This window comes from Kitasatospora sp. NPDC057692, from assembly GCF_042799475.1.
Lineage (GTDB): Bacteria > Actinomycetota > Actinomycetes > Streptomycetales > Streptomycetaceae > Kitasatospora.
This window is the reverse complement of the sequence record NZ_JBHVIV010000045.1, coordinates 1-55,679: the sequence shown is the minus strand read 5'-3', so window position 1 is coordinate 55,679 and position 55,679 is coordinate 1. Positions and strand designations below refer to the sequence as shown.

Annotated in this window: 61 protein-coding genes and 1 pseudogene; 36 read left to right on the top strand and 26 right to left on the bottom strand. The window is 72.3% G+C overall.

Annotated features, from left to right (window positions below):
• The first annotated feature begins 442 nt into the window (after nt 1-442).
• The 5 genes from ACFVFS_RS24150 to ACFVFS_RS24130 all read left to right on the top strand — a co-directional run bounded on the left by ACFVFS_RS24150 (nt 443) and on the right by ACFVFS_RS24130 (nt 5,022).
• Entirely contained in the window at nt 443-682 is a 240-nt protein-coding gene (locus ACFVFS_RS24150; RefSeq protein WP_380626749.1) for a hypothetical protein, read from the top strand.
• A 46-nt stretch (nt 683-728) separates the two neighbouring features.
• Nucleotides 729-1,019: a hypothetical protein gene (locus ACFVFS_RS24145; protein ID WP_380626748.1), complete on the top strand. Its 291-nt coding sequence runs from the start codon at nt 729-731 to the stop codon at nt 1,017-1,019.
• A gap of 39 nt (nt 1,020-1,058) precedes the next feature.
• Complete coding sequence (locus ACFVFS_RS24140; protein ID WP_380626747.1) at nt 1,059-1,370, top strand: hypothetical protein; 312 nt, start codon at nt 1,059-1,061, stop codon at nt 1,368-1,370.
• Nucleotides 1,371-2,110: 740 nt separating this feature from the next.
• On the top strand, nt 2,111-2,341 hold the full coding sequence (locus ACFVFS_RS24135; protein ID WP_380626746.1) for a hypothetical protein: 231 nt from the start codon (nt 2,111-2,113) through the stop codon (nt 2,339-2,341).
• A complete protein-coding gene (locus ACFVFS_RS24130; protein WP_380626745.1) occupies nt 2,338-5,022 on the top strand; it encodes a substrate-binding domain-containing protein in 2,685 nt (894 codons plus the stop codon). The genes ACFVFS_RS24135 and ACFVFS_RS24130 overlap by 4 nt, the downstream gene beginning before the upstream one ends.
• Before the next feature lie 563 nt (nt 5,023-5,585).
• Here ACFVFS_RS24130 and ACFVFS_RS24125 read toward each other — a convergent pair.
• From ACFVFS_RS24125 to ACFVFS_RS24065, 13 genes are all read right to left on the bottom strand, one after another.
• Nucleotides 5,586-5,927, bottom strand: a complete 342-nt coding sequence (locus ACFVFS_RS24125; RefSeq protein WP_380626744.1) for a hypothetical protein — start codon at nt 5,925-5,927, stop codon at nt 5,586-5,588.
• Nucleotides 5,928-6,001: 74 nt separating this feature from the next.
• The gene (locus tag ACFVFS_RS24120; RefSeq protein WP_380626743.1) at nt 6,002-6,628 is read right to left on the bottom strand and encodes a hypothetical protein; all 627 of its coding nucleotides are present in this window, start codon (nt 6,626-6,628) and stop codon (nt 6,002-6,004) included.
• A 327-nt stretch (nt 6,629-6,955) separates the two neighbouring features.
• Complete coding sequence (locus ACFVFS_RS24115) at nt 6,956-7,408, bottom strand: hypothetical protein (RefSeq protein WP_380626742.1); 453 nt, start codon at nt 7,406-7,408, stop codon at nt 6,956-6,958.
• A 112-nt stretch (nt 7,409-7,520) separates the two neighbouring features.
• Entirely contained in the window at nt 7,521-7,835 is a 315-nt protein-coding gene (locus ACFVFS_RS24110) for a hypothetical protein (RefSeq protein ID WP_380626741.1), read from the bottom strand.
• A gap of 213 nt (nt 7,836-8,048) precedes the next feature.
• Complete coding sequence (gene tpg / locus ACFVFS_RS24105) at nt 8,049-8,624, bottom strand: telomere-protecting terminal protein Tpg (RefSeq protein ID WP_380626739.1); 576 nt, start codon at nt 8,622-8,624, stop codon at nt 8,049-8,051.
• A 98-nt stretch (nt 8,625-8,722) separates the two neighbouring features.
• Entirely contained in the window at nt 8,723-11,215 is a 2,493-nt protein-coding gene (tap, locus tag ACFVFS_RS24100; protein WP_380626738.1) for a telomere-associated protein Tap, read from the bottom strand.
• A gap of 501 nt (nt 11,216-11,716) precedes the next feature.
• Nucleotides 11,717-12,004 (bottom strand): helix-turn-helix domain-containing protein, encoded by a 288-nt coding sequence (locus ACFVFS_RS24095; protein WP_380626735.1) that lies wholly within the window; start codon nt 12,002-12,004, stop codon nt 11,717-11,719.
• Between the two features lie 260 nt (nt 12,005-12,264).
• The gene (locus ACFVFS_RS24090) at nt 12,265-13,074 is read right to left on the bottom strand and encodes a DnaB-like helicase C-terminal domain-containing protein (protein WP_380626734.1); all 810 of its coding nucleotides are present in this window, start codon (nt 13,072-13,074) and stop codon (nt 12,265-12,267) included.
• 224 nt (nt 13,075-13,298) lie between these two features.
• Nucleotides 13,299-14,723, bottom strand: coding sequence for a replicative DNA helicase (locus tag ACFVFS_RS24085; protein ID WP_380626733.1), 1,425 nt, complete (start codon nt 14,721-14,723; stop codon nt 13,299-13,301).
• Nucleotides 14,724-14,804: 81 nt separating this feature from the next.
• Entirely contained in the window at nt 14,805-15,986 is a 1,182-nt protein-coding gene (locus ACFVFS_RS24080) for a hypothetical protein (protein WP_380626732.1), read from the bottom strand.
• Nucleotides 15,983-16,111, bottom strand: coding sequence for a hypothetical protein (locus tag ACFVFS_RS24075; protein ID WP_380626731.1), 129 nt, complete (start codon nt 16,109-16,111; stop codon nt 15,983-15,985). The genes ACFVFS_RS24080 and ACFVFS_RS24075 overlap by 4 nt, the downstream gene beginning before the upstream one ends.
• 453 nt (nt 16,112-16,564) lie before the next feature.
• Nucleotides 16,565-17,332 (bottom strand): glycosyltransferase family 2 protein, encoded by a 768-nt coding sequence (locus ACFVFS_RS24070; RefSeq protein WP_380626730.1) that lies wholly within the window; start codon nt 17,330-17,332, stop codon nt 16,565-16,567.
• Nucleotides 17,329-18,138 (bottom strand): GntR family transcriptional regulator, encoded by an 810-nt coding sequence (locus tag ACFVFS_RS24065; protein ID WP_380626729.1) that lies wholly within the window; start codon nt 18,136-18,138, stop codon nt 17,329-17,331. Before ACFVFS_RS24065 ends, ACFVFS_RS24070 begins: the two co-directional genes overlap by 4 nt.
• A 337-nt stretch (nt 18,139-18,475) precedes the next feature.
• Between ACFVFS_RS24065 and ACFVFS_RS24060 the strand changes: the two genes are divergently transcribed.
• The 21 genes from ACFVFS_RS24060 (at nt 18,476) to ACFVFS_RS23960 (ending at nt 32,519) form a co-directional block, all read left to right on the top strand.
• Nucleotides 18,476-18,760, top strand: coding sequence for a hypothetical protein (locus ACFVFS_RS24060; RefSeq protein WP_380626728.1), 285 nt, complete (start codon nt 18,476-18,478; stop codon nt 18,758-18,760).
• A 2-nt stretch (nt 18,761-18,762) separates the two neighbouring features.
• Nucleotides 18,763-18,915: a hypothetical protein gene (locus ACFVFS_RS24055; protein ID WP_380626727.1), complete on the top strand. Its 153-nt coding sequence runs from the start codon at nt 18,763-18,765 to the stop codon at nt 18,913-18,915.
• Nucleotides 18,915-19,223: a hypothetical protein gene (locus ACFVFS_RS24050; protein WP_380626725.1), complete on the top strand. Its 309-nt coding sequence runs from the start codon at nt 18,915-18,917 to the stop codon at nt 19,221-19,223. Before ACFVFS_RS24055 ends, ACFVFS_RS24050 begins: the two co-directional genes overlap by 1 nt.
• A 367-nt stretch (nt 19,224-19,590) precedes the next feature.
• On the top strand, nt 19,591-20,208 hold the full coding sequence (locus ACFVFS_RS24045) for a hypothetical protein (RefSeq protein WP_380626723.1): 618 nt from the start codon (nt 19,591-19,593) through the stop codon (nt 20,206-20,208).
• A 136-nt stretch (nt 20,209-20,344) separates the two neighbouring features.
• A complete protein-coding gene (locus ACFVFS_RS24040) occupies nt 20,345-20,476 on the top strand; it encodes a hypothetical protein (protein ID WP_380626722.1) in 132 nt (43 codons plus the stop codon).
• Nucleotides 20,469-20,678, top strand: coding sequence for a hypothetical protein (locus ACFVFS_RS24035; RefSeq protein WP_380626721.1), 210 nt, complete (start codon nt 20,469-20,471; stop codon nt 20,676-20,678). The genes ACFVFS_RS24040 and ACFVFS_RS24035 overlap by 8 nt, the downstream gene beginning before the upstream one ends.
• 125 nt (nt 20,679-20,803) lie before the next feature.
• A complete protein-coding gene (locus ACFVFS_RS24030) occupies nt 20,804-21,049 on the top strand; it encodes a hypothetical protein (RefSeq protein WP_380626719.1) in 246 nt (81 codons plus the stop codon).
• A gap of 75 nt (nt 21,050-21,124) precedes the next feature.
• Complete coding sequence (locus ACFVFS_RS24025; RefSeq protein WP_380626717.1) at nt 21,125-21,316, top strand: hypothetical protein; 192 nt, start codon at nt 21,125-21,127, stop codon at nt 21,314-21,316.
• Nucleotides 21,317-21,470: 154 nt separating this feature from the next.
• The gene (locus ACFVFS_RS24020) at nt 21,471-21,983 is read left to right on the top strand and encodes a hypothetical protein (RefSeq protein WP_380626716.1); all 513 of its coding nucleotides are present in this window, start codon (nt 21,471-21,473) and stop codon (nt 21,981-21,983) included.
• Nucleotides 21,984-22,072: 89 nt separating this feature from the next.
• A complete protein-coding gene (locus tag ACFVFS_RS24015) occupies nt 22,073-22,486 on the top strand; it encodes a hypothetical protein (RefSeq protein WP_380626715.1) in 414 nt (137 codons plus the stop codon).
• Between the two features lie 121 nt (nt 22,487-22,607).
• Nucleotides 22,608-23,612, top strand: a complete 1,005-nt coding sequence (locus ACFVFS_RS24010; protein ID WP_380626714.1) for a hypothetical protein — start codon at nt 22,608-22,610, stop codon at nt 23,610-23,612.
• A 2-nt stretch (nt 23,613-23,614) separates the two neighbouring features.
• Nucleotides 23,615-24,136 (top strand): hypothetical protein, encoded by a 522-nt coding sequence (locus ACFVFS_RS24005; RefSeq protein ID WP_380626713.1) that lies wholly within the window; start codon nt 23,615-23,617, stop codon nt 24,134-24,136.
• Between the two features lie 38 nt (nt 24,137-24,174).
• Nucleotides 24,175-26,415: a hypothetical protein gene (locus tag ACFVFS_RS24000; protein WP_380626712.1), complete on the top strand. Its 2,241-nt coding sequence runs from the start codon at nt 24,175-24,177 to the stop codon at nt 26,413-26,415.
• A 289-nt stretch (nt 26,416-26,704) separates the two neighbouring features.
• On the top strand, nt 26,705-28,999 hold the full coding sequence (locus ACFVFS_RS23995) for a hypothetical protein (protein WP_380626710.1): 2,295 nt from the start codon (nt 26,705-26,707) through the stop codon (nt 28,997-28,999).
• 155 nt (nt 29,000-29,154) lie between these two features.
• Nucleotides 29,155-29,391 carry a hypothetical protein gene (locus ACFVFS_RS23990; RefSeq protein ID WP_380626709.1) on the top strand — a complete coding sequence of 79 codons (237 nt, stop codon included), beginning with the start codon at nt 29,155-29,157 and terminating at the stop codon, nt 29,389-29,391.
• A gap of 151 nt (nt 29,392-29,542) precedes the next feature.
• Nucleotides 29,543-30,451 carry a hypothetical protein gene (locus tag ACFVFS_RS23985; protein ID WP_380626708.1) on the top strand — a complete coding sequence of 303 codons (909 nt, stop codon included), beginning with the start codon at nt 29,543-29,545 and terminating at the stop codon, nt 30,449-30,451.
• A 44-nt stretch (nt 30,452-30,495) separates the two neighbouring features.
• Nucleotides 30,496-31,002 carry an AAA family ATPase gene (locus tag ACFVFS_RS23980; protein ID WP_380626707.1) on the top strand — a complete coding sequence of 169 codons (507 nt, stop codon included), beginning with the start codon at nt 30,496-30,498 and terminating at the stop codon, nt 31,000-31,002.
• Between the two features lie 14 nt (nt 31,003-31,016).
• Nucleotides 31,017-31,421: an RRQRL motif-containing zinc-binding protein gene (locus ACFVFS_RS23975; protein ID WP_380626705.1), complete on the top strand. Its 405-nt coding sequence runs from the start codon at nt 31,017-31,019 to the stop codon at nt 31,419-31,421.
• A 131-nt stretch (nt 31,422-31,552) separates the two neighbouring features.
• Nucleotides 31,553-32,119: a hypothetical protein gene (locus ACFVFS_RS23970; protein WP_380626703.1), complete on the top strand. Its 567-nt coding sequence runs from the start codon at nt 31,553-31,555 to the stop codon at nt 32,117-32,119.
• Between the two features lie 5 nt (nt 32,120-32,124).
• Complete coding sequence (locus tag ACFVFS_RS23965; RefSeq protein ID WP_380626701.1) at nt 32,125-32,298, top strand: hypothetical protein; 174 nt, start codon at nt 32,125-32,127, stop codon at nt 32,296-32,298.
• Nucleotides 32,295-32,519 (top strand): hypothetical protein, encoded by a 225-nt coding sequence (locus tag ACFVFS_RS23960; protein WP_380626699.1) that lies wholly within the window; start codon nt 32,295-32,297, stop codon nt 32,517-32,519. Before ACFVFS_RS23965 ends, ACFVFS_RS23960 begins: the two co-directional genes overlap by 4 nt.
• A 739-nt stretch (nt 32,520-33,258) precedes the next feature.
• Here the strand turns inward: ACFVFS_RS23960 and ACFVFS_RS23955 are convergent.
• Entirely contained in the window at nt 33,259-33,414 is a 156-nt protein-coding gene (locus tag ACFVFS_RS23955; RefSeq protein WP_380626698.1) for a hypothetical protein, read from the bottom strand.
• A 530-nt stretch (nt 33,415-33,944) separates the two neighbouring features.
• Between ACFVFS_RS23955 and ACFVFS_RS23950 the strand changes: the two genes are divergently transcribed.
• Complete coding sequence (locus ACFVFS_RS23950) at nt 33,945-34,235, top strand: hypothetical protein (protein WP_380626697.1); 291 nt, start codon at nt 33,945-33,947, stop codon at nt 34,233-34,235.
• 143 nt (nt 34,236-34,378) lie between these two features.
• Entirely contained in the window at nt 34,379-35,740 is a 1,362-nt protein-coding gene (locus tag ACFVFS_RS23945; RefSeq protein WP_380626696.1) for a hypothetical protein, read from the top strand.
• A gap of 222 nt (nt 35,741-35,962) precedes the next feature.
• Here ACFVFS_RS23945 and ACFVFS_RS23940 read toward each other — a convergent pair whose 3' ends face one another.
• From ACFVFS_RS23940 to ACFVFS_RS23920, 5 genes are all read right to left on the bottom strand, one after another.
• The gene (locus ACFVFS_RS23940; protein ID WP_380626695.1) at nt 35,963-36,370 is read right to left on the bottom strand and encodes a hypothetical protein; all 408 of its coding nucleotides are present in this window, start codon (nt 36,368-36,370) and stop codon (nt 35,963-35,965) included.
• 141 nt (nt 36,371-36,511) lie between these two features.
• The gene (locus ACFVFS_RS23935; protein ID WP_380626693.1) at nt 36,512-36,922 is read right to left on the bottom strand and encodes a hypothetical protein; all 411 of its coding nucleotides are present in this window, start codon (nt 36,920-36,922) and stop codon (nt 36,512-36,514) included.
• Nucleotides 36,919-39,138 carry an integrase gene (locus ACFVFS_RS23930; protein ID WP_380626692.1) on the bottom strand — a complete coding sequence of 740 codons (2,220 nt, stop codon included), beginning with the start codon at nt 39,136-39,138 and terminating at the stop codon, nt 36,919-36,921. Before ACFVFS_RS23930 ends, ACFVFS_RS23935 begins: the two co-directional genes overlap by 4 nt.
• Nucleotides 39,135-40,895 (bottom strand): hypothetical protein, encoded by a 1,761-nt coding sequence (locus ACFVFS_RS23925; RefSeq protein ID WP_380626691.1) that lies wholly within the window; start codon nt 40,893-40,895, stop codon nt 39,135-39,137. Before ACFVFS_RS23925 ends, ACFVFS_RS23930 begins: the two co-directional genes overlap by 4 nt.
• Nucleotides 40,892-42,430: a site-specific integrase gene (locus tag ACFVFS_RS23920; RefSeq protein ID WP_380626690.1), complete on the bottom strand. Its 1,539-nt coding sequence runs from the start codon at nt 42,428-42,430 to the stop codon at nt 40,892-40,894. Before ACFVFS_RS23920 ends, ACFVFS_RS23925 begins: the two co-directional genes overlap by 4 nt.
• Nucleotides 42,431-42,504: 74 nt before the next feature.
• On the opposite strand from ACFVFS_RS23920, the gene ACFVFS_RS23915 reads away from it, so the two are divergent.
• The 3 genes from ACFVFS_RS23915 (at nt 42,505) to ACFVFS_RS23905 (ending at nt 43,706) form a co-directional block, all read left to right on the top strand.
• A complete protein-coding gene (locus ACFVFS_RS23915) occupies nt 42,505-42,825 on the top strand; it encodes a hypothetical protein (protein WP_380626689.1) in 321 nt (106 codons plus the stop codon).
• A gap of 136 nt (nt 42,826-42,961) precedes the next feature.
• Entirely contained in the window at nt 42,962-43,285 is a 324-nt protein-coding gene (locus tag ACFVFS_RS23910) for a hypothetical protein (protein ID WP_380626688.1), read from the top strand.
• A gap of 16 nt (nt 43,286-43,301) precedes the next feature.
• Nucleotides 43,302-43,706: a DUF3307 domain-containing protein gene (locus ACFVFS_RS23905; protein ID WP_380626687.1), complete on the top strand. Its 405-nt coding sequence runs from the start codon at nt 43,302-43,304 to the stop codon at nt 43,704-43,706.
• A gap of 69 nt (nt 43,707-43,775) precedes the next feature.
• Here the strand turns inward: ACFVFS_RS23905 and ACFVFS_RS23900 are convergent, their stop codons facing one another.
• Nucleotides 43,776-44,789, bottom strand: coding sequence for a ParB/RepB/Spo0J family partition protein (locus ACFVFS_RS23900; protein WP_380626686.1), 1,014 nt, complete (start codon nt 44,787-44,789; stop codon nt 43,776-43,778).
• Nucleotides 44,786-45,934, bottom strand: coding sequence for a ParA family protein (locus ACFVFS_RS23895; protein WP_380626685.1), 1,149 nt, complete (start codon nt 45,932-45,934; stop codon nt 44,786-44,788). Before ACFVFS_RS23895 ends, ACFVFS_RS23900 begins: the two co-directional genes overlap by 4 nt.
• Before the next feature lie 160 nt (nt 45,935-46,094).
• Here ACFVFS_RS23895 and ACFVFS_RS23890 point away from each other — a divergent pair, with 160 nt between their 5' ends.
• A complete protein-coding gene (locus ACFVFS_RS23890) occupies nt 46,095-46,508 on the top strand; it encodes a hypothetical protein (RefSeq protein ID WP_380626684.1) in 414 nt (137 codons plus the stop codon).
• Nucleotides 46,509-46,574: 66 nt separating this feature from the next.
• Here ACFVFS_RS23890 and ACFVFS_RS23885 read toward each other — a convergent pair whose 3' ends face one another.
• A complete protein-coding gene (locus ACFVFS_RS23885) occupies nt 46,575-47,942 on the bottom strand; it encodes a hypothetical protein (protein WP_380626682.1) in 1,368 nt (455 codons plus the stop codon).
• 184 nt (nt 47,943-48,126) lie between these two features.
• Here ACFVFS_RS23885 and ACFVFS_RS23880 point away from each other — a divergent pair, with 184 nt between their 5' ends.
• Complete coding sequence (locus ACFVFS_RS23880; RefSeq protein WP_380626680.1) at nt 48,127-49,647, top strand: hypothetical protein; 1,521 nt, start codon at nt 48,127-48,129, stop codon at nt 49,645-49,647.
• A gap of 162 nt (nt 49,648-49,809) precedes the next feature.
• Here the strand turns inward: ACFVFS_RS23880 and ACFVFS_RS23875 are convergent, their stop codons facing one another.
• Nucleotides 49,810-52,491 carry an ATP/GTP-binding protein gene (locus ACFVFS_RS23875; RefSeq protein WP_380626679.1) on the bottom strand — a complete coding sequence of 894 codons (2,682 nt, stop codon included), beginning with the start codon at nt 52,489-52,491 and terminating at the stop codon, nt 49,810-49,812.
• A gap of 171 nt (nt 52,492-52,662) precedes the next feature.
• On the opposite strand from ACFVFS_RS23875, the gene ACFVFS_RS23870 reads away from it, so the two are divergent.
• On the top strand, nt 52,663-52,947 hold the full coding sequence (locus tag ACFVFS_RS23870) for a hypothetical protein (RefSeq protein WP_380626677.1): 285 nt from the start codon (nt 52,663-52,665) through the stop codon (nt 52,945-52,947).
• Between the two features lie 31 nt (nt 52,948-52,978).
• The gene (locus tag ACFVFS_RS23865; protein WP_380626675.1) at nt 52,979-53,404 is read left to right on the top strand and encodes an aldo/keto reductase; all 426 of its coding nucleotides are present in this window, start codon (nt 52,979-52,981) and stop codon (nt 53,402-53,404) included.
• Here ACFVFS_RS23865 and ACFVFS_RS23860 read toward each other — a convergent pair.
• The 3 genes from ACFVFS_RS23860 to ACFVFS_RS23850 form a co-directional block, all read right to left on the bottom strand.
• Nucleotides 53,305-53,919: an RICIN domain-containing protein gene (locus tag ACFVFS_RS23860; protein ID WP_380626674.1), complete on the bottom strand. Its 615-nt coding sequence runs from the start codon at nt 53,917-53,919 to the stop codon at nt 53,305-53,307. The two genes, ACFVFS_RS23865 and ACFVFS_RS23860, sit on opposite strands and share 100 nt — an antisense overlap.
• Before the next feature lie 37 nt (nt 53,920-53,956).
• On the bottom strand, nt 53,957-54,646 hold the full coding sequence (locus ACFVFS_RS23855) for a hypothetical protein (RefSeq protein ID WP_380626672.1): 690 nt from the start codon (nt 54,644-54,646) through the stop codon (nt 53,957-53,959).
• A 246-nt stretch (nt 54,647-54,892) separates the two neighbouring features.
• A complete protein-coding gene (locus ACFVFS_RS23850; RefSeq protein WP_380626671.1) occupies nt 54,893-55,153 on the bottom strand; it encodes a hypothetical protein in 261 nt (86 codons plus the stop codon).
• Here ACFVFS_RS23850 and ACFVFS_RS23845 point away from each other — a divergent pair.
• Nucleotides 55,140-55,409, top strand: a pseudogene (locus ACFVFS_RS23845) (transposase); the annotation flags it as partial. The gene ACFVFS_RS23850 and the pseudogene ACFVFS_RS23845 sit on opposite strands and share 14 nt — an antisense overlap.
• Nucleotides 55,410-55,679 lie beyond the last annotated feature (270 nt).

The window sequence follows — 55,679 nt, the reverse complement described above, 5'->3', positions numbered from 1 at the left end:
GGTGTCCTCCCCCAAGAACCAAGCCCCAACTGACCGCTGATCAATCTACGCCCGTACGGCAACCCCACCGCCGGTCAAGATCAAATGGCGGGGACTTGGTGGTGGTCAAGATCGGATGGCAAACGGTCAAGGTCACCTGTCAGAGGTCAGCCGGTCGACTAACTTCGTTGCGACGGGTCACTCAGGTCTGGGCCCGTTTCGCTGTGACCTGGGGAAAATGGTCTGGGACTGTCCCAACAAACCGGACACAGCGGGCACGGTGGGGCAGTGCTGGGACAAGGGGTCCCAGGTCTGTCCCAGCCCCCCGGGCGGCTGGGGCCAGCCCGCTGCTGGCGACGGTATCGGCCCGCGCCGCGGCCTGGGGGCTGTTCCGGTCGACCTCATCCCGCTGGCGCGGGCACGGCGCCGCTGGTCGTACGGGCGTGCGACCAGCGATTGCCGCATGTCCGACTCCTCCGGTTTTCCTGAAGACCTGCTCGCCCTCCAGCGCCGCTGGTACGCCGCCGAGGCCGCCTGGGCCGCCGACCCGACCGAGGAGAACCGACACGCGCTCGCCGAGGTCGGCGCCGAGCTGTACGCCCATTCGTTCTGGGCCAAGGCCGGCAACCGGCACGAGGCCGCCATGAAGTTGAAGCAGGCCGCCCGGCCGGCGGACCCGGGGCAGGACCCGGCCGCGGCCTGACCCTCGCGGCCGGGTTCCGGCGCCCCGTCCGGGGAAGGGGTCGGGTATGGGCGAGCGCGGCGACCAGAACCGGGAGCCCGTCGGCCCGACCTCGCAGGCCGAGGCCCGTCGGCTGACCGGGGAACTGCGCGCCGCGATCGAGGAGGTCCGCTCCGCCGTCCTGGTCCTGGCGGCGTGGGTGCGCGCCGCGCACCGGGCGCGGGTGTGGACCGCGCTCGGGTACAGCGGGTGGGCCGCGTACGCGGGCGCCGGGTTCCGGGTGAGCCGCTCGACCGCCTACCGGCTGCTCGACCTGGCGGCCGCGGCCGAGGCGATCGAGGACGTCGTCGCCCGCTAGGCCGGACCGGAGCTGTCCCACGCGTGGGACACCGGCCTGGTGCTACCGATGCGGGCGGTCATCGACTTCAAAGGCCGGATCGCGGAGCTCACCGACCTGATCGCCGAACGCCCGGCCGACACCCAGACCAAAGCCGGCCAGCCGCCAGAGAGCGCGGTCGTCGCCGAGATCGTCGCGCGCTCGGTCGCCGACATCCGGTCCCGGCCCGACGTGCCAGCCGACGAGTTCACCGTCTCCAGTGGCCCCGACGGCTGGGAGATCGAGCAGTGGCGCTCCCACGTCGTCCGGGGCCGCGACCTGGCCCGGCAGCGGGTGGTCGTACGCCGCGAGCTCGGCCTGCTCGCCCTCTAGGTCGCCCCCGGCTACCTCTCCGACCGGCAGGCTGACAGGGCGCTGGGCGTCCTCGGTGCGTGGCTCGGCAGCACTGCCGAGCAGTTTCTCGCCGAGCGCCGCTACGCGTGGGCCGTCGAGGGACCGTGGCCGGTCGAAGCCCTCGGCGAAGACCTGCAGGAGCCGCCCTGGAAATCCGGTGGTGTCCCCGGGGATCCGCTGCGGGAAAGATCCCGGGAATCAGGGAAAGAGCTCGGAGCACACATGCTGATGCGGCAGGGCGGGCCCTCCGTTGCAGCGGGGGCCCGCCCCCAGGATGCCGTGGCTCGCCCGGACACGTGGAGTGAGCATTCCGGCGTTTCCAGTGTTACCGACCACGGAGTAACCGGCCAGCCCGAACGGCTTTCCAACCTCGGTTGGAAACCATGAAACAGGCCGTGAGCTGGGGTGATGCCTCGGCTCCCGAATGACGGGCGGGGTGTCGGGAACGGGGTGCCGCAGCGGCCGCGACGGCAGCTTCCCCGGGCGGGCAGCAACATGCCGGGCCGCCCCGGGCGTCTTGCGGGCACGACCGCGCCAGGTCTCGGTGCCGCCTCGAAATTGCTGAAAGGCCGTCGGCTCTGGTGCGGCCGGGCCAGGCTGAGCATTGTTGAAGTCAGCCGCCAGGCAGCCGGGTTGCAGCTCGGGTGCCATGAACAACGGGCGGCCGCCGGCCCCGCTGAGGCGGGGTCTGCCCGGACACGTGGAGAGAAGAGACAGTCATGATCGGGAACGATTCCCGGCACCACCGGCGGTCCTCGTACGCCTTCCAGTTCAGTGTGCTGGCGGTCATCCAGGCGATCATCATCGTGCTGGTGCTGATGGGCAGCTCGCCGGAGACCGCGCTGGCGGTCGCGGGCGGCGGAGGCCTGGCCGCGGCGAAGGTGGCCGCCCTGTTCCTCGCCGGCCCCGCGACCGCCGACCGCCCGGGCCGCCGCCGGAGCGCGCGGTGAGCGCCGGCCCCGGCAACGGGCCCGACGAGCCCGAGGACGCCATCAGGCAGGAGCAGCCGCCGGCGCAGGACCTCCCCTCCCGGCCCGATGCCGCGGAGGACGCGCTCCGGGAGCGGGGACGGGGGCGCGACATGAGCGGGAACGCGCCGCTGACCGTCTTCGCCAAGGGCCTCGCCGACCTGCGGACCGGGGCGGGGAAGTCCCTCGCCGAGGTCGCCAAGGCCGCGGGCTACACGGAATCGACCATGTCGAAGGTCACCAGCACCACCGTGCTGTGCAGCGAGGCGGCGCTGCTCGCCTACGTGACCGCGCTGGGGGCGGATCCCGGGCCGTGGCACGCGGAATGGGAGAGGCTCAGGGGGATGACGGCCGCCGAGCGGATCGCCGTGCCGGGCCTCCCGCCGGACGACGAGGGCGCGCCCGCCGCGGGCCCCGGCAGGTCGGCGGAGCCGCCGGTCCCGCCCGTCCCGCCCGTCCCGCTGCCCACCAGCACCCCGCCGACCCCGGGAGAGCCGGGAGAGCCGGGACAGGCTGTCACTGGCACGAACACGCCACCGCCGCCCGGACCGGTTGAGCAGGAAGCGGAACCGGCCGCTTCCGGGGAGCCGGCGCAGGCCGCCGGTTCCCCGGCACCGCCGATGCCCGCCGAACCCGCACCGCAGGAGGAACCCACCCCGCCGGCCACGCCCGCCCGGCACCCGCGGTCCTGGCTGCGCCCGGTGCCGGCCTGGCCCCGGCGCCACCCGGTCCCCACGGCCCTGGCGGCCGTGACGGCCGCCGCCGTCATCGCAGCGGTCCTGTGGCCCGTCCACGACGGATCCACCGGCCGGTCGACCGCGCCGCCGTCCACCTCACCGGCCCGCTCCTCCCCCGCAGCCGCCCCGCAGCCCTCCACGACGCCGGGCCAGCCGGGCGTCGCCTCCGCCCTGCCGGCATGCTCGAACCCCGGGACCGAGCTGATCCTCACCGCCTCGGCCGACGCCTCCACCGTCCTCGGGGACCTCGCCGGCAGCTACGGTTCCCGCCAGGTCGGCGACCAGTGCCTGCGGGTGAAGGTCATGACGATGAACTCCGGCCTCGCCATGCAGGCCCTGCGGAAGGGATGGCCGGAGACCGGCGCGCCCAGGCCCGACGTGTGGTCACCGGCCTCGGCGGTCTGGCTCCCCCTGGCCCGCCAGAACGCCGCCCCCGGCACGGCCGCCGCAGCGCTCCCCGCCCAGGACCCGCCGCTGATCGCGACCACCCCGCTGGTGGTCGCGATGCCCGAGCCCATGGCCCGCGCACTGGGCTGGCCGGACAAGCGGATCACCTGGAACGACTTCGCGGACTGGGCCCGGAACCCGCAGAACTTCTGGACCCAGCACCAGAACCCCGGGTGGGGTGACTTCCTCCTCGGCAAGACCGACCCCCGCTACTCCACGTCCGGGCTGAACGCCACCATCGCCGCGTTCGCCTCCGCCGGACCGCTCACCCCCGACGGCATCGCCACCGAAGCCGCCCGGACCACCGTGAGCAGGATCGAGCAGTCCGTCGTCCACTACGGCGACACCAGCCTCACCTTCCTCGCCAACCTGCGCCGCGCCGACGACGCCGGCCCCGCCGGCTCCCGGCCCGGCTACTCCTACATCTCCGCCGTCACCGTGGAGGAGAGCGCCGTCGTCGCCTACAACCGCGGCCTGCCCTGCGGAACCCGCAGCGACGACGACGGCTGCCAGCAGAAGACGCCCCCCAAGACCAAGCTCGTCGCCTTCTACCCGACCGACAAGACGCTCTCCTCCGACCACCCCTACATCACCCTCACCGACATCGGCGCACCGAAGAAGACCCTCGCCGACGACTTCCTGACCTACCTGCACTCCGCCCCCGCCCAGGCACTGTTCGGCGACATCGGACTGCGCACCCACGACGCCAAGCCCACCACGTACATCAACCAGGACAACGGGGCGCTCCCCGACGCCCCGCTCACCCCGTTCCCCCTGCCCGCCCCGGAGGTCCTCGACAAGATCCTCAGTGCCTGGCCCGACCTGCGCAAACGCGCCAACGTCCTGCTGGTCATCGACACCTCCGCCTCCATGGACCAGGGGAAGATCGACGGCATCGGCCTGAGCAAGCTCGAACTCCTCAAGCAGGTCGCCGACAAGCTGGTCCAGGGATTCGCCGACCAGGACCGCGTCGGACTGTGGACGTTCTCCTCCGCCGACGTCCTCAACGGAACCTCCAACCACCGCGCCCTGGTCGACATCGGACCGGTCAAAGACCCCTACAGCGGCCGCACCCGCCGCACCGCGCTGACCGACAACATCCGGGCCGTGCGCGCCGGCGGCGGGACCGCCCTCTACGAGACCACCGCCGCCGCGGTCAAGGAACTACGGGACCACTACGACCCCAACGCCATCAACGCCGTCCTCGTCCTGACCGACGGAAAGAACGACAACGACGGCACCGCCGGCCCCCAGGTCAGCATCGACCAGCTGACGCAACAACTCACCGACCCCGCCCAGAAGACGATCCGGGTGTTCACCATCGGCTACGGCATCGACCCCAACAAGAAGGACAAAGACACCACTGACGCCTGGACCGACCTCCAGACCATCGCCCGCGAATCCAAAGCCCGCGCCTACCACGCCGAAGACCCCAAAACCATCCTCGACACCCTCACCAACGTCATCTCCAACTTCTGACCCCGCACAACGGCCCCGACAGCACACCGAACCCGCCACCGGAGCCGACCCAAGCCCCACCCCCGCTGCCCGAGCCCACGCACCGCACGGTGCGTGGGCCCGGGCAGCGGCATCTGCCGGTTGACCGAGCACGCACGCCGAGGCCCGGCGGCGGACCGGGGAACTGCGCGCCGCGACCGAGGAGGTCCGCTCCGCCGTCCTCGCCCTGGCCGCACGGGTACGCGCCGCGCACCGGGCTCGGATGTGGACAGCGCTCGGATACACCGGACGGGCCGCGTACGCGAGCACCGAGTTCCGGGTGAGCCGCTCGACCGCCCACCGGCTGCTCGACCCGGCCGCCGCGGCCGAGGCGATCGAGAACGTCGTCGCCCGCCAGGCCGGACCGGACCTGTCCCACGCGCGGGACACCGGCCTGGTGCTGCCCGTGCGGGCGGTCGTCGACCTCAAGGGCCGCATCGCGGAGCTCACCGACCTGATCGCCGAACGCCCGGCCGACGCCCAAGCCGAGACCGGCGGCGCGCCGCTGGAGCCCGGCCGGGTCGGCGAGACCGTCGCCGGGGCCGTCACGAACTGCGCGAGCGCCCGGACCTGCCGATCGCCGAGCTCGCCGTCGCCGACCGGCCGGGTACGACACCGAGGCATGGCGGCGCCACGTCACCACCGGCCGGACCCTGGCCGCCGAGCAGCAGCACAGCGACCGGGCGCTGGGCGAGATCGCCCTGCGCCTCGCGCCCGCGCACCTCTCCGACCGCAGCGCCCTGACCGTCCCCACGGTCTACGCCGACGACGTCGGCGAGGACCCGGAGCTGTTCCCGGCCTGCCGCCGGTACGCCATCACCGGCGACCGGCACGCCGTCGAGGACGACTACCGCGCCCGCCAGGCCCGCGACTTCCTCGCCCGGCACGGCGAGGAACGGTGAGCGCCGCGGGAACGTGCGGCGCAGCGGCCGGGACGGGGTGCGGGACGGTGCGGGGGCGGTCAGGGTGCCGGGATGGTCCGGACGTCGTAGGCCCAGCCGCGCGGTACGGGGTTGCCCTGGTCCATGCACAGCGCTTCGTAGATGTCGCATGCGAGGCGCTCGGCGGCGTCGGCGGCGGTGATCAGGTCGATCGGGTAGGGGCCGACGATCAGCACGGGGCGCTGCCGGCCGTCGTCGCCGTCGTCCCGGCGGAAGTCGATGTGGAAGCGCTGGGCCTGCTCCTCGTCGGGCACCCGCAGCCGGGGGCGGACGGGCTGCTGGAGCCAGCCCGTGCCCTGGGTGTACTCGTCGAAGTGCTCGATGACGTCCCGGGCCTCCTTGCCGCCGGGAACGGCGGCGGTGAACGCGGCCAGGCCCTCGTCGAGGATCGCCCGGCCCTCGGCGGTGGTCAGGTGCGTGCGGGACATCTGGGCGCCGCGCAGAACCATCCGCAGCGCCATCACCAGCTGGCGGGCATCGATGATGCCCGTCTCGCCGTCGTCCTCGTGCAGGATCCGGCGCAGCTGCAGCCGCACGGTGCGCCCCCAGCACCACGCCTCGGCGTGCCCGATGGTGGCGCCGTGCTCGGTGCGCAGCCACGGCCGCTGCTCGGCGCCGGCCGTGTCGGTGTTGGTGTCGGTCGTCATCTTCTCCCCCTGGTCAGCGGGTCGGTGAGCGGCTCAGCGTAGGGGCCCGGTCCGCTGCCCGGCGACCGGATTCCCCCGCCTGCACCCGGCCTGGCGGGCACGGGGTGCAGGCGGCCGGGCCCGGGGAACGAGGGGGTGCGTTCGGCGGGGCCCGGCCTGTGGGAGGCCAGCCGCACGGGGAGGACATGGCGCGGCTGCTCTGCTCGGCGGCCCGGTGGTGCTGTGGTGGGGCCGCCGTGGCGCAGACACTAGACCCGCTGATCGGTGGTGGCCAGGGGTGTGACCTGCGATTTTTCGGCCGCGAACATGCCACCCGGTGGCGGCGGCTCAGCTGCCGGCCTGCCAGCTGTCGAGGACGGCTTCGTAGAGGCGTTCCGACCCGGCCCGGCGGGCGGGGTCGTCCTGGTTGGTCATCGCGTGTTCCAGGAGCCGGACCACGGTGGCAGGGTCGGCGTCGGCGGGGGCGTCCAGGAACACCTGCGGGCCGTCGCCGTCGATCAGGCACTCGTTGTCCCAGCCGTACGACCAGCCGCCGCCGGCGCTCCAGTTCACGGTGAGCAGCAGGACGGAGTCCGGGGTCTCGGGGTGGTCGTGGGGGTCGTGGCTGCCGGCGCCCCATCCGAGCTGCGCGCACAGTGCTCGGCCGCCGGGCGGGCTGTTCTCCTCCCACAGCTCCCAGCCGCCGGGGCCGCGTCCGATCTCCTCCAGTTCGGTGACGACCTGCGCGATGTAGTCGCGGTGCGGCAGGTGGCCGCCGCTGTGCTCCAGGACCTCGGGCATGATGCACTCCTCCAGCGATGCGGGCCGGGCGTCTCCCGGCCCGCCGAATCAGCTTCAGGCGGGTTGCCTGTGGACAGAGCCGGCTGTCTTCCGGCCCCGCCGACCGCAGCTCCTACAGGTGCGGGCCGATCGCCAGCACGGTGAGCACCGCGTGCTCCTGGCCGTGGTCGCTGGCGGCCGGCTCCCAGCTCCACCACAGCCGCCAGGCGCCGGCGCCCTGGTCGACGTACGACGTCCACGCTCGGCGCCCGCCGTGGCCGGGCAGGCCGGGGTATGGGTGGGAGCAGAGGCCGGGGTGGCGGGGGTCGGCGGCCAGGCGCTCCAGGGCGTGGCGGACCCGGCGCAGCCGGGCGGGGTCGGCGCGGCGGCCGCGTTCCAGGCGGGTCAGGGTGCGGGCGGCGGCGGGGGCGTAGTGGAGCGTCGGCAACGCGGGTCTCCTTCGCTGCGGGCATGAAGAAGGGCCCGCCTCCCGGTGACGGGATGCGGGCCCTTGGCCTCTTTTCGGTTTTAGTCAACTCATTCAGGTTCGCGTGACCTAAATGGATTTCCCGGCCGCGTTTTCGGCGGCCGAGAAATCGTTTTTCCGGCGACACGGAGGTGTCGCGGAGGGGTTCGAGGGTCAGTCGGTGGTCTGTCGGGACTACAGCTCGACGTCCATCCAGGCGATGTCGTTCAGGTCGACGTCCAGGCGCCGGGCGCGGCCGCCCTGGCGGAAGTAGTGCTCGCCGAGGGCGTCGGCCAGGATCTGCTCCTGTTCGGCCTGGGTGGCTCCGGCGTCCCGGGCCGCGTAGAGGGCCTGGGCGACCTCGCCGGGCATCTTCTGCGTGATCGCGCGCTGGCGGGGGTCGTCGGTGGAGGCGGCCGCCGCGCTGTAGCCGAAGGTCGCCTGGATGTGGAGCATGAAGCCGTTCTTCTCCGCATCGCGGCGCACGCGCTGCTTCACCCGCGGCTGCCAGGCCGCCCGCACCGCGCGCTCGACCTTGGCCGCGTTCGCCTTGGCCATCGGGATGTCGCCCTTCAGCTCGCCCTCGGCGACGGCCTTGAGGGCGTGCACCCAGCGCTGCGCGGTGCGCACCGAGACGCCGGCGGCCTGGGCGAGGGCGGTGGTGTCCTCCTTGGCGACCTTCTCCCACAGGAACTTCACCCTGGTGTTGAGGTGCGCCGGGATGGGGCGGGTGCGCTCGGCGCGCTCCAGGCCCTCGTCGATCTCCCCCACGGGGCATCGGTCCTTCCCTCCGCCCCGGCCGGGGCGGCTCGTGTTCGTGTGGTGGAGTGGGCGGCCCGCCGGGCGGGTGCCAACGGGCCGCAGGGGGACTACTCGTCGGCGGAGACGACGCCGCCAGTCTTGATGTGCCGGGCCGGGTTCGCCTGGTCGGCGATGAGTTCGGCGATCTCCGGCATCGGCCGGGAGCCCTCGAACTTCACCATCCCGGGCGAGACCCCGAGGCGCAGCGAGGTGGTGAGGGTGCCGTCCGGCTTGGTGAGGATGTCCAGGGCGCCCGGCCCTGGGGCGGCGAAGACCGCGCAGTCGGACAGGACGGCGAAGCAGCGCAGGCCGGTGTCGGCGGCCATCTTGCGCAGCTTGCGGTGGAGGTTGACGGTGGCGGTGTCGATGACCAGGGCGCGCATCAGCGGGTCCCAGGTCGGGCGCTCCAGTGCGGCCCAGCGCTCGCCGGGCTTGTAGCCGTGCCCGCGCGGGCGCTCCCTGAACTTCCCCACGGTGCCCTTGGCGGTCTGCTTGATCGCGGTGAGCACCGCCAGCTCCGCCGGGTCGCCGGTCGCCTTGAGGTTCGCCATGGCGTCCAGGAACGCGAGCGGGTCGGTGTCGGCGAGGTCGCCCGGGACGCCGAGCGCAGCCATCGTCTCCAGGTACGCGGCCCGCAGCCGCTTGTGCCACGGGTCCAGGTACGGGCCGTGCTCGTGGCGCAGCCACCCCTCCAGCGGCCGCACGGTCGCGCCGAGCTCCACGGCGTACGCCACCTTCACCGTGGAGTACCAGGCCGGCCCGGTCGGCCGGGAGCCGTCCGCGGAGAACGGCGAGGGCAGCAGCGGGTCGGTGTCGACGTGGGAGAGGTCGACCAGCCAGGAGCCCGGGATCGTCTTGTCGAAGGCGGGGTTGAGCTCGTGGACCGGCCCGGACAACGGCAGCGACAGACGGCCGGCGGCCGCGAGGAAGGCCATGTTCACATCGAGGCCCACCGCGAACGGCGCCGCCTTCTCCGTGTCGGTCAGGTCGCGGTGCCAGTCCCAGGCCTCGGTCACCAGCTCGGCGCCCGGCTCGCGGTCCTGGGCGAGGGGGTGGACGTCCGGGACCTCCGGCGGCGCCGGGTCGAACGCGTCCTTCGGGCGGGAGCCCTCCACCGCACCCGACATCCAGCCCGTGTCGGTGCGCACCGCGCGGGTGGGCGGGCGCAGCGCGGTGACGAGTTCGAGGCCGGAGACGGCGGTGGAGCCGCGCGGGGTGAGGACCCGGGTGGCGTAGGTGCCGAGGAGGCGGGCCAGGCCGGGGGCATCCAGGCCGTCGGGGATGGTCCAGCCGCCGGACGCGAGCGCGCCCCAGGCGGGGATGCACAGCTGCACGCAGACGCGCTTGCCGTCCTCGGGGGTGCGGTAGACCCTGGCCCACGGGCCGAGGCCGCGCCGGGTGAGCAGCCAGCCGGCCCTCTCCAGCGCCTTGACGGCTTTGTGGGTCTTCGGCAGCGCGCCCAGGCGCTGGACAAACTCCTTCTTCTCGTCCCGGCCCATCGGCGGCAGGCCGAGCTCGGCGAGCGCGGCGTCGGAGACGACGACCAGGGCGTCGCCGTCCTTGCCGTGCCGGTGCAGCCGCGGCGAGCCCAGGCGTGCCTCCAGCGTCCACTCGACGACGTCGGCGAGCGTGCGCCCGGCCGGCGCGGTCGGCGCCTGGGTGCCGTCGGCGAGGTAGGCCACCAGGGCCTTGCCGGACGGGGCAACGTCCAGCACCGCGAGCGGGCCGGCCGGGAAGCGCGCGGCCGCGGCCGTCTCCCAGTCCGACGGCCCCTCGGCCTTGGCGGCCTTCTTCGCCGGGGTCTTGCGCGCCGGGGCCTTCGGAGCCCGCGCTGAGGAGGCCGGGCGCGGCGTGTTCGCCGGCGTGGGGGCGGTCGGAGCAGCCGCGGGAGCGGGCACGGTGCGCTCGGCGGTGACGGCCTCGACGAACGCGGCCGCGGCGGCCGGGGCGGCCTGGAGGAGTCCGGCGACGCCGGTGTCGGGAGTGCACCAGCCGCCCACATGCATCGGCCGGCCCTGCGCGCGATACGGCGTCAGCCGCCCGCACCGCACACACGGCGCCGACGGACCGGCGACCAGTTCCCCGCCCGCCGTCCGATCCAGCTCCACCACCGCCTGGTCCCCGCCACCGAACGCCGCCGAGACAGGCTCGGCACCAGCGGGAGCGACCGGAGCCGGCGCCGGGACCACCGCGGGCGCGGCCACGACGGCCGCCGCCGGAGCATCCGGGGCCGGGACGGCGGGCGGCTGATCGACGGACCGCACAAGGCCGGCGGCCTGCGCCCGGCGCAGCCACTCGCTGGGCTCGACCGTGCCGTGCTGCAGCGCCAGCGTCGCCAGGAACCTGATGTACACCTCGCGCTTCGGCGGGCGCGGCTCGGTCGTCCCGGCCTCCCACCGCACGATCGTCTCCCGACGGGTCTTCAGCGCCGCCGCCAGCTCCTCCTGGGTGTACTCGCCGGCCTTGCGCAGCCGCTCCCGCTCCGCGGGCACTGGCAGGTCATCCACCGGCTTCGGCCGCGCCAGCAGCGCGTCGATCGACGCGAACAGGTCCTCACTCATCGACACCTCACCTCCAGCACACACTCTAGCGTGAAAGTAACTTGCGGATCGCACATTTCAAACGAACATCACCGGTTCGGGGCATGCCGAAAACTGTGACGGAGCACCGCAGTTTGCGAATGGTGCACGGTGGTTTGCGAGCGGCCAGGATCCTTCGCCTGACCTGGGGTTTTGTCGCCGATGCGGGCCGTTTCGCAGTCAGCGCTCGCAAGGTGTCGTGCTCCAACCTCGCAATGTGCGGTGCACCGCCCCGGCCCTGACCAGCGGGTTCTAAACGATCACTCGCAAACTGCGGTGCTCCGTCACAAAAACGCGCCGCTGACAGCAGGGGGTCTGTGCACCACGGACGGGGGGTCTACCCACCACGCGGACGGGGGTCTACCCACCACGCGGACACCATGAATAGAAGTAGTAAGAGAAGTGCGCGAGCCTCCCGGACGCCGAAGGCATCTACAGGTGGCTTCGCGCGACGCGCTCGGCCCGGTCGACCGGGCCGAGCCGCTAGATCGTGATCACCGTCTGGGTTCCGCCGACAACGGCGGCACGGCGCGACACCGGCAGCAGCTTCAGCGCATGGGTGGGGCCGACCACGAGATCGACCACGGCAATGCCGTAGTGCGTCGAGAGCCGGTCGAGGTCGGCCACCGCCCACGCGCTGCCGCCGGACAGCTTGCGGCTGACCTGCGCCTGGCTGAACCCCAGCCCGCGGGCCAGGTCTTCCTGCGACTCGCCCGTGGCGCGCAGCAGTGCCGCCACCGTGGCCCGCAGCAGGTTCTCCGTCGCCGACACCCCCATATGCACCCTCCGAATAGACCATGCGGCCCACGTATAACGACTGGTCAGGACCCTGGTGACGGGCTCGGCCGGCTCGGCGACGGCACCCTGCCGACCGAGGGGGTGGCGTCGTGGGTGACGCCACCCCTGGCGTCACCCACGACGCCCAATATCTAGAACCAGAACTCCAGAACCGTCGGCTGCGCCCTCCCGGACGGCCGTAGGCCAGGTGACGGGTGGCTGCGCGCGCGAGGGCGGGTCGGCGGCCGACGGAGTCAGAGCCCGGGTCCGCCTTCGAGGGCCGTGCTGGAGAAGCGGCCGTACCAGCCGTCGAAGTGCAGGTCGCAGGACTTTCCGGTGTGCCCGTCGGCGGACTTCTCGACGGTCACGGTGATGCGGCGGCGCGGGGCTGCGCCGTTGTTGCGCAGCATGAGGACGGTGTCCGCAATCCTCCAGGCGCCGGCCGGGATGTTCTCGGGCTTCGGGTTCTCGTCCTCGAACGGGTGCTGGAGGTGGGTGGCCAGGAGGAGTGTGATGCCGTGCTCCTCCGCGATCGCGGGCAACTGGGCGGCGACAGCAGCCAGTGCCTCCTCCGAGACGTCGCGGTGGATGCCGTCGGCGAGGGCGGAGTAGTAGTCGAGGACGGCGACGCCCGGGGTCCAGCCCTCGGAGGCCATGCGCTTGAGCATGGCGCGCAACTTGGCGGGCCGCACCGAGTCGTCGCCGGCGGTGAGGATTCGCGCTCCGGCGATGTGGTTGTACGCCGCTTTGAGCAGGTCGAAGTGATGGTCAGTCGAGCCTGCGCCGGAAAGCGCGCGGATCGGGATCAGGCACTCCGCCGCGATCAACCGCTGGTGGACGAAGTGGCTGTCGTTCTCCGCGCTGATGATCCCAGCGCCACGGCCGAAGATGAGTGCGGCGCGGGCGGCGATGGTATGGGTGAAGAACGACTTGCCGGTGGTTGCGGGGCCAGCGACCACGACCACCTGTCCGGCTTTGAGGGTGAGCAGCTCGTTGATCTCGGGCCAGGCCGTGTTGAAGGGCTGGGGCTTGAGCTGGGGCGGCACGGTGCCGGTGTCGTTCAAGGCATGGTCCTTCGGCGAGAGGGTGAACGGGCGTCCGTCCGGTCAGCTCTGCGGCCGACCGGACGAGACGGGTCTAAGGCCTGTCTCCTGATTTTGTCGGATCAGGGCCAGGCGGAGCCCGTAGATCGTCTTCTGCGGGGCAATCTCGGATTCGAACGGGGCGACGGAGCCCGGGGGCGGGTTAAGGCCGCCACAGAGGCCTCCAGGGTCGTTCTCGGGGCTGTTCAGCCGTGAGCCATGGAGGCCAGGCGGGCCATGTGGCCCTGGAAGGACAGCTGGACGACCCGGCCGTTCGGCCCGTTGCGGTTCTTGGCGATGATCGCTTCCACCGTCCCGGCGGTCGGTCCGGTGTCGGTGCCGTCCTCGGCGAGCTCGCGGTGCAGCAGGATGATCACGTTGGAGTCCTGCTCGATCGAGCTGGACTCCTTGAAGTCGGACACCAGCGGGCGGCGGCCGACGGCGCCGCGGTTGAACTGGGCCAGGGCGACCACCGGGATCTCGAACTCCACCGCGATGTTCTTCAAGCCGCGGCTGATGTCGCCGATCTCCTTGGCGCGGGTGTCGTTGGCCTTGCCGTTCTCCGGGGTCATCAGCTGGAGGTAGTCGGCCACCAGCATGGCTGGCGGGTGGCCCTGGGAGGCCATCCACCGCAGCTTCGCCCGCAGCTTGGACAGGGTCTGACCGGGCGCGTCGTCCAGGATGAAGTTGTGCGCGTTGCGCATCCGGTCGGACACCCGGGCGATGCGCTGCCAGTCGTCGTCGTCCAGCTTGTGCTTGACCAGGCGGTCCAGGAACACCCCGGACTCGGCGGAGGTCAGGCGGGCCATCAGCTCGTCGCCCATCATCTCCATGCTCGCCACCAGCACCGGCCGGTTGCGGTGCAGGGCGACGTGCGCGGCCAGGTTCATCCCGAACAGCGACTTGCCGCCGGCGGTCGCAGCCCCGATCATCACCAGCTGGCCGGGGCGCAACGAGACGACCTCGCTGATGTCGGGCCAGGGCGTGTCCAGGGCGCGCGGGTCGACGCCGGCCTCCTGGGAGTCGATGAACTCCTGCCACCGGTCGGCCACCGACAGCTTCTGCTCCGCGACGGCGGTCCCGGCGACCAGCTGCTGGAGCTCGGCCATCGCGGCCTGGACGACCTCGGGAGCCTCGCCGAGCGCGGCGTAGCCGCGGGCCGCCATCCGGGTGCCGGTCTCAATGACCTGCCGGAAGGCCGCCAGGTCGCGCACCGTCTCGGCGTAGTGCTCGGCGTTGGCCGCCGTCGGCACCGCGTTGACGCAGGTGTGCAGGTAGCCGGGGCCGCCGACCTTGGCCAGCTCGCCCCGGGAGGTCAGCTCGCCGCCGACCAGGATCGGGTCGATGTCGACCTTCGCGCCGGTGCGGTCGTGCAGGTCCCGGATCGCGTTGTAGATCACCTCGTGCGCCGGGCGGTAGAAGTCACCGGGCCCGCGCAGCGTGCCGATCACCGCGTCGATCGCCGGACGCGACAGCATCATCGCGCCCAGCACGGCCTGCTCGGCCTCGATGTCGTTGGGCTGCTCCCGCTCCAGCGCCTGGCGAGCGGCCGGCACCGGCAGGCCGGTGTCGTACGGCTCCGGCTCGTCAAAGTCGTCATCGATGTCGATCGGGTCGTCTGCAATGCTCATGGGTGGAACTCCTGTGTGAAGTGGGCGGTTCCGCAGGGCGGCTGGACCATGCCGGGTCCAGCCGCCCGCTTCGTTACGGGGTCAGCCGAGCTGCTGACACTGCGGGCACTGCTGGACGCGCAGGATCCCCGCCTCGTCCCGGACACCCCGGGTGCGGGTGATCGGGTCGCAGTCCAGGTCACCGCAGTGCTGCGCCCGCGCCGGGGGAACGTCATCCGGCGCGGTCCGGGGATGGGCCACGCTCGGGGCGTTGCGGTCGCGCAGGACGACGTGCCGGGCCCGCAGCTTGTCGATCCGGGCGCCGATGGCGGAGGAAGGGTCTTTGAGGCCACCGGCCGTGCGGTGGGTCAGGTCGTAGACCAGGACGTCGTCCGGCTCGGTGTAGCCCAGCAGCGGCATCGCCGCCAGCAGCCGGGGCGCGAAGTTCTTCGCGTCCCGCAGCCCGCACGCGAACGGCGCGGGCAGCTCCATCAGGAACCGGACGATCGCCTGAAGCTCCTCCGGCATGGACGCGGGGTTGCCGTTCCTCGCGGAGCGAGTCCCCCTCCCCCTCCCCGCCCCGGCGTCAGCCGAGGCGGACGGGACCGTTGTGGCACGGGGGTTAGGGGGGGTAGTTCCTACCACCGGGGGGTGTGGGGGGGAAACGCTACCGTGGGCGCTGTCAGAACCCACGGTCTGACCTGCGGAAACGTGCTTCCCACCGTGGGCGCTGACACCGCCTGCGGTGTCACCGTGGGCGGTGACAGGACCCACGGTCTGACCTGCGGAAACGTGCTTCCGACCCTTCCGGCCCGCAACCGTGGGCGCTGTCACGATCTGCGGTGTGACCTGCGGTGATGCAGAGGCGTCGTCAGCGCTCAGCGGCGCCGACGGCATCCAGTCCGGGTTGTACGCGGGGCGCCGGTATAGCTCGTACCCGGCCGCGCCGAACTGGCCCTTGGCGCCGTTGGATTGGCCGACCCGCCGCAGGAAGCCGGCCGCGATCAGGTTGCGGAACGACCCCTGCACCGACGCGCGGCCGACCAGCCCGACGCCCTTGCCGTTGATGTTCTGGATGCCCTCGGCGCGCAGCGCGGCGAGGACGGCGGACTGGGTGGGCTTCTCGCCGCCCGCCACCATGAACATCAGGTGGAGCAGTACGAGTGTGTCCAGCGGATCGGGCAGGCCGGCGCCGTAGACCATGTGCATGTGCACGGTGACCTCGGTGACCGGCTCGTTGCCCGGGACGACCCGCATGGTGTCGTCGTCGTGCAACCCGTTCATCGGGCCACCTCCGGTTCCGCGGCGGGCACCAGGACCAGCCCGGCCTGGATGGTCGGACGCTGGGAGGGACCGATCTGGGCGGGGGCGTGCAGGGTCATGCCTTTAGAGGCCGGAAGCTCGGGCACGGTGTGGCCCTGAATCGTGTGGCGCGGGCCACACTTCGGTGAGCGGATGTTGATCACGAAGCCAGTGATCACACGATTGGCCTGTGGACAGAGGTCGCCCGGAGCGGGAGGGAGCCAGTGGGTGGCCGGGCGGCCAAGCGGCTGGCGGTAGTAGGCGGGGCGGGCCGGGGAGATACGGCTCCGCCGCGGGGTGACGGTGGGGCGCAACGGGGGGCGCTACCTCTCTAAGGGGCGCCGCCGCCGGCCGGATTCCAGGAGTAGCCCGAACAGGCGAGAGACGGGTGTCTCTCGCCTGAGCCGGGGGACCCCTGGTACCGTCGGAGGCGGCATACATAGACAGCTGAGCGGCCCCACAGACGCCAATCTTGGGCCGCTTTTGCTGTTTCTGGACTTCTGGTGCCCGCCAGGCAAGCACCAGACTGAGCCTAGCCCTGTGAGCCCGGGGTTCTCATGTCAACCACTGTTGGGCGTGTCCAGGAGTAGGGGTTGGTGCCTTAGGGCTTCAGCGTGCTTGCGGATTGCTCCCATCCGAGCCTCCCACTCGGGGCCTCCCCGGTGGTCAGAGTGGGCGGTCGTCTGGCCGTCGTGTTTGCGATAGTGCAGCCCAGTTTCGGGGATGAAGTACCCGTCGGAGAGTACGTCCAGGGCGATGAGCAGCGCAGTGTCCTCGGAAGCGGGCAGAGCCATCCATCCGCCGGCGAGGGCTAGTAGGTGCTGCCGAACACACAGGGTGGCCGGGTGTACCTGGGGCCTGTTGGTGGTCGCCCAGTAGTTGTAGAGCTCGCCACGTGGCATTCGGCCCGCCTCGGGGTCACCGAGTGTGTAGTGCACCAGTGACCCGTTCGGCATCAGGTCAAGTACCCGGGACACGGTCCATCCGACATCGGGATGCGCCTGCAGTACTTCGATGTCGCGGGCGAGGGCGCCGGGAGGCAGAACGTCGTCGGCATCGAGGACTTTGACGAGCTCCCCATGACTGCGGCCCCAGGCCATTGTCCTGGCAACGCCAGGGCCGCCCTTCCGTGACCCGCTTGGTTTCACCCGGCGGTCGGAGGTGATGTCGGCGAGTACTTCGGTGCCGTCGCCTCCATCAACCTGGATCAGCCATTCCCAGTCCCACCCGTCGGGTAGGGCTTGGGCTACGAGTGACTCGTATGCCTGCGGGAGGAAAGGAATCGCGGCGGCGTGGACGGGCGTGACGATCGACATGATGCGCGTCATCGGCCTGGCCACCTTTCGAGGGGGACCGTGTACGAGATCTCGGTCCGCTCGCCGGGAAGGACGACGTGGGAAAACTCCACGACCTCCGCGTCAGTGGAGACCGACGTCTTGTCCAGGAGAATGACCGGGCTGCCATTCGGGATGCCGAGATGCTGGGACTCGTGCAGCGTCGCCAGGCGAGTGCTGATGTCGTCCTGAATCTGGTCGATCTCAATGCCGATGGTGCTCAGCTGGTGATGGGTTCCGCCAGGCCAGGGCTCAAGTGAGCTGTCCAGGAGATCCGGGTTCCTGGACGCGACCTCGTGGACGAGGTACGAGTCGATCAACGACAGAGCGATCGGATCGCCCGGCACGCTGTGCCAGTACTGTCGGTGGAGCATCAATGTTCCCGGCGGAACACCGAAGCGCTGTGCAAGCCGGTCGTCTGCTGGCACGGTGTTGAACTCGGCGTGGCATTCAACCTGCTCATGGGCCAAGCCGGTGTCCTGTTCAACGACCCCGTTTCCACGTCGCTCAACCTCTGGCTTTAGGGCGAGGGCCTTCTCCCACCCGTAGCGCGTCTGATGACGCCTGACCTGACGCGGGTACTGCCTTCGCACTCGTGTGCCGTGGCCGCGCGCGGTCACGACCAAGCCCTCGGTCTCCAAGGAGCGATAGGCGGCCATGATCGTTGTCTTCGAGCCAAGCCCCTGGCTGACGAGCTCACGGATCTGCGGAAGCTGATCTCCGGGAAGGTACTCCCGGTCCCGGATCTTCTGCGCGAACGTTTCGGCGATCTCGCGCCACTTCGGTGTTCTGGATGCCACTAGATGCCTCCTCTCTGGGTGCCACTCTCCCACAGTCCCGGGACTACAGCAACCGCAGTCCCGGGACATTTGTCCCGGGACTGTTGACAGTCCCGGGACATGAGTGTCATTGTCTTCCTGTCGCCACCAGCGGTCTCCGGGCCGGGAAGTGACGATGCATTACGCCCGCCCCACAGCCTGCGGCTTCCTACGGCCAACGCAGGAGGGCGACCTCCGCGGCTTCCTACGGCCACGCGGAGTGGTCCCAGAAAGGGGTGAGGTCCCCGCGGCTTCCTACGGCCAACGCGGGGACCTCTCGGCGGCTCTATCGACCTGATCTGACCAGGGAGGAACCACCGTGCGTTACATCATGCCGCGCCTTGGGGCGCGGATCGAATCCGACCCCGTTGCTGCGCTTCAGTCGCAGTTCGAGGGCCAGGTGCTGGCCCTCGTCACCCGGGACCTCGCGGTCGTCGACCCGGCCGCCGGCGAGGGCGCCATCTCCGAGCTGGTCGCCCGGGTCTGGGATCTCGCCAGCCGCCACGCCGCGACCGCGGCCCGCACGACCTGGGACCACCTCGCGTGGTTCGTCGACCACGCCCTCGCCACCCGCGCCGCCGGCCTTCAGATGGCGGGGTGCTGATCATGGCGCAGACGTCCGAGCAGGCCCGGCAGGTCGCCGAGCGCGCCCAGCAGTTCCACGCCGCGATCCACCAGGCCCGGACCCCGGACCAGATCCGCGAGGTCTGTCAGGACGCGGCCGCCGCCGACCGCGCCCGCAAGGCGGGGGGTCGGTGATGGGGCTCATCCGTTCCTTCTTCGGCATCGCCGAGCCCGCCGCCCGTCCCGTCCGCGACAACTCCAGCAACTCCTCCGGCTCCGGCACCGTGACCCGCACCAGCGGGATGTCGAGCACCGGCTGGCACGCCCCGTACGACGAGGAGACCGCCCGGCGCCACCACCGCGAGGCCCAGGCCCCGGTCCCGCCGGCGGCCACCGACCGGACCGGCCGCCGACTGGCCACCCCCGACCCGTACCAGCAGGGCGGCCAGCACGTTCGGCAGAACTTCGGCGGCCCGTACACCGAGGACGGGGGCGCCCAGTGATCACCGCGCACCTCTTCCGCGCCTACGGCGGCAGCAACGGCCAGGGCACCAAACCGGCCGAGACCCCGCCGGTCACCTCCAAGAAGAAGGAGGACCGGTGATCCTCTCCAACCAGGCCGACGAGGCGCTGCGCCGGGCTCAGGAAGCCCAGAAGCGCATCAACGAGGGGAAGAAGACCGGCTCCGGCAAGTAGCCGCCCCGGTTCTCCCTTCTCCTCTCTCCCGCAGCACGGCTTCCCGCCGCCTGCCACCGGAACCGTCCTGGCATGCCCATGCCGGGACGGGTGCCGGGAGTGGTGCGGCGGGCCCCACCGGGCCCACCACCAACCGCTTCTCCCCTTGCCCCGCCCGATCCAGGAGGCACCCGCATGTCCCGCACGCTGACCGGCCGCCGTCAGGCCGCCCGCATCGCCCGCTGCACCGCCCCGGTCGCCGACGCCTGGACCCCGGAGTACCCGGAGTACCTCACCTTCGGCGCCGAGCGCGAGGCCGAGGCCGATGTGTGCTTCGCCGCCTCGGTCGCTGCCCTGACCGGCACCGACCCCGGAATCTGGCTGGCCAACGAGAGCGACGGCACCGAGACCCGCCGACGCCTGGTGGCGCAGGGCGCCGACGCGATCGTGCGCACCGCCCCCGCTGAGCTGGTCGAGCCCACCGAGCCCGGCTGCGACTTCGCGGAGATGGAGGCGGAGATCGCCAACGAGGCCGCCACCGACGCCGCCATCGAGGCCGCAGCCGCCACCCGCGTCCGGATCGACAAGCGGGCCGACCACCGCGACCGGGCCCGCGAGCTCGCCCTGGAGGTCTACAGCGAGGCCGAACTCGCGGCCTTCGGCGACGACCCGATGGACGCCTGGGGCCGCGACGTCCGGGACGCGGTCGAGCGGTGGTCCCCGTTCTCCGCCACCCGCCGCGCCGACGCCCGCTACGTCGTGCGCTGCGCCGACGGCACCCGCCGCTACGGCAACGGCCAGCTCGCCGACTAGGCCGCCGTCCCGGCCGCGCGGCCAGCTCCACCCCGTCGCCCGCCTCGGGCCCCGCCTCATCCACTGCGCCTTGGCCAGCCCAACCGGTCCGGCGCCCGCCGTACCTCCGTTCCCGATTCCGACCGGGAGGTCACCCGTGGACCTGGACCAGGTCTTCTTCAGCTTCTTCGTCGTCTCCGCCGTCACCAGCTTCCTGGTGCTGGTCGCCGAGGCCGCCACCCACCTCCTCACCCCGACCGAGACCGAGAGGACCGACCCCGATGCCTGACCAGCCCCAGCCCGCCGTCACCCCGCCGCCCCCGCGGCCGCCCGGCGAACACGCCGGCGCCGACGAGGTCGCCCTCTGGGCGGATGCGGTCCTGGCCCGCCCGGCCGCCGGCGGCCCGTTCCTGGAGCTGCGCCACGTCCTGGACGAGGCCGCGCACCCGGAGACGGTCGCGGCGCTGCGGCGCCTCGCTTCCGCGGCCTGACCGCACCGGTTGCCGTGGTTCGCCGCCACGTCCCGCTCCGCCCCGGACAACGGGCGCGGGCGTGGGCGCGGCGGTGTTCGACGGTGCCCGACGCACCGCCCGCCAGCCCGCAGAAGGAGCACCGCATGTTGAAGCGCCTGCGCGACACCGTCATCGAGGTCGTCGGCCACCGCCGGCTCACCAAGGACATCAAGCAGGCCGTCGCCTCCGGCGACCAGGAGGCCGCCCGGACGTTCCGCACCGGCACGCTGGCCGCCGCGCTGACCACCCGGGGCCGCGACGCCCGCGGCCAGGAGGTCATCGACTACGTCGAGGCGGTCCAGCAGGCCGACGGCGGCAACGCCGACCGTACCGGCTGGCTCCGCCGCTGACGCACCGACCGTCCCGCACCACACACCAGCACCTGACCGGCCGGGACCGTCCCGGCCCCAACAAGGAGGCAGAACATGGCGCAGCACGAGACCGACAACCAGGTCAGCGGTTCGACGGTGACCGGGCCGATCGTGCAGATCGGCACCGCGAGCGGGCCGATCAACATCGGCCCGGGCCCGCAGTACAACGACCTGCGCCGCAACAGCGACGGCAGCGCGCCCTCCTACAGCGCCGTCGAGAGCGGCACCGCCGACAGCGAGCGGTGACGCGCCCGCAGGCCTGACCCTCTCCAACGGCCTGTCCCGGCCGACCGCCGCGCTCCGTCCTGCCCCGGCCAGTTCCACCGGCCGGGGCAGGACGGGCCGCCCGGTGGACCGACAGCCGCAACCGACCGCCACACCCTCACCGGGAGGACCCCTGTTGTTCCGTCTGATCCGCACCACCACCCTGGCCGAGACCCGGCGCCGCCTGGACGCCACCGAGTACGAGCTGGCGGCGGCCAGCTTGGTCCTCGCCGAGCAGAACGCCGACTGGACGCCCCCGCCGCCGCCCTTCGCCGGCGACCTGGCCGCGGTCCTGCGCCACGTCGACACCGGCGTGCGGGAGGAGGCCGAGATCCGCGCCGCCGACCACGCCGAGCAGCACCTCGACCCCACGAACGCCCTCGGCCTGGCCATGGCCGAGCGGTGGACCGGCTACCTCGACGGCACCGCCGTCCACTACCTCGGCGCCGGGTACTGGCTGCACCACCACCCCGGCCACACCACGCTCCAAACCCGCCGCTCCGCCCGGGACAGCGGCGACGCGCGGACCGTCCTGCTCCACAGCGGCACCCGGTTGCCGGAGCAGGTGCGCAGCCTGGCCCACCTGCTGGAGATGCTCGCCGACGGCCGCTCGGTCGACTACCGCCTCCCGCACGGCCCGCAGGCCTGACCCACCACCAACCTCCTCCGCTCCGCCCCGGTTCGGTCCGTCCGGGGCGGGACGGGGTGCTGTCCGCCGACCGGTCAGGAGACCCTCTGATGGACCTGCTGCTCACCCTTCCCATCCCGGTGGGAGCGCTGCTCGGCGCCCTCTCCGTCCCTTACCTGGCCTGCGCGCTGCGTCTGGCCACCGGCACCGCCGTCGCCCGCCGGGGCGTTCGCCTGATGCGCAACCTCCCGGGGCTCGGCACGCTCGCCCTGACCGCCGCCTGGTGGTCGCCGTACCTGGCCGACACCGTGCCGGTGCCGGCGGGCCTCGCCATCCCGGCCGCCGTCTACCTGCTCACCGTCTCCGCCGTCTCCTGGCGGGCGGTGTCCCGAGAGACCAGTCCGGCCGGCCACGAGGCGTACGCACGGCTGGCCACCCCGCTCGGCCTGGCCGTCGTCGGCGCCGCGCTGACCGTCGTCGGCAACGTGCTCACCCCGGTGCTTCGCCCGCTCCTCGGCCAGTAGGCACGCCCCCGGGGCCGCCTGACGGCCACTTTGTCCGTCCCCGCCTTTCTCTCCTTCTTCCGCAGGAGTTCCCCATGCCCATTCCCACCACCGGCACGCCGCCGCCCGAGGGCAGGCCGCGATGACCACTCCGCACCGCGCCGACCTCATCGTGGACGCCGAGATCATCGAGGGCGAGGTCCTCGACCCCGAGCCCCGGCCCGCGCCCCAGCCCCCGCCGACCGTGGACGCCATCCACTGGTACGAGGGCCCCTCCGCGTGGCCCGGCCCCCACCTCGGGCCCGCGGCCGTGCCCGCCGCCCGCACCGACTCGCACGGCGGCTACCCGCCGCCGGCCGCGCCGCACACCGCGGGGGAGGCCGACCGCGCGCCGTACTGGTGGGAGACGCCGCGGGTGTTCACCCCGCCGGTCCCGCCGTACCCGGACCAGCCGCCCACCGTCGGCGCCCAGACCATCGGCGCCCCCGCTGGGGCGCCGACGGCCGCGACCTACGCCGCCACCGCGCCGACGCACGCCGTCCCGACGTACGTCGCCTCGCCCTACGTGGCCCCGTCGCCGGTGTTCGGCACCACGCCGTCCGCGCCGCCGTGCAACCCGTGCCGGCCCGGCAGCCTGCCGGGCTGCGGCGGCTGCGGCGCCAACCCCACCGGCCCGGTGCCGGTCGAGCTGGTCGCCCCGCAGCCGCTGCCCGTCATGATCGTCACCCCGCCCGAGCCGTTCTGGGACCTCTCCTGGCTCCAGCTCCAGGCCAACGCCACCGCCGCCGCGCTGGCCGCCGCCCCCGCCTGGCTCCTCGCCCAGCACCTGCCCGACCTGACCGGCAACTACGGCGTCGACGCGGCCGCGGCCGTCGCCGCCCTGTGGGGCGGCAAGCCCGCCCTGCGCTCCCTCGCCGCCGCGGCCGCCGCCTACTACGCCACCGCCGCCCTCCACACCCCCGTCCCCGCCGCGGCCGCCGCCGAACTCGCCGCCATCGCCCTGCCGCTGGCCGGCACCAAGCTCACCAAGGTCTCCATGCTGCGCCGCGTCGCGGTGTGGACGGCCGTCCTCGCGGGCTGCTGCTCGCTGCCCGCCGTCTCCCAGGCCCTGACCTGGCTCACCACCGCCATCACCGGAGGAAACTGACCATGGACATCACCCTCGGCTCCTACGCCACCATCTTCGGCCTGACCGGCTGGAAGCTCGTCAAGACCTACGGCCTGCCCGGCCTGTCCAAGATCGTCGCCGGCACCCGCCAGCCCGCCGACCTGGTCCCGTTCGGCATCGGCACCGGCATGGGCACCGTCTGCGGCCTGTGCGCCGGCGGCATCCTCGGCGGCATCGGCTGGCTCGGCTACAAGGCCGGCTCCTGGGGCGGCCAGCTCAGCCTGTGGGCCGGCACCGGCGCCTCCTCCACCAGCCAGTTCCACGGCGCGGAGGCCGTGCCGGTCACCGGCGGCGGCGCGCTGCTGCTGTTCATCGGCGCCGTCGCCGTCGCGGCCATCTGGAAGTCGATCCGCGACATCAACCGCCGCTGGATGACCCTGGGCCTCGTCAACGGCACCGCGCTCAGCGCCGTCCCGCTGATCACCTACTACACCCACCAGGGTCTGTCGGCCGGCGGGGACGCCCTCCTGAACGCCCTGAACAACATCGTCTCCACCCGCTGAACCCGCTACCCGCCACCCGCCCGGAGGGGGACCCGCCCGTGAGCATCGACCTGCAGAACGCCGAGCCGGCCGAGGACGAGATCCTCGACGGCGAACTTCTCGACGACAACGACCCGGGCCCGCGCCCGGCCGACCCGGACCCGTGGTGGCAGCGCCAGCGCCAGCACCTCCAGGCTGGCCTGAAGGTCCTGGCCGCCGAGCGCGGCGCCTGGCTGTTCGTCACCGAGAACCACCTGAGCGACCAAGCCGTCGCCCTGCACATCCTCAACGCCCGCCACCGCGCCTGGCAGAGTGCCCAGAAGACGGAGCACACCGCCCTGGCCGGCCGCGCCAAGGAGCAGACCAGGGCCGCCAAGAAGTCCGGCATCGCCGCCCAGGCGCAGGGCATCACCCCCGCCGCCCACAACGCCGCCAAACGCGCCGAGCTCGCCGCCCGCACCACCGCCGCCCAGTGGGAGCAGCAGGCGGCCGCGGTGATGGCCCGCCTCTACACCGGACACGCCCCCGTCACCCCGGGCGAGATCCGCGACCACCGCCGGCGCATGTCCCACTGGCGCCGAGCCCGCCTGGCCCTCATGCTGCTCGGCGCCTACGGGCCCGCCTACCTGGCGGGCGGCGCGGGCGCGCTCGTTCTGGAGAGCGCGGCCGGCGGCGCGGTCGTGGTCCTGGCCGCCTGGGGCAAGGGCGTCTCCACCCGGTGGCGCTCCGGGCGCCGCGCCGAACCGACACTGGCCTACGAACTGCCCGACGGCGCCCGCGTGCTCGCCCTGCCGGAGGGCGCCGGTGCTCCCGGCACCGGCGAAGGGCAGACCCCGGCGGCCGCGGCGCCGGTGCCCACCGGAAGCCCGTACCCGATCCGCCAGGCCCACAGCGTGCAGCAGGCCGGCGAGTCCATCCACCTCGCCCTGCTCGCCGAGGGCCTGGCCGTCGGCCAGGTCACCGACATCACCCAGGAACGCTGGGGCTGGCGCGCCATCGCCCACCTCACCAAGGGCCGGCCCTCCGGCCTGGTCGCCAAACTCGCCGACCTCGAAGTGCTGCTCGGCGTCCGCGAAGGCGGCGTGATGGCCCAGCCGCAGAAGGCCGCCGCCGGCTCCGTCGTGCTGCGCGTCCTCACCGGCGACCCGTTCGACCCCATGCCCCCGCACCCGCACTACCCGCCGCGCTCCAACAGCATCCTCAAGCCCGCCACCCTCGGCCCCTCCATGGACGCCACCCCCACCCAGGTCACCCTGGCCGGACAGAACGTCATGGTCATCGCCGTCTCCGGCGGCGGCAAGTCCCAGATCGTCCGCAACCTCGTCGACTACATCACCAGCTGCACCGACGCCATCGCCCTCGACATCGACCCCACCGGCCGCGGCTTCGGCCCGCTGCGCCGCCTGGCCGCGCTGCGCGCCTACGACGAGGAGGGGATCGACGAGGCGCTCGACTGGGCGATCCGCGAGGCGAGGATCCGCACCGAGCGGATGGGCGACGACGTCGACAACTGGCAGGTCACCGACGACGACCCGGCGGTGTTCGTCGTCGTGGACGAGCACCCGCAGCTGACACCGAAGCAGAAGCAGAAGGTCATCCTGCTGAGCCGGATCGGCCGCAAGGCACGCGTCACCGTGGTCCTGTTGTCGCAGGACGCCACCAGCGACGTCGTCGGCGACGCCATCGCCGACACCTTCGGCATCCGGATCATGCTGCCCTGCCGCAAGGCCGACGTCCCCCTGGTCGTCGGTTCGGACACCGCGGTCAACGAGGGCTGGATGCCGCACCGCCTCGTCCCCTCCCCCGGCGACTGGGACCCCGCCGACGCCGGCTGCTTCTACATCATCGCCCCCGGCCTGCGGGACCCGATCCTGCGCAAGGCCACCCACCTCGACGCCCAGGCCGCCACTCTGCGTACACAGGAACGGCTCGCCGCCGGAGCCGTCACCATCAACCCGGAGCCCACCGAGAAGGGCGACGAGCAGGAGGCCCCGGAGGTCCTGCTGGCGATCCGGGCCGCCTTTGAGAAGCACGGCGACCCGGACTTCCTCCCCACCGACCGGGTCCTGGACCACCTCGCCACCATCAGCGCCGAGTGGCGTCAGTGGGACGACCGGGAGCCGGCCGACCGCCGCCGCGAGGCAGTAAAGAAGATCGGCAAGGACCTCAAGCAGGCTGGCATCACCGACCTGTCCACGGTCCGCCGGTTCGACCTCGACAGCAAGAACCCCCCGTCGGGCTACCGGCTCAGAGACATCGAAGCGGCGTTCACCACGCTCGCTGGCAAGCACGCAGCGTAGCCGCGCAGCGGTCTCGCCGATCCGTGCCGCGATCCGTGGCTGATCTGTGCTGATCCGTGCCGGACACGGATCAGCCACGGATCAGCGCGGATCGCGGCACGGATCACCAAACGGATCGTGACCTGCGGAAACAGATCACACGGATCAGATCCGTACACCCCCCGGAAACGGCCCCGACACCGCCTGTCGGGGCCGTTTCCGCACCCCCGCCGCCCACCGGCGCCGGAACCCTCTCCCGGCCGCCCCGGCCACCACACACCGTTACCGCTCAGGACAGGAGTCCTCGGCCATGACCCCGGCCCGCACCACCACCCGCCGCCCCCGCGGCACCGCCCCGAAGCCCCCCGCCAAGCCCCGCGCGCAGCAGCCCGCGGCCCGCCCGGCTGTCCCGGCCGAGGCCTCCGCACCGGTGCCCGCCACCTTCGCGGCGCGCCCGGCCGCCGACCCGGTCCTGGCCGACTCGGCCGACCGCGCCGCCGACGTCCTAGCCCTCGCCGAGGACCAAGCGCTCGCCGTCCTGGACCGCGCCGCCGCCACTGCCGGCCGCCAGCTCGCGACCGCCGAGCAGTGGACGAGCGAGGCCGAGCAGCTGCGCGCGGACGCCGCCGCAGAGGCCGAGGCCATCACGCAGCGTGCCGACCGGATGGGCGGATGGATCCTCGACGCCGCCCGCCACAACGCCGAGACGATCCGCACGGAGGCCGAGAAGACCGCCCGCAGGCAGCGCGAGCGCACCGACGCCGACGCCCACGCGGCGGCCGACCGGCTGCTGGAGGACGCCACCGCGCGGGCCTCGGCGCTGCTGGCCGACGCCGAGCAGCGCGCCGCCGCCGTCCACGCCCAGGCCGGGCAGGACGCCGCGCGGATCCTCGCCGACGCCGAGGAGCAGGCCCGCCTGCTGGCGGCCGGCATCACCGAGGCCGCCGAAGACCAGGCCGCCAACCTGCTCGGCGAGGCCGAGCGCGGCGCCGCCGCGACGCTGCGCCGGGCCGCCGCCGACCTCGCCGACGTCCAGGAGCAGGTCGACGACGCCCGCCACCAGCTGGCGCGTACCCGGGAGTCCGCGGCCGCCGACCGCGCCCAGGCCGAGCAGGACCTGACCGGCGCGCGCGAGCTCGCGGCCACCGTGCAGCGCGACGCCGCCGCGGCCGCCGAACGGACCCTCACCTCGGCCGCCGCCGAGGCCGAGGCGATCCGCACCCGGGCCGCCGAGACCGCCCGCGACCTCCTCACCGCGGCCGAGGAGCAGGCCGAGGAGATGCGCCGGGAGGCCGAGGAGACGGCCGACCGCGTCACCGAGGCCGCCCGCGCCGAGGCCGACACCGTCCGCGAGGACGCCCAGGACGAGGCCCGCCAGCTGCGCGAGGACGCCGAGACGGAGGCCCGGGACCTCCGCGAGGAGGGCGCGCGCCAGGCCGCCGACCTGCGCGAGCGCGGCCAGGCCGCCGTTCAGCGGCTGCGCGAGGACGCCCAGGCCGCCATCGACGAGGCCCGCCAGGCCACCGGGGAGGAGCTGCGCCAGGCCAGCTCGAAGCGGGGCAAGGCCGAGGCCGACGCCCAGCGGCTCCTCAACACCGCCCGCCGCGACGCCGACAAGGTCGTCGCCGAGGCGCTGGCGCAGGTCACCGAGGCCGAGGCCCGCGTCACCGAGCTGACCGAGGAACAGGAGCGCCTGGAGGCCGCCATGGCCGCCCGGCACCACAGCCGGATCCGCCGGGCCCACCGCTGGTACCTGGGCCGCATCCCGTGGCTGCTCACCCGCGCCGTCCTGTGGGCGGGCCTGGTGTTCACCAGCACGCGCGAGCACCAGCTCGCGGTGGTGGCCGGCATGGACACCGTGCTGGCGTGGTTCCTCGCCGTCTGCCTCGACGGCTGGGTGATCGCCGCGACCCGCAGCAAGGTCCGCAAGGAGACCCGCATCGCGCTCGCCGTGATGATGCTGTGCCAGATCGCCGCGATCCTCACCGACCTCCACCTCCTCGGCGTCGCCCAGAACGCTCACGGAGAGTGGAAGATCCAGTGGGGCCTGGCGATCCCGCTCGCCATGGTCGTCCCCATCGCGATCTGGCGCGTCCACGAGCTCATCGACCACGGCAAGGCCGCTCACGGCGAGCACACCGCGCCCGCCCCGGCTGCGGCCGCGCCCACCGCGGCCCCCGGCGGCGCTCACCAGGTCCCCGCCCCGCGCCCGCCGCACGGCGGCCAGCCGCTGCCCACCGCTCACGGCACGGCCGCCTTCGGACCCGCCCCTCACGGCGAACGCTCACATGAGCGCGAGATCGCCGCAGGTGGCGGGACCAGTGGCGCTCATCGCGCGCTCCCGCCCGCCGCCCCGAACCCCGGCGACGCTCACCCGCCGACGCCGATGAGCGACGCCGCGCTCATGTACGCCCGCAAGGCGAGCACCCGCGCCCTGTACGACGCTCTCGGCCGACGCCCGCTGGCCACCGAGATCCACGCCGCGCTCACCGAGCGGGGCCTGCTGACCGGAACGCCCGAGCAGACGCGCAGCACCTGCCAGCGGGTGCGCGACGCGGTCGAGCGCGACGAACCCGCGCTCAAGCCGCCCGCTCGCGCTGCGTAACCACGAGCGCGCACACGAAGCGGCCCCCGGGATGACGGAAACACCCCGGGGGCCAGGCGCCCGAAAGCGCCGGCGGGCCGGTCTCGTCCCCGGCCCGCCCCCCATCCTCCCGCACCACCCACACCCACCGACCCCGCCGAGAGGAACCGCCACCCGTGTTCGCCATCGACCGCGACACCCGCATCGCCGCCCTGCGCACGACCCACCACCAGCGCGGCCAGACCCTCGCCACCATGCCCGCCGACTCCCGCTCCCACGCCCGCCTCCTCGCCGAGTGCGAGGCGATCAGCGACGAGATCGACCGGCTCCAGCGCTGCATCGGCATCCCGCGCTCCGTCGCCCTGGCCGTGCCCGTGCTCCTGGCCGTCCTGGTCCTCGCCCTCATCAGCTGAACCGGCCGACCGGCCTCGCCCCCGGCCCGCACCGCCCGCCCGGCACCCAGCCCGGCGGGCGGCGCGCATCCCGGGGACGGGACCGGCCGCCCGGTCACCAGGCGACCACCATCCGCCCGACCCGCCACCCCCCGCTGAACCGGAGACCCGCTTGCCCGCCATCACCTTCGACCGCTTCCCCACCTCGCCGCTGGCCCTGCGCACCAACGACCCCGCCGACCGCGCCCACCGACACGCGTTCTCCTGCCAGATGGCCCAGACGGCCACCACCGCCCGCGACCACCTCGCCGACCTCCTGGCCACCGCCACCAGCACCGAGGAACGCGTCGCCGCCCTCGCCGCCGTCCACACCTTCGTCACCGACTGGCGCTACCAGGCCGCCGCCCGCGCCGCCGGCCGCGTGGGCCGAGGCATCGCCTACGACCCGGCCCGCTTCCGCACCCCCATCGCCGGCGCCGGCACCAACTACGACCGCCTCGGCCCGGTCGGCCGGCTGCGTGACGGCTCCGTCTGGCACCCGGCCACCCGCACCTACCGCGGCGGCACCGACACCCCCGCCTCCCGCGCCATGGCCCACTACGGCCTCGCGGCCCAGCGCCGCTTCGCCCGCGAGGCACCCACCGCCGACATCCTGCAGAACCGGGTGACCCTGCCCGACGGCCGCACCATCGCCGGCAACCGGCTCCTGCGCGGCCGGGCCGCCCGCCGGGCCGCCGCCGAACTCACCGCCCGCATCGCCGCCCGCGGCCTCGACCCCGCCCGCGTCGAAACCGGCGGCCACCCCCTCTACACCGCCACCCCCGACCCGGCCGACGCCACCCTGCTGCGCGCCGAGGCCCTGCGCATCCTCGCCGGCCCCGGCCTCACCCCCCGCCTCTTCCTGACGGCCCGCTACCTCCTCTTCCAGGCCCCGGTCATGAAGAAGGGATCCGACGCCGTCACCCGCGTCTTCACCGTCGCCGTCGCCGACCTCCTCCTCGGCACCGACGCCCCCGCCCTGCCCGCCGACATCGACCTGCGCTGCTACGTCCTCGGCCAGCAGGCCGCCACCCGCCCCTGACCACCAGCGACACACCACACCCACCACCGAAAGGACCCGCCCTCATGAACCTCACCTTCGACCCCGGCACGCTGATCGTCCTGGTCGGCGGCAGCGGCGCCGGCAAGACCACCTTCGCCGAGCGCCGTTGGCCCGCCACCTGGCGGCTCAACCTCGACTCCTACCGCGAGATGGCTACCGACTCGGCGGCGGACCAGTCCGCGACCCCGGTCGCCGACCAGATCCAGACCCTCCTGCTGGACGCGCGTCTCTCGCGGTCGCTCACCACTGTGATCGACGCGACCGGACTGTACGCGCACGTGCGCGCCGCCCTGCTCGCCCGCGCCCGCTACTGGCAGCGCCCCTGCGTCGCGGTGCTCTTCGACGTCTCCCTGGAACGCCGCCGCGAGCTCAACGCCGGCCGCGAGCGCGTCGTCCCGGACCACGTCCTCGTCGACCAGGAGCGCCTGCTCCCCACCGCCGAGCAGCTGCGCAGCGAGGGCTTCGCCCGCGTCGAGACCGTCACCGCCACCAGCCCGGCCTACCTCGAACCGGCCCGGCCCGGCCGCTGACCCCGGAGGAGCCCGTGCGCGCGATCGACCTCGACCCGACCGGCGAACACCACGGCGGCCTGCCCACCTACCCCTGGCGCTGGGCCCCCTCCCCCGACCTCATGACCCGCCGCCAGCTGCGCGCCGAAGGCCTCCGGCCCGGCGGCCAGGAACCCGCCGCCCAGATCGTCTGCCGCAGCGGCCAGCGGATCGGCTATCTGTACCGGCGCTCCCTCGCTCTGCCCGTCCGGCCGATGACCCCGGCCCGCTGGCGCGCCCACCAGCGCATGATGCTCGCCCGCCGCACCTGCCCGCTGTGCCGCGCCGTCACCGAGCACTGCATCCCCACCTCGCTCGGCTGCTGCCTGGACTGCGCCGACGGCCTCGCCCTGGCCGAGCTCGAACAACTGCTCAGCCTCGCCCGCGCCGTCCCGGCCTGACCCGCCGAGCGGACCGCCGCCGCCGGCCCCGGACCCGACCGCACCCAGCGGCCGGCACCGCCGGGACCGACGCGGCTGCCCGGTCACCCGACCCCGCAGACCCCCCGCACACCCATCGGAAGGCACCGCCCGTGAACGTCGACAACCCCCGCATCCCCGCCGTCAACGCCGCCCTGGAGAAGCTCCTCGGCGACCTCGTCCCCGACCCGTTCGACGGTCGGCTGCGCAGCGACGACGCCTACACCGTCGTCCTTGCCGCGCTCGACTACCTGGAGGGCCTGGGGCAGCGCCGCACCACGGTCGGCGAGCTGTACATCTGGTCGCGCTGCATCCCCGGCGGCGAGATCCTCGGCGGCCACGACCGCCTGATGACCCTGCTCCAACAGGCCGAGAACTACGGCCGGATCCGGCTCGACCGCGGCCAGGTCCACATCGGCGACGCGCCGACCGGCGGCGGACCCGGACACGTCTGGATGCGCCAGCTCACCAAGGGCGGCGCCGTGGTCGAGCTGATCGGTGCCGAACCCTGGCCGCTCGGAACCCATGCCCGCGACGACGCCAAGGCGTGGTCGTACTGCACCGGCTGCCGTGTCGGCACCGCCCAGGCCGACGCCATGTACGTCTACGCGGTCCGCCAGGAGGTCACCGACCACGCCGCCACGTGCTCCTGGCTGCTGCCGCTGCCCGACGCGGTCTGACCCGCATGACCAACGAGCCCGCGCACCCGCGCCGCAGCCTCGCCGCCGTTCTCCTCGGCCTGTTCACCCGGCCTCGCCGACCCGAGCCGCCCGCCCCGTCGGCGGATCCGGACGACTGGGGCGACGACCCCACCGGCGCCTGGTCCCCCGAACCGCCCACCAACCGGAGCAGCACGTGACCACCCACGACCCTGACCCGGCGATCGACCGCGAGCTCCAGGGCCACGCCCTGGACGCCCGGCAGCTCGCCGACGCCGCCCGGCACTACGCCGACATCCTGGCCGCCGGCGCGCGCACCGAGGACGCCGACCACCTGCACGCCCTCGCCGCCCGCCTCGGCCGCCAGGCCCACCGCATCGACGGCATGCGCGAGATCGCCCGCCGCTGGCACACGGCCTGACCGATCCGCCGTCCAGGCCCGGCCCGCCCACCCCGGCGGGCCGGGCCCCGCTTCCCGGAGGCCCCGATGACGCGCGCCGCACCCGGCCCGCACCCGCACCCGCTCACCCCCACTGACCTGCCGACCAGCACCGCCTGGTGGAGCTCCTGCCCCGACTGCCGCTCCCCGATCCAGGGCGGCCCCGCTCGGACTGCGCGCCCACCGCCGCACCGCCCACCACCCCGACCCGAGCGACCGGCGCATCCCGATCACCATTCGACTCGACCACTGAGGAGACCCAACCCGCGTGACCGTCATCCCCCTCAACCCCGACTCCCCCGCCTCGCACGCCGTCGGCGTGGACTTCGACCTCACCGTTGTGTTCCCTGTCAAGTCAGCGTGTTGAGGGGGATTGTACGAGCCGGTGCCAGGTACGCATGATCGCTTAGTGCAGGTCGGGGACGGGCGAGGGGGTGCCCGGTTCACGGCGATGAACGAAGAGGCATCGTCCGGGCCTGCGCCCTCGGCCCGGCGGTAGGCGAGGTGAGCTGCGAGCCCCAGCAGGTGGTGGTGGCCGGTGACAGCACGGCGGTCGGAGCGCCTCCCGGTCCGCTTTGGTCAGCTCGTACGGCGAACAGGACAGAAGGACGGGCCCACCCCTCGATCACTGTCCGAGTTGCTGAAGGCTCCAGGGAGTCCGGAACGGCTCCGGGCCGGTGTCGTCATCAAACGAACGTCTGATGACGACACCGGTACCGAATCAGCTGGCGGCGACGGAGTGGTCGACCACCAACTCCAGCGTCCAGAGAAGGTCGTTGGCGTTCGAGCCGTAGTCGGACGGCCACGGAAGGAACAGGTCACCCACGTCGCACTCGCCGCAGCCGTCCTGGCCGACCGGCTGCGCGTGGCGGAACAAGCCGCCCGACTCCCCGACAACGTCTCCCGTCTCCCAGGGCGCTGACCACTCGGCCAGCTCGCGGTTCGGCGAGTTACCCGAGCCAGGCCCTCCCCGTCCGCGAGGGCACGCAGTCGCATCGCCTCCGGGGAGCCGATCCCGCTCGGCGTCGGCCTGGGCGATCCAGCGCATCGTCGCCGGTGGTGTCGATGGTGCGGTGCAGGAGCCTGGCCTCCCGGGCCAGGTAGTCGCACCGCTCGAAAGCATCGGTGCGGCAGTCGGCGCGGCATTGCGCGCCGCCACGTCCAGCTCGGCGAGGACCTGCGGCGGCAGCACGACGTTCTCGGCCGCGACCAAGGGGTGCTGTAGGCGAACGGCGAACCAACCGACAAGGTGCTCAGCGTGATGCCTACGGGGATTTCATCACTGGGAGTATCCGCTCGGGTGCCACCGGTCGCCAGAGGTTCGGATACGTCCTAGCGTGGAGGGTGAGGCCCCGGGGCTACCCGCGAGCGCCCCACCTCCCCATGAGACCAAAGGAGGCACACGTCATGACGACAACACGTGCCGTAACCATGCACATCGACTCCGTGACGCCCGACCAGGTCGCCGCGAAGGACGACGTCGTCTTCCACGGTTCCGGGCTCGGCCTGGTGACCAAGGCGTACTTCACCGACGCGAACAAGAAGGTGGCGACCTCCCCTGCCCAGGGCCGTGAACAGGGCAAGGAAGCGGTGGCGAAGTGCCCCGAGGGCCTGGCCATCGGCCACGCCCAGGTCGCCCTCGGAGACGACAAGAACCCCGGCAGCAACTCGGTGGACATCGACATCGTCAGCCAGTGACGGGAGACCTCGGCGACGGGCGGCCCGTCACCGTCTCCGGCACGGGTGCCGTGCCGGAGGCAGTGCGGCCACCCTCGCGCCGCAGCCGTCCGGCATTGCGTCCTCCCCCAGGGGCTGACGCTCAAGACGAAGGGCACAACGCAATGACGCAGACACTTATAGGGGCGGGCGCGACCGCCCAACTTCAGCCCGGCTACATCACCACCGTCGCCGGCGGAGGCAGCGAGAAGCGGAGCGAGGGAGTCCAAGCCGTCAAGACGAGCCTGAAGAATGTTTCGGCCGTCGCGAGCGACGGCCGGACGAACCTCTACCTCGGGGAACGGGAAGGCCCCATCTATCAGCCGCTGGTGTCGCGGATGGAGGACGAGAAGATCTACACCTTCACGAGCACCGGCCTGGAGACCGTCGGCGGCCTGCTGTGGAGCGGGCCGACACTGTACATCTCCGATCACGCCCGGGTGTGGGCGGCCAAGCCCCCGGACACCGGCCTCACCCCGGTGGCAGGCACCGGACAGGCAGGATTCGACGGTGACGGGAAGCCCGCGACCGAGACAGCCATCGGCAATCCCGTTGGCCTCGCTGTCGACCACGAGGGCAACCTGTACATCGCCGACTACGGCAACCACCGGGTACGCAAGGTGCTCGCCAACGGGAACCACATCGTCCACACCATCGCCGGCGACGGGACGGCAAGCGGAAAGGTCCAAGAGGGCGGAGACGCCCTCGCGGCAGGGCTGATGGACCCCGCGGGTGTGGTCGTGGGCGGCACGGGCATCGTGTACATCTCCGACGCCGGCATCGACCGGGTGTTCGCGGTGACACCCGACGGGAAGATCCGCACAGTGGCCGGGGGCGGTACGAAGGAAGTGCCGGCGGACGGCTCGAAGATCAAGGCCACCGACGCCCACCTCAAGGCCACCTTTGGGCTGGTTATGGGCCCCTCGGGGGACATCTTCCTCTCCGACCCAAGTCAAAACCGTGTGTTCCGGCTGCACGTTGCCGAAGGAGCGCTCTCACTCGTGGCAGGCAACGGCACCAACACCGACTCGGGCGACGGCGGCAAGGCCCTCGACGCCGGAGTTCCCGGCCCCGACGACCTCGCCATGGACGCCTCCGGGAACCTGTACATCGCCGAATACGCCTACCACCGGGTGCGGATGGTCGCGGCGGTGGATAGACCGTCCGGTGTCGTCACCCTTGAATCCGCCGTGGGCGACAACCTGTCCGCCCAGACCGGCACCATCTTCGCCCCCGCACTCGCCGTCATCGCCAAGGACAACTCCCACAACCCGGTACCGGGCGTACAGGTCACCTTCACCATCCAGAAGGACGACCCGACCCACTCCACCTTCCCCGGCGGCACCGAGTGCACCGCTCTCACCCAGGCCGACGGCAAAGCCACCGCCGCCGACCTCACCGCCGGCCCCACCGCGGGACAGTTCCATGTCCAGGCCAGCACCACGGGCAACGTCTCGTTCCGGTTTACGCTGCACGTGACCCAGTGACAGACCCCGGCTCGAAAACCCGGTACCGGGACAGGACGGACCGGTGTCAGACGAAGGTCAACCCGAACGAGCCGGACCCGTGGGACGGCCGACACCCAGCTGACCGCAGGCCCAACCGAGCCAACAGCCACGGAGGGCGGGCGCCGCTGCGCCCAACCAGCACCCTCGGTCGACCGGGCAGGCGCCATCGGCTACCGGGAGTAACGTCAGCCCCAGCACCCTCTACAGCCATGTCGCCGACGAACCTGAACAAAAGAACTCGACGGGGAACTCGATGGTCGTGCGGACCTCTTCGTCTCGGACGAGGTCGAAGACCCTGCCCTTGAAGAACTCGGGACACCCGAGGTGGGTCTCCAGCATGCAGGCGTCGAGGAAGTCCGTCCCGATGTCGGCCCGTGGCTCGAACAGCTTGCCCTGGAAGTGGTACTTCGCGTCCTCGATGCGCTTTGGCACGATCCAGACGAACAGCTCCCGGTTGTACTCGTGCACGACGTGCCAGTGCGGCTGAGCCCGGTAGCTGTGGCAGCACTTCTGGTCGATGACGATGCCCCAGGGCCGCCCCTGGAGGGAGCCGTCGGTATTCGCGAGCGGGCACCTGCGCTGCAGCTGGTTGTAGACGGCCCTGGACATCCGCTTGCCGTTGACGGACAGGACCTGGATGGTGACGGTGGCTCCTGGGTCGCGAGTTCCATGCCGTCAACAACGCCTGCCGGGTGCGCGACGGGTCGGTGCCAAACGCGGTTTACCGCGTTTGGCCCATCCGGGTGATCGCTACTGAGGTGGGCGCGGTCTGATCGGGACGACGTGGGGATCGCCGGTGACCAGCTGGTCGCGGAGCCGCTGGTTCTCCAGCGCGAGCTGGTTGACGACACGGACCAGGGCCGGGACGTCGGCGCGGAGCTGGCCGAGCTCTTTGTTCTTCGCGGCGATCGTCTTCTTCAGCTTGGCGACGGTCTCCCGCAGCCGGGCTTCGGTGTCCGGGACGGCGCCGAGCTGCTGGACGTGGTCGTAGAACTCGTTGCGCAGGTCGGGATGGCGCTGGGTCAGGGCGTTGCGGGGGACTCCGGCTTCCTGGGCGAGGGCCACGATGGTCAGCGCGCCGGTGGAGTGCTGCGGGGTGCCGGCCAGGATGCGCTGCATGGCGGCGCGGATGCGGTCGCGCTCGTCGAGGGCGGGGGTCATCGTGGTGGGGCCTCCGGCTCGGTGAGGCGGGTGCGGTCGTGTTCGTCGGCCCAGGACCGGAGACGGGCGGCGTTGGTTCGAAGCCGTTCGGCGACGGGCTCGGGGGTGTGGTGGGCCTGCTGGTGGAGCCGGTCGGCGCGTGCCCGCAGTTGGTCGGCGTGGCGGTCGGTGCGCACGGTGTTCCCACAGCCGGGTACGCACCGGTCCAGGCTGGGGGTCTCCCGAGCGCCTTCGCGGGCGCACAGGGCGGTGTCGCTGCGGTAGAGGCACAGGAGCAGGGCGTGCGGGTTGTCGTAGAGGACGGTGCCGTCGCGTCCGAGGAAGGTGCGGGCGAAGCGGGCGGTGATGCGGCGGCCTTCGAACCGCGGGGTGCGGGCGGCTTGGAGGAGGGCCCGTCGGGCTGCCGGTCCGGACACGCCGCCGCCGGCGGCGAAGTGCTCGCGCAGGTCGGCGGCGGTCTCGGCGACGCCGAGGGCGGTCTCGATGTCGATGACGCTGTGGATTCCGCCTCGGGCGCGGGTGCCGTAGCGGCCGGAGGTCTCGGTGTCGAGTGCGGTGCGCAGGTGCCCGTACTGGATGGCCAGGGCGACCAGGCCGCCGGGCCGGCGGGCGATGTGCCAGGCGAGGGTGCGGCGGAAGCGGGCGAGCCCGACTTTGCCGGCCGGGTCGGGCGGGATGGTCTGGTGCGGGAGCCCGTGTCGTGCGGCCTCGGCGTTGCACCAGGCGATGAAGTCTTCGACGCGAACGCGCATGCTGTGCGGCTTGAGGGCGCCGGTGCCGGAGCGCTGGCACGCGAAGTCGTGGACGTTGCGGTCGAAGAGGAGTGCTCCGGCGGGGGCGATCTGCTCCAGTACGCGGATCGCGCGGACGACGGGTGGGATCGCGACCCAGGGCACGGTGCGCTCCAGGCCGGCGGCGACGTGGTTGCCGTCCTCGTCGACGGCGGACTTGAAGTGCGTGCCGGTGATCAGATGGGTGTCGGTCCCGGCGGCCTCGTCGCTGCCGGGCTCCTCGGATGCGTCGTTGCCCTCGGGATCGGCCACACGGATGAGGTGCCGTGCCGGGGCGCCGTCGGGGCGTTCGCCCGGATCGGGGCAGCATCCGGAGCGCAGCGCGAGGACTTCCTGGGGGCGCATGCCGGTCAGGTAGGCGCAGACGATGAACGCGGCGGTCCCCAGGTGCCGCATCAGCGTGATGGTCTCGGTGTAGTCCAGGTGCTCGCGCCAGGGCCGGGCGGCGATCAGGCCGGTGACGGGCGCTTGCAGCGGGCACGGGCCGGGGCGCAGGGCGACCGTGGCGGTGAGGGCGTGGGTCTTGTTCATCGCGTCGAGCTGTTTCGCGGAGGCCCCGGTGAGGGCCAGTACGTAGTCGCGTGCCAGCCGGACCGCCCCGTTCTCGGAGTTGGAGGGCAGCGGCAGTGTGTCTGCCAGCAGGGGCTCGAAGAAGGCGTGCAGCGCGGCCTTGCCCTGGGGGGTGGACCGATGGGACCGGGCGATCGCCCTCAGCCGCCCGCTCTCCCGCCGGGCCGCCAGGATGTCGCCGGAGAGGTCCTCGACCATGCGGACGGCCCAGACGAGCAGCGGGCCCATGGTCTCCTCGGCCAGCGGTTCCCGCGCGTTCTCGCCGCCCAGGGCGCTGGCGGCGGGGAGGTAGTCGTCGACACCGAACTCGTCCCACGGGGGCCGGGCGAATCCGGCCGGGCGGCCGCTGAGTCCGTCGAAGGCCCACAGGCGGACCAGGGCGGTGAACTGCCGGACCGCGGCGCTGCGCGAGGGGCTGGTGTCCCGGAGGTGGAGGCCGTAGTCGTGAAGCACCTGCTGGTCGCACGCGCCCAGCGAGCGGACGTCTCTGTCGGCGAGCCAGAGGGCGAAGTGCTTCCAGTGGTCGATGGTCTCGTGGACAAGGGCGGGGGACAGGCGGGTGCGCATCTTGACGCCGCGCTGCTTGACGAAGGACGGCCTCAGCTCGCCGTTGATCAGCGTCCATGCCACCAGGCGGATCTCGTCGCGCAGCGCGGCGGGGAACTGCCGCCAGGTCACCGAGCGCAGGCCCTCGCCCGGGTTGGCGACGAGCGGGGCCAGTGACCACACCGGGTCACGGAAGTTCGAGGTGAAGTGCGCGTGGTCGGGGGCGGCCAGGTGGGCCGGAACGACCGGTGTGGTCGGAGAGGGCACAGGGAGGCGGAAGCGGTCGATCGCGGGCGCGGTGGTGGTCACGGGGCGAGGTCTCCGGAGAGCAGGTGGCTGATGAGGGTCCGGTCCGCTTCGGTGACGTCGGCCAGGGCGGTGCGCCAGGCCGGGCCGCCGACCTGGTGGCGGAGGTCTTCGAGACGGGCGTGGGCGTCGCTCCACCCTTCGGCCCAGACGGCGGCCGGCAGGACCGGGCGGACGTTGTCGAGCGCCTGGTGAAGGTGCGCCAGCCTTGGGTGGTGGCCGGGATGGATGCGCGCGTTGCGGCAGCCCAGGCAGAGCAGGAACGAGGCGCCGCAGCCGCCGTCCGCCGTCGGGGACGGCCCGTGCTGAGGCTCGTGGCAGCTCGCGAGCACGGTGTGGCGGTCGCCCGGGTCGTGCGCTTCGTGCAGCTCGGCCGCCAGTTCCACGCTCTGGCGGGCCCGGGCGAGAGCGTCGTTGGCGCCCGCCGCGATGACGGGGACGGCGGCGTCCTGCACCTGCTTATCGGGCAGCACGTAGGCCCGGTCGTGGGTGTCCCGGGAGTGCTGGGCCGGCTCCCGGCGCTCGATGGCCACGACGGTGCGCCGTCCGCGCTTGAACGGCGAGCCTCCGACCCCGGCGGCATTGGCCCAGTGCTGGGCGGACTCGGTCGTCACACCGAACCGGATCGGCCCGACCGCCTGCGGCCGGTCACGGTCCGAGCTCGTACGGCGGTGGTGCTGGGGCCGCCACGCCACGAAGTGGTCCGTGCCGGGCGACAGGCGCTCGGCCAGGTCACGGGCGAACCGCGTCGCCGACAGCGCTTCGGTGATGAGTCGGCCGGCGGTACCGGCTCCGAGATCGGTGACGCTCTCGGTCTCGAACCACCGCCCGCCGCCTCGGCGCCGCTTCTCCAGCGGCACCAGGTAGGTCGCACGCCCATCGTCCTCACCGTCATCGGGTGCGGCCCGCGGGGCCGGCGCCCGGTCGATCACCGACAGGTTCCAGCCGAAGTCGACCATCAGCAGCACACCCAGCGCGGCCGCCTCCAGCCGGGACAGGTACAGGCGCTGCCACGTCGCCAAGGGAGAGGTGCCACCAAGAGCACGGCGGTAGCGGTGCGGAAGCGTGAGCTTCCCGCCCGGGCACAGCACCACCGGGGTGAAGCCCGTTCGGGCGAGGGCGTCGAGCGCCTCCCCGGCCAGCCACTCGGCGCCTCCGGGGGTGATCGCCCCGCAGCGCCAGCGCTCCAGAAGGCGGGCGTTCTCCTCGATCCGCAGCAGAGCGGCCCGGAAGGTCCGGCGCGCCGCGGTCCTGACCCGCTGGAACTCCTGGCCGCTGTAGGACCCCTCGCCTTGAGTCCGGAGGACACCGACGCGCCGTGCCAGTTCCTCCGCGACGGGGCCCGCCTGGAGGCGCTCGTCGCGGCGCAGCAGCGCCGCCACGTCCCGCCAGCGGTGCCGGCCGCTCGTGGTCGACTTCAACGAGTCCCACCAGGCCCTGACCACCTGCGCGTCCAGGCCGTCGACATCCTCGGGCGGGTGCTGGTGGTCGAGGACGTACGTGACGAAGGCGTTCAGGTGCCTCCAGGCGGCCCGGGAACTCTGGTGGCTGGTCCAGTTGCGGCCGCACGGGACGGCGAACAAGCGGGCCAGAGAGCGCTGCATCCGCTCGCCGACCGGCAGGAGGGAGGAGTCGTACTCCCGCACGAAGCCCTGCGCGTTGCGGTGCCGCACCACCAGGCCACCAGCATCCAGCGGGTTCGGGCGTGAGGGCTGCTGTCCGGCGTCCGGCAGGGACGCCTTGCGGCCGCGGCCGCTCACCAGACCACCCCATCGGGCGACAGCCTGGCGTCGATGTCCACGATGCCTTCAGCCTCCCGGGCGACACGGGCGAACACGTCGTCCACGCCCGGCGCCGGCATGTCCAGCGGCGCGGAGACGACGGCGAGCAGCGACGCCAGCTGAAGGTGCCGTACGGGCGCCAGATAGATGTTCACCGTCGTCTCCCGCGAGGCGTGGCCGAGCAACCCCTGCACCATGAACCACGGATCGCCGTACAGCAGACGGAAGTCCCGCCGCTCCGCCGCGGTCAGGCCGTAGCGGCGGTCCATCAGCTCGTTCAGCACCACGAGCATGTAGAGGGCGAACGAGTGCCGGGAGGCGTGCGGCGAGGCCGTCGGCCAGTACACCTTGTGAGGGTCCGAGCGAAGGTGCCGAGGGGGCGCGAGGGCCTCCTCGCACCGCCGGTTGGCTTCGGCGAACACCCCGTTCCAGGAGTGCGGCCGCAGCGGCAAGCCCTCCTCGGTCAGCCACAGCCACAACGGCTCCGGACCCCCGGGCCCTTCGGTGAACAGCAGTATCCGCTCCTGCCAGGTGAACTTGCCGAGCTCCCGCTCGCCGCAGGTCCCGTCCCGCTCCACCCACCGCACCCTCGGCTTCAGCCCGGACACCACCTCGGTCACCAGGCGCATCCCCGCCAGGCGGTCGTACCGGCCGGCCCGCTGGGCCCCGGCGACCGACCAGGCGCGGGAGGACTCGACGTAGGTCTCCACGTCGCCGACCGCCCCGGCCGAGACGTAGAAGGTGCGCGACGCCTTGGAGCGCGTCACCTTGGCGGCCACCCGGCCGTGGGCGTACCGCGCCCCCGCAGGCGGCACGTCAGGGACCTCGAAGGTCAACAGCGACCCGGCCTCTTGGCGGCGCAGCCCCGACGACGTCACCGTCCGCACGAACGCCACGTTCCGGTCCTCCAGACGGCCCGCCCAGCCGAATCGCTGGCGGCCGTCCCGGTCGAGCCCGCGCAGTCCGACATCCGCCCACAACCGCCACGTCCGGGGAGTCAGCCACCGTACGTTCGACGCCCGGGCGTCCTTCGCCCGGGCCACCGGAACCTCCGCCACGGCCCCGTCCCGGCCCACCACCTCGCGCATCTCCACCGGGTTGGAGGCGATCCAGCCGGCGCGCTTCGCCCATCGGTAGAGCGCCGTGAACGCCGCCAGCTCGCGGTTCCACTTGGACCCGCCGATCTGACCGGGGTTCTCCGGTGCCTCCTGCCGCCAGAACTCGTAGTCGTTCAGGTCCTGGCCCGTCGCCTGGATCCACGACTTGCCACGTCCCCAGAGAAAGGTCAGCAGCAATGCAATGTCGGTCGCGTAGTTCCTCTTGGTCTCCACCTCGTAGAAGCGAAACACCCTCGACTGCACGTAGCGGCTCAGCAGCGGGTCGACCTGATAGTCCGGTGACAGGAAGATCGGATCTCCAGGACGGACACCGCTCGACGCCTCGCGTTCCCCGAGGCACTCCCAACCGCGCAGCAGGCCCGGCCGGACGCTAGCCGCCGTGCTGCCCTCAGGCACCCAGAACACCTTCCAGCCTGCCAATGAAGCACCCCTTCGGATCGCCTTCAACAAGCGCATCCAATAGGGAAGTTGTGCGCCACGACAAGGGCTGGCAGGACGGGCGCATCTACGGCGACCCGATCCCCGGCGCCCTCGAAGCCCTGCGCATCCTCCAGGCCGTCAGGTCCGTCTTCATCGTCACGGCCCGCCACCGCCGCTACCACCCCGCCATCGCGGCCTGGCTGATCAGCCACGGATTCGACGCGATCGTCGACGAGGACCCCGACCGCGCCTACTGGCTCGGCACCCAAATCCTGGTGACGAACAAGAAACTCGGCGGAGCGATCTACATCGACGACCGCGGCCTGCGACTGGGAAACCGCCCTCCCCGAAGCGCTGCGCCGCATCGGTGAACTGCCCGAACCGGCTGCGCAGCCCGCCGCCGACCTCCCCGCGCTGACGATCCGCCAGCCCTGGCTCGCCGCGATCCTCGCCGGCGACAAGGGCGTCGAGAACCGCAGCTGGCCGACCAGGCACCGCGGACCCGTCGTGCTGCACGCCGCTCGGGCCCTCGCCCGCGCCGGCCAGGCCGACCCGCTCGTCCGCGCCGTCCTCGCCCGCCCCGGTGCTCCGGCGCTGACGACCGGCGCCCTCGTCGCCATCGCCACCATCACCGACTGCCACCGCGACATCGGCTGCTGCCGCCCCTGGGGCCTGCCCGGCCTCTGGCACTGGACCCTCGCCGACGTCCAGGCTCTCCCCGACCCCATCCCCGCTGCCGGCCGCCTCGGCCTCTGGCGCCTCGACCCCGGCCAGCACGCCCTGCTCCACCGCCACCAGGCCGCCACCCTGCCCACCCCCGCCCACCACTGACCAACTGGAGCAGCCCGTGCTCGCCGACCCCTTCGTCCTGCTGCTCGCCGGACACTACGCCGGCGACTACCTCTTCCAGAGCGACCACATGTCCGAACACAAGGCCGAGAAGTCCCTGACGGGCTGGCTCGCCAACGGCGCGCACGCCGCCTGCCACATCGGGGTGACACTCGTCCTGCTGCTCAGCGCCCGCGCCCTGATCGGCCTCGACATCTCCGCCACCGGCACGTGTGCCGCCCTCGCCTGGGTCGGCCTCTCGCACGGACTGATCGACCGCCGATGGATCGTCGAACGGTGGATGCGCCACACCGGCAGCACCGTCTATTTCGAGAGCGGACGAGGCGCCCCGATGGTCGACCAAGCCCTGCACATCGTCGCGGGCATCACCCCCGCTGCCCTGCTGCTCACCGCCCTCCACTGAGCGGCTGTTCCCCTCATGACGAAGGCCCGCACCCCAGCGCTGGGGTGCGGGCCTTCGCCATTTCCCGAACTAGCTGGCCGCCTCGATCTCGGCCAGCTCCAGGTCATCGATCAGGAGGCCTGCCAGAGTGGTTCGCTGCTCAGCCGACATGTGTTCCCGAAGCAGCTTGTAGACCGATGTCGGGTCGTCCCACGCCACGATCGACGCCGCAGGCGGCTCGGACGTAGCTTCGGCCAGACCGTTAACGGCGTTAACGGTGGGCGCCGCCGTCTCCCCCGCCCCGCTGTTCGACGAAGGGGTATTAACGGCGTTAACGGTGGGCGCCGATTCGCGCGTTGCGAGCTGTCGGCGCGGGGCTCGTTGGCGAGGGGTATTAACGGCGTTAACAGCTTCCGCCGCAGCCGATGCCTGCTGCTCTTTGGGCATCCGGCCAATACGGCGGGCCGGCTCCACCTTCAGCTCTCCGGTCTCCACCTTCTCCTGAAGCTCCGGCGTGAGCTCCAGGAGCGCGAGGCGCTGGGACACCCAGGCGGGTGTCTTTCCCAGGCGCTTCGCCACCTGCCCTTGCGAGCCGTGGACTGTCACCAGTTCCTGGATGGCCTTCGCCTGGTCCAGCGGAGGAACGTCCACCCGGTGCACGTTGGCGATCAGCGCACTTTCCAGCAGGTCCGCCGCGCTCGCCGCGAGATCGTCGTTGACATCGATCCGCAGCTCCGCGAGCTCCGCGAGAGGTGCCGCGGCCAAGCGTCGGTTGCCGTCGATGACGACGTACTCGGCCTCGCCCAGGTCGGTCTCGCGTCCTGGGTGCGCGGTGAGGAAGGAGGCACGGCGGACCACGGCGACGGGCTGAATCTGCCCCTTTAGCCGCAGAGACTCGGCAGTCTCCTCCAGGTCGGTGAGCTCGTCGCGCGGGTTGAAGGGATTGTGGGCGAGTAGCCTCAGCTCGACCGACGTCGGAGGGCGCCGGCCCTCACCGTTCATGATCTGCTGACGCGTGCGGACACGGCGAGGCCCGGGGGCAGCGTCCTTGCCGTTGTCGTCGATGTCGAAGCCACGGGTGACCCGCTGGGCAGGGGGCGTCATACGGCAAGCTCCTTCGCCAGGTCGCGCATCACCTGCGCGTGTTCGCTGTCCGGCGCGTACTCCAGCAGCGGGATCTCGCCGTCCGCAGCCTCGCGGCCTTCCTTCAGATCACCGATCACGGCCAGGACTCCAGGGGAGCTGCTCTTCTCCCACTGCTTCTTGTTCTCCTTCACGAGCTTGCCGCGGCGGCTGTCGTACGCGTTAATGATCAGCCCGAGGTAGTCGACCTGGATACGGCCCTTGCGGCACAGATCGTCCATCTGGGACTTGAGCAGCCGGAACGCGCGATGGGACGCCTTGTTCGCCCAGACCGGGGTGATGACTCCCGACCGGTCGGCCAGCTCGCCCTCCCGGCGGCGTACGTAGTAGAGCGCCGTGTCCATGTTGAGCCCGAGGCTGGGCGGCCCGTCGATGATGATGACGTCGTAGTCGGCCTCCAACGGCTCCAGGGCTCGCTCCAGCGCGGCCTCGCTGAAGCTGACCTTCGAGAGGGCGACATCGCGCAGGAACGCGTCGTCCGACGCCGGCAGCAGGTGCAGCCGCTCGCCGAAGCGGGCGCCGTCGAGGGCCACCAGCAGTTCGCGGATGTCGCCCTTGGCGGTGCCGTCCATGTGCATCATCAGCGTCTCGACGTCATCCTCGTACATGAGGTCCTCGAAGCCGAGCTCAGCCGTCAGGTGCCCCTGCGGGTCGTAGTCGACCAGGAGCACGCGACGGCCGGCCTCTGCCAGCGCCTGGGCGATGCCGGATGAGAGGAAGGTCTTGCCCACCCCGCCCTTCTGGTTCGCCACTATGACCCGGACGACGGGCTGGGCAACAAGCGGAGCGGTCGGCGACGGGTGCTTCTCCAGCCACAGAGTCAGCGCCTGGGCCAGCCCCTGGACGTAGGTGATCTCGCGGTCGTTGCACACGCCCTTGAACCGGTCGGCCTCGCCGATGGGCAGGAACGTGCCCCAGGTCTTGGCGCCATCGGTGTTCACCGTCGGGAGATCCGAGGCCTCGTACCAATCGCGGATCGCGTACTCGGTCGCGTCCTGAATATCCAGACCATGCTCAAATGCGCGGATCTTCAACTGGCGTCTCAACTGCGGCGGAAGAGAAGTGATTAGCTTCTCCCGCTTCAAACTGGCCGATGGGCTGCTCATAAGACCAAACATTACTAGGTCGCATCGTCAGCTCCACCACACCACCCCGGAGCGCCCGATCCATCCGCTGCCCACCTGGATACCGACACCGCCCCCAGGGCATAGTCCAACCCAGGCCCATCCAGGGGAGGAGACCAACGCGGTGTCGTGGAGAGATGCGGTGCAGCCGGCTCTGCGGGTGATGTTGCAGGGGGAGGCCTACCCGGACCCGTACCTGGAGGTGCTGCGCGTCGGGGTGGAGTACGAGGAAGTCGCCAAGGCTGTCGTCGTGACGCTGGTGGTGGATGGGGTACTCGTCACGGGGACCGTGATCCCGTCCGGGGTGTGGGAGGACCTGTACTTCCGTCAGGTCGGGGAGGTCGACCACTACGGGCTGCGGAAGGTCATGCGGGAGGTGCTCGGGCACCTGGACCACGCCGCTGAGAACGGTCGTCGCCGGGCACCCGACCCGCGGTTCCTGCACCTGAAGGACGTCACCGTCCGCGCCGGCCGGATCGCCCGGAGACTGCCGCTCTGGCGCGGGCCGATCGCGGCGGTCAGCGGCTGGAGCCTGGGCGAGCCGGACGAGCGCTGAGCCCACGGCCGCCCGCACGTCCGGCAGAGGGCGGACGTTGTGCGGGCGGCCGACGGCGCCGGGCCGTCAGCCGCGGCCGCCGGAGCCCGACGGCGCCTGGTGGACGTGGTGGCCGGGCAAGTGGACGGTGGGCGGATATGCCGGCGGGGGAGGGATCAGCGCGGGTCGGGTCGGAGGGTCGGTGGGCGCGGGCGGGGCGAGGGGGTAGTCCTCGTCGGGGCCGGCGTGGCCGACCGTCGGCGCTTCGGCCGGGCCGGGCTGCGCCGTCGTGGTCGTCGACATGGTGCGGGCCGGTGGCAGGACCGCGTTGGCGGTGGGAGCCGACGTTTCCGGAGCAGCGCGGTGCTCGGCCCAGGTTGGGGCTGGCGCTGGTTCGGCCTGTCCGGCGCTCTGCGACGGCGCAGGTGGTTCCGGAAGAGGGATGCTGGTGGGATCAGGTTGCGCGGGCAGGGGCGGCTGGTGGCGGTCCTGGTAGAGCGCGGCGGCTGCCCGCCGCCGGGCGTTCCAGCGTCCGGTCTGGACCCGTTCCAGGGTGCGCATCAGGTCCCGGGCGGCGGTGAGGGTGAAGACGCCTCGGGTGCGGGTGAGCTCGTCGAACGAGGTCGGGGTGAGGCCCCAGCGGGTCGCGTCCGGTGCCGGGACCGGGTGGCTGATCCGCCAGTCGTGGCGCCAGTTGCGGCGGCCGCCGGTGAAGGCCCAGTCCTCGCCGGGCTTGGGCTGGTGGGTGAAGTCGTGGACGCCGTAGGGGATGAGGACCTTGGCGCCGTCGAGGAAGTACACGCCGCCGCCCGCGGCGATGACGGCGAGCTGCTGCTCGGTCGGCGCGATCGTCATGTGGTCGACCAGCGGGCCGCTGCGGCCCTGCGGGGCGACCTGCAGATCGGCGAGCCGACCCGCGGACGCTGCGTCGGCCGCCCAGAACCACACGTGCCGGGCGCCGGCGCCGTAGCGGGCCCGCACCGTGCGGATCCGCTCCTGGACCTCGCCGATGTCGACCGGACGGCGGGGCCGCTCCACCACCGACACGTCCCGGCCGTCCGGGCCGCCGCGGACCACGACCGCCGGCGGCAGCACCCCCAGGGGCCCCTCGGCGCCGCCGTCGTCCAGGCCGCCGGGGAACTCCAGCACACAGTGCGCGCCGGGCCACGCCCGAGTGATCCGCTGCTGGAACTCGATGACGATCCGGTCGTCCAGCTCCAGCTGCTCGCGCACCGCCGGGGTGGCGGAGCAGTCCGTGTGGCGCCGATGGGAGAAGTGCGGCCTGTTCACGGCGCCGGGCTTGACGCTGCGCAGGATCAGGTTCTCCCGGCAGGCCCGGCACACGTACCGGCCGTTGGCCTCGCCGGACTCCAGGCCATCGGTGCCCTGGGAGAGGTCGACCCACCACTTTGTCACCCGGTCGTACACCCACGGGGCCGTCGTCTTGTCACCCATGGCACGGATCATGCCTGCTGTGTGCTGCAGCGTCCGCCGTTTCACGCGCTCTGTCTTCATCAGGGAAGACATCTGGCCGGGGGAGACCTGTCCCGCCGTGACTTGAGGAATTTCCCAGCAGCGACCAGAAGCCCGGTGCTTGACTACAGCAGAGCGCAATTCCGGGGACACAGGGAGTAGTTGCATGGGAATCGGTGACACCTACCTCAGCAAGGCGGAAGTCCAGGACCTGCTCAAGGTCGGTTCGTTCGGGATGTGGCGACTGCTCCGCCAGTACAAGGACTTCCCCGTCCCCGAGAAGAACCCGTACCGCCGCTCCTACGACCCGGATCCTGCCGGACCGGTATGGGACGGCACCGCCCTGTATCAGTGGGCCGCAGGAACCCCGGAGTTCCGCCACCGTGGCGCCGTCCTGGCTCGCCCCCTGTCCGGTCTGCGCCAACCGGGCCGGCACCTCGGCTACCGCGACACTCCACACGGCCCGGCCACCGACTGGCACACCGACATCGGCGTCATCCGCATGCTCCACACCACTGGCAGCAGCGCAGCGTTGTCGGCCGCCGTCGGCCTGGCCGCCGAGTTCAACCGTGAGATCGTCACCGTGTGCTCCCTGTACGGTGACATCGGCGCCACCGGGCCCGCCCTGGTCGCTGTCGACACCGCCCAGCCGCGTATTGCGTACGAGGCCCAGTGGGGGACCGTCGTAGACCTTGTTGGGCAGGTCATCCCGTGGTGGCCCGGCCTGCTGCGTCGGCCGGAGGTCATCCGTCAGTGGCAGCCCGGAGCCGAAGTGGTGGTCGCTGACGTCCTGGCCGAAGAGCGGGAGACGGTCCTGCGCGAGGCCGCCCGCAACCCTGCTTTCGGCGTGGCCGCGCGCACTGCGCTGACCAACATGGCCAACCAGATCCGCAACCAGCGCGTCGAAGACGTCGCCTCGGAGATCCAGATCTTCGGCGACCACGCGTCCCGGGACCAGACCCGGATGGTCATCGCCGCCCGGCACGATGCGGCCGCTCACCCCATCGGCATTCTGGAGGAAGACGACGACGTCGATGACGTCCTTGTCACGGGCTGGCGGGAGATCGCCATCAGCGCCCAGCCCGATGCGGTCGCTGCCACCGACATTGCCCTCGGCTACCACCCCGACCTGCTGCCCTTCGGGCGGTTCACCGACGTCCGGGCCAAGGAGGGAACCATTGCCGAGCGCTGGTCCCGCAGGCTCACCGTCTGCGACCCGACCGCCGCCCACGCCACACTGGCTGAGGGCAAGCAGGTGGAGGTGTTCTTCGTCGATCCCCTCACCGACATGCCCGTTGTGCGCACCAAGAACGATGGCGACGAGGGGGCCAAGTGGCTCTTCTACGCCCCGCTCGCTCTGCCTGCCGGCCGCGGCGAGCTGGCCTCCGTCGTCCTGTACGACACCGTGTGGATCACTACCACCGACGGACAGGTCCATCCGGCTCCCTGCACCCCGGGCGACCACCTGTGGTGGGGCGACGGCTGGGGCGATCGGCCCACCGAAGCCGCCCACGTCGTCAACCAACTCCTGGACGACCTGGCCCGCCCGATCAGTCTTCGCAACCACTGGTCGAAGGCCCCGACCGGACTCACCGGCCTGTTCAACGAGGAACACAAGCAGGGCACCGAACTTACCCGCGCCACGCTGCTGCATGCGCGGATGACCCCGCCGACCCTGCGGCGCTGACCGCGAATGCAGCGGGTCGAGGCAAAGCCCCCGGCCCGGAATGCACTCTGCCGAGGCCCACAGCACGGTAGAAGCGGGGAGGCCGTCACGAGTGGTGGCCTCCCCGGGCTTTCTCAGGCCGTTGGGCAACGCACCCGCCCTGGCCGGGACTGCCCGCTGCGGTCAGCGGTTGGGGAGCCGGCGGGTGGTGACGAGGGTGCGCCAGCGGGTGCGGACGGTGTCCTCGTCGTCGAGCCACCGGGTGGCGGATGGTGAGGGCAGCGGCCGGTCGGCCATGAAGTGGGCGATGTCGGCGTAGTAGGCGAAGTCTCCGCTGGTGGTGGCGTCGGCCAGCCGGGAGATGGCGGCGGTCAGGTCGTCTCCGGCGTCGCGCAGGGCGTGGTGGAAGGCGAGGGCGGTCTCCAGCAGGGGGATGAGCCAGGGCAGGCCGGCGACGTCGATCCGGGTGCGCAGGACGGTGGCGCGCTCGGTGAGCTCGCGGTTGTCGGTGCCGGCGTCGCGGACGAGGGCGGCGACCTGGAGGAGCAGGGCGGTGGCGCGTTGGTCGAGGGGTTCCAGGTACTGGCGGGCGAGGGCGATCTCCTCGTCCGCGCGGGTGGGGTCGGTGAACGCGGTGACCAGGGCCAGGCGGGTCTGGGCGATGGCGCGTTCGCCGGGGGCGTCGTGCTGTTCGGCCTCGGCGCGCCCGTCGCGCAGGGCCTGGGCGGCTGCGGCGAAGTCTCCCTGGGGCCAGAGGATGTCGCCGCGGACGCGGTGGCGGCGGCTCTTCCACGTGAGGGTGGAGGCGGCGGCCAGGGCGGCGGGGAAGTCGCCGGCGATGCGGGCGAGGTTGGCGATCCCGCGCTGGGCCTGTGGGGCGAGGCGGCCGCCGGCGGCGGCGACCTGCTGCATGCCTTCAAGGGAGGCGGTGGTGCGGCCGAGGTCCTTGTCGGCTTTGGCGCGGTAGTAGCGGGCGACGTCGGCGAGTTCGTCGGACAGCAGGCCGCCGTCCAGGACGGCGGTCAGCCGGCGGGCGGTGCGCTCGCGGTGTTCGTGCTGGCGGCGGCTGATGGCGGTGAGCAGTTCGGCCAGGGCGTCGGCCGGGGTGTCCGTCCCGGCGACACTGCCCTCGCTGTCGCCCGGCGTGGCCCGGGGTGCGGGCGGGGCGATGGGCTCCCACACGGAGTCGTCGATGTAGGCGAACGCGGCGTCGGTCAGCCAGGCCAGGTCGTCCAGGTGGTGGTCGCGCGCCAGGCGCAGGCCTTGGCGCAGGCACGCGACGAGCCAGGCCCGCCCGGCGGCGGGGGAGGCGTCCTGCCACTGGGTGCCGAGTGCGGCCAGGGCGCGCTGCGCGGCCTGGTGCCAGTCGTCGGGGGTCCAGCGGTCTGCGGAGTGGGTGTCGTCGCTGCGCAGCGCGGTGCGGATGGCGCCGTGCAGGTGGTAGGGCCAGGTCGCGTGCGGGTCTTCGCTGACCATGGGGCGTTCGACGAGGCGGCGGGCGGCGGCCTGGTGGGGGAGGCCGGCGGCTTGGGTGGCGAGGTCGAGGTCGAAGGCGTCGAGGAGGGAGGCGCTGCGCAGGACGTGGCGTTCGTCCTCGGTGAGGTCGGACAGGGTGCGGGCGATCAGCGCGGGGAAGGTGTGGTCGAAATCGGCCGGGGCGGGGGTGCGGCCGGTGCGGCGGATCTCCAGGAAGCGGGCGACGGCCAGGTCGAGGTGCAGGGGCAGGCCGTGGGAGCGGGCGGTGATGACGGCGCGCACGTCCGCGGGGATGAGCGGGGCGCCGTCGTGGGTGAGACGGTGGGCGAGGTAGTGGTCGCAGTCGCTCGGGGAGAAGTCGCCGAGCAGGTGCTGGCGCCGGCCGCCCGCCGTGCGGGCCGGCTGCCGCTCTTCCGGGGCCAGGTGCGGCCACGCCTGGGGGCCGGTGTAGTCGAGCTGGCCCTGCAACGCGTCCTCGCCCCAGGCGAGGCGGTTGCGGCCGGCGATGACGAAGAAGCAGTTCGGCATCAGCCACACCAGACGCTGCAGCAGCCGCTCCAGATCGCGGTGCCGGTCGGCGGTGTCCTCGAAGGTGTCCAGCAGGACCACCGGCACCACCGCCTTCTTCGCCGGCAGCCAGCTGACCTCCCACGCCAGCAGGTGCGGGTAGAAGGAGAGCGCCTCCAGGTCCGCGTCGGCCTCCAGCAGCGCCGCCGTGCGGGCGGCCCCGGCCAGGGCGCGGGCCCGCTCGCGGCGCTCGCGCAGCGCCGTGACGAGCGCGGTGGCGACCTGCCCGGCCGCTGACCCGACCAGGCCGGGCAGCTCCAGCGAGCCGGCGACCTGGTTCACGGCCGCTCCGAGTTGCCCGGGCAGCACCTGCCCGACCCTGCCCATCAGCCCGGTGCGCCGGATGTACTCCTCCAGCGGCTCGCCGGGGTGCTGGGCGTCCCAGTAGCGGCGCAGCGCCAGGTCGAAGCTGGGCAGGGGGCGGCCGACCGCGCCGGCCAGGGCCAGGCGGATGGTCAGGACGACCCGCTCGAAGTCGGATCCGGTGGAGGCGGAGCGCGCGAGGTCGATGCGGACCGGCAGCAGCCGCTCGCCGGCCCCGAGGCCGGTGCCCCACTGCCGGGGCCGCTGGTCGGCGGCGGCGAGGGAGGCTTCGAGCTTGCGCAGCAGCGTGCTCTTCCCGATGCCTCCGACGCCGTGGAACGCGATGAGGTTGGTGCGGGGCGTCTCCAGGTCCTCGACGTCGAAGGCGGGCGCGGCGATGGTGCGCAGGTGTTCCTCGACGGCTGCCGCCACCAGCGACCACTGCTGCTGCCGGTTGGTGAACGCCTCGGCGCTGTCGACCGGGTCGTTGGAGCTGAACAGCGCGCGAAGGTCGGCCACGTGAGTCCCCCCAGGACAGGATGATCTGAGGCCAATTTAGGTGATCAGGCAGGTCACGGGGCAGGATCGAACGGAAAAAGGGGCCGGGAAGGGGCCGCGGGCCGGCCTGTGCGGGCCGGCCCACGGCACCGCCCTGGCCGTGACCTGTTCCAAGCCCTGAGGTGGTTCGCCGTGCACACCCCCCAGTCCCCGCCGTCCTCGTCCCCTGGAGACGACGGCGCTTCCGTCGAGGATGCCCGGGCGGCCATCGGCGTCGTCATCGCCTGGTACGGCCGTCAGATGATGACCGCCCGGCGCGCCGGTGACCAGCAACGCCTGGCGGAACTGGCGGAGCAGCTGCGGGTGTGCGGCGAGGACCGGGAGCGGCTCGGCGACGCCGGGCCCGGGGAGATCGACCGGATCATCGAGCTGTACACCGAACGTCTGAGGGGGTTGGAGGACGCGGGCGCGAGCTAGCTAGTCCTCGTTCGAGAGCGGTACGGGGCTGTTGGCCGACTGCGAGGCGACGGGTATCGCGTACGTGCCGTACTTCCCGCTCGGCGGGGGCCTGGTCCCGCTCGACCTCGAACGGCTCGGCCGGGTCGCCGCCCGGGGGGAGAGAGAGACCACGTCGCAGGTGGCGCTCGGCGCGCTGCTGGCGGAATCGCCTTCGGTGCTGGCGATTCCGGGCACCGGGTCGCTCGACCACCTGGAGGAGAACCTCGCGGCGGGCGCCCTCGTGCTCGGCGCGGAGGACCTGGCGGAGGCGCGCCTGAGCCGAGGAACAGCCGCTCCCCGAGCGGCTGTTCCTCGGCAACTGCCGGCGGATCCGGGTCAGAGCACCACGAAGGTGAAGGCGGTGGCGCGGTTCGCGTACTGGGCGACGTGCGAGCCGTTGCCGGCGAAGTCGCCCTGGATCGCCATCCACTGCTGACTGTGCTGGACCTGGAGCGTGATGACGGGGGAGCCCGGGTCCTGGTTGCGCCAGAACCTCTGGTTCGCGCCGATGTAGGAGCCGTCGCAGCTGTCGACGGAGAACCAGTGCCCCTCCAGCTGGTAGCCGCCCCAGAGGGTGATGCAGCGGCCGTCCGCCTTGGACCTGAAGATGTAGTCGGAGGCCTTCGGGTCAGTGGACGAGCGGCAGGCCTCCCACTGCTGGGTGGGCGCGTTCGTCCGCGGGCGCTGGTAGATCGCCTTGTTGTCGGAGGCCTGGTCGTACTCCAGCGCCATGCCCGGTGTGGGTGTTTCGATCCGCAGGTAGTACCCGTCGCATATCCACCCGTTCCAGTTCCGCTCGGTCACGCGCTGGGTGCCGGCGCTCGCGGGGCTCGTCGCCATGGCTGCCGTGACCAGGAGGATCGTGGTGGCGAGGGCGATCCTGACGGCCGTCCCGGCCGTGTGCAGGAAGCGCCGGGCGGACCGGCGGGTGCGGGGTGAGGTGCCCGTCATGGTGTTCTCCTCTGTCCGTTCGCGTTTCATCGGGCGATCAGCACCCCAATCGCATCTGGGCGACGCGGCGCAGAGTGGCGGCGGGCTCCGGCACGGTGCAGACGACCGTGCCGATCTCGGGCGTCTCGTAGGTGGTGAACGTGCCGACGCCCTCCTTAAGCGCGTTGATCCACACGCCGGTGTTGGGGCCGGTCTCGGCGCACAAGTACTTCACCCAGGAGCCCTGCACCCGGCGGGTGCCGCGGTAGAGGCCGTAGTAGCCGGGGTTGTTGAAGTTCCAGGTGGAGGTGATCTGCGAGGTCGTCGTGCTCGACGTGGTGCTCTGGACGGAGAATCCGACCTTGGCCTGCACCTTGACGAAGAGCAGGGCGAAGTTGGCCGTGATCTCGGTGCTGCGGTTGACCGTGGTGGTGACCGAGTCGACCTGGGTGAGGGACTCGGTGCGCTGGCCGGTCGTCCCGTTGGCGACGTTCACCGCCAGGAAGTCGGTGACCACGGGGTCGACCTGGCTGGCGGTGACCTCGATCCAGACCGGTTCGGTGGCCGGGTTGCAGGTGGTCGTCGGGGGCCGCCCGATCGGGGTGGCGTCGGCCGCTCCGACACCGAGCGTGCAGACCATCGTGAGGGCGCTCAGGACCAGGGCGGTGTGCCCGGTGGTGCGGCGGAGGAAACCGGTGCGGTTCAGTGGGAACTCCTCGGGCTCATGGTGGGGAAGTGTCACGTGCATGACAACTGCTGGCCGGGCCTGTCTCCGACGCGTCCGGTCCTTGCTGGTGCGATGAGAACGGGCAGCCGGGACGGGGACGCTGCTCCGGTGGTTCCCTGTGCTCGGAGCCATCGTGAGTCTGCCATCGGCGAACGGGGCCCCGGTATCCCAGGACTCTGGGGGGTGACCGGGACTTCGGACCCCTCGTCGACGGCTGGGCCGACCCGGAGTGCCGGCCGGTCGTCTACCACTGCCTGCGGATTCGGCTCAGAACAGGTGCCGGAGGTACGCCTCCGGCCGCTCCAGGTAGCGGCGCCAGTGGTCGACGATCGCGAGGTCCTGCCGCCGGGTCTCCGCGATCCCGTCCTCTCCCACCTCCAGGACCGCCGCGCCCGGCACGGAGGCCAGGATCGGGGAGTGGGTCGCACAGGCCACCTGGGCGCCGCTGCGGCCCAACTCGGCCAGCAGTGGGACCAGTCGCAGGCTCGACGTGAACGACAGCGCGGCCTCCGGCTCGTCCAGCGTCACCACCAAGCGCTGCCAGCGAGTCGCGGAGTGGGCCGGGGCGAACAATGTCGAGATCGCCTACACCCCGACCAACTCCTCCTGGCTGAATCGCATCGAGGCCCAGTTCACCGCCCTGCGCTACTTCGCCCTCGACGGCACCGACCACCCCACCCACAAGGCCCAGGGCAGCATGATCCGCCGCTACATCATCTGGCGAAACAAGCACGCCGCGGACGAACGACTACGCGAAGTCGTCTCCAGGGCGAACGTTGCCTGATGCGGCGCGAGCTAGGAGCCCGTCCCGAACTCTGGCCGGTTGAGGCGTTGATGCCCGGCGGGCTTCTGCACCGGGACTGTCCGGGCTGTCCGAACAGGGCCGGCCGTGGGGTAGTGGCTCTGTTCGGCCATCATGGAGTCACCCGTCGGGACGGTCTTCGGCCGGGTAGGGGAGGTGAGCTGCCCCGAGTTTCGTGGAGTCCGCGATCGTGTGATCAAGCGGCTTGCGGGTGTTGCTTCAGTCTCGTCCGGTACGCCTGTTCGTACTCGT

Bases quoted from the DNA above. Each gene is read 5' to 3' on its own strand.
- ACFVFS_RS24150 (WP_380626749.1), top strand. From the start codon at position 443: ATGTCCGACTCCTCCGGTTTTCCTGAAGACCTGCTCGCCCTCCAGCGC.
- ACFVFS_RS24145 (WP_380626748.1), top strand. From the start codon at position 729: ATGGGCGAGCGCGGCGACCAGAACCGGGAGCCCGTCGGCCCGACCTCG.
- ACFVFS_RS24135 (WP_380626746.1), top strand. From the start codon at position 2,111: ATGATCGGGAACGATTCCCGGCACCACCGGCGGTCCTCGTACGCCTTC.
- ACFVFS_RS24120 (WP_380626743.1), bottom strand. From the start codon at position 6,628: ATGACGACCGACACCAACACCGACACGGCCGGCGCCGAGCAGCGGCCG.
- ACFVFS_RS24115 (WP_380626742.1), bottom strand. From the start codon at position 7,408: ATGCCCGAGGTCCTGGAGCACAGCGGCGGCCACCTGCCGCACCGCGAC.
- tap (WP_380626738.1), bottom strand. From the start codon at position 11,215: ATGAGTGAGGACCTGTTCGCGTCGATCGACGCGCTGCTGGCGCGGCCG.
- ACFVFS_RS24085 (WP_380626733.1), bottom strand. From the start codon at position 14,723: ATGAGCATTGCAGACGACCCGATCGACATCGATGACGACTTTGACGAG.
- ACFVFS_RS24080 (WP_380626732.1), bottom strand. From the start codon at position 15,986: ATGAACGGGTTGCACGACGACGACACCATGCGGGTCGTCCCGGGCAAC.
- ACFVFS_RS24070 (WP_380626730.1), bottom strand. From the start codon at position 17,332: ATGACGCGCATCATGTCGATCGTCACGCCCGTCCACGCCGCCGCGATT.
- ACFVFS_RS24055 (WP_380626727.1), top strand. From the start codon at position 18,763: ATGGCGCAGACGTCCGAGCAGGCCCGGCAGGTCGCCGAGCGCGCCCAG.
- ACFVFS_RS24050 (WP_380626725.1), top strand. From the start codon at position 18,915: ATGGGGCTCATCCGTTCCTTCTTCGGCATCGCCGAGCCCGCCGCCCGT.
- ACFVFS_RS24045 (WP_380626723.1), top strand. From the start codon at position 19,591: ATGTCCCGCACGCTGACCGGCCGCCGTCAGGCCGCCCGCATCGCCCGC.
- ACFVFS_RS24035 (WP_380626721.1), top strand. From the start codon at position 20,469: ATGCCTGACCAGCCCCAGCCCGCCGTCACCCCGCCGCCCCCGCGGCCG.
- ACFVFS_RS24030 (WP_380626719.1), top strand. From the start codon at position 20,804: ATGTTGAAGCGCCTGCGCGACACCGTCATCGAGGTCGTCGGCCACCGC.
- ACFVFS_RS24025 (WP_380626717.1), top strand. From the start codon at position 21,125: ATGGCGCAGCACGAGACCGACAACCAGGTCAGCGGTTCGACGGTGACC.
- ACFVFS_RS24015 (WP_380626715.1), top strand. From the start codon at position 22,073: ATGGACCTGCTGCTCACCCTTCCCATCCCGGTGGGAGCGCTGCTCGGC.
- ACFVFS_RS24010 (WP_380626714.1), top strand. From the start codon at position 22,608: ATGACCACTCCGCACCGCGCCGACCTCATCGTGGACGCCGAGATCATC.
- ACFVFS_RS24005 (WP_380626713.1), top strand. From the start codon at position 23,615: ATGGACATCACCCTCGGCTCCTACGCCACCATCTTCGGCCTGACCGGC.
- ACFVFS_RS23995 (WP_380626710.1), top strand. From the start codon at position 26,705: ATGACCCCGGCCCGCACCACCACCCGCCGCCCCCGCGGCACCGCCCCG.
- ACFVFS_RS23980 (WP_380626707.1), top strand. From the start codon at position 30,496: ATGAACCTCACCTTCGACCCCGGCACGCTGATCGTCCTGGTCGGCGGC.
- ACFVFS_RS23965 (WP_380626701.1), top strand. From the start codon at position 32,125: ATGACCAACGAGCCCGCGCACCCGCGCCGCAGCCTCGCCGCCGTTCTC.
- ACFVFS_RS23950 (WP_380626697.1), top strand. From the start codon at position 33,945: ATGACGACAACACGTGCCGTAACCATGCACATCGACTCCGTGACGCCC.
- ACFVFS_RS23945 (WP_380626696.1), top strand. From the start codon at position 34,379: ATGACGCAGACACTTATAGGGGCGGGCGCGACCGCCCAACTTCAGCCC.
- ACFVFS_RS23940 (WP_380626695.1), bottom strand. From the start codon at position 36,370: ATGTCCAGGGCCGTCTACAACCAGCTGCAGCGCAGGTGCCCGCTCGCG.
- ACFVFS_RS23935 (WP_380626693.1), bottom strand. From the start codon at position 36,922: ATGACCCCCGCCCTCGACGAGCGCGACCGCATCCGCGCCGCCATGCAG.
- ACFVFS_RS23900 (WP_380626686.1), bottom strand. From the start codon at position 44,789: ATGACGCCCCCTGCCCAGCGGGTCACCCGTGGCTTCGACATCGACGAC.
- ACFVFS_RS23895 (WP_380626685.1), bottom strand. From the start codon at position 45,934: ATGAGCAGCCCATCGGCCAGTTTGAAGCGGGAGAAGCTAATCACTTCT.
- ACFVFS_RS23885 (WP_380626682.1), bottom strand. From the start codon at position 47,942: ATGGGTGACAAGACGACGGCCCCGTGGGTGTACGACCGGGTGACAAAG.
- ACFVFS_RS23880 (WP_380626680.1), top strand. From the start codon at position 48,127: ATGGGAATCGGTGACACCTACCTCAGCAAGGCGGAAGTCCAGGACCTG.
- ACFVFS_RS23860 (WP_380626674.1), bottom strand. From the start codon at position 53,919: ATGACGGGCACCTCACCCCGCACCCGCCGGTCCGCCCGGCGCTTCCTG.
- ACFVFS_RS23855 (WP_380626672.1), bottom strand. From the start codon at position 54,646: ATGCACGTGACACTTCCCCACCATGAGCCCGAGGAGTTCCCACTGAAC.